The organism is Leptotrichia sp. oral taxon 215 str. W9775 (genome assembly GCF_000469505.1).
Lineage (GTDB): Bacteria > Fusobacteriota > Fusobacteriia > Fusobacteriales > Leptotrichiaceae > Leptotrichia_A.
In genome coordinates this window covers 1-57,671 of the sequence record NZ_KI272842.1, presented here as the reverse complement: position 1 = coordinate 57,671, position 57,671 = coordinate 1, and the positions used below count along the sequence as shown (strand labels likewise).

Below are 57,671 nucleotides of genomic sequence, written 5' to 3'. Positions count from 1 at the left end.
TTTTTGAAAGGAAAGGCAATGAACTTGAAGCTCTTATATAAACAGTATCTGTTCTGAAATCCTTTACTTCAGGATATTCTGCTTCCCCTGTACGGCAGTTTGTAATTACTGCCTGAAATTTTGTTTTATTTTTCATAAATGTTTCATTATCAATAGGATTAAGTTTATCAGGAATTTCTCCATATACAAAATCTACACCAAACAGATCTCCTGTTGTTATAAGACTGTGCATACTGCAGTATCTCTTATCATCCAGATAATCCACCGATACATTGAAGGCTCTTTTATACTGTTTTGATAAATAGCTGCATGCATGGCATGAACCGGCAGAAACTCCTATACATCCATCAAATTCAATATTTTTTTCCAGAAAAAAGTCCAACACTCCTGCTGTAAAAATACCTCTCAGTCCTCCACCTTCTAATACTAATCCTGTCTTTTCATTTTTATTTCCATTTATATTTTCCTTATTTTCCATTTTCCCCACATCCATATTCAGTTTAAATTTATTTTAATCCCAGAAAAATATATCAAGCAACGTTTTCTTTCCAGGCATTCCTTCCAATTTTTTTCCTTTTTTTATCCAGTACTTCTTGTCAGCAATATCATAAAGAGGCTTGTCAGCAAGACTGTCTGAATAAAATTTTATTATTTCATATTCTATATCATTTTCCTTTGCCCACTTATTAAGCTTCTTGACCTTTTCCATACCTTTGTTATTTTCCCCTTTTATTTCTGCAATGAACTTTTCCTTGCCATCTCCCTGAAACTCTGTTCCGAATACCATGTTATATCCCATTTCAGGAATAAGCCTTTCCAACAGAAATAAAGGAGTTGCCGAAGTTACTATAACCATATCAGCTTCCTTTTTGTTTTCCTCAAGTTCCTTCTGAGTCCAGCTGTACATTTTTTTTCCATATTCCTTCCAGAATCCATCCACAATTTTTTCTATCTCTTCATTGCTGTGGGATTCCAGAAATATGAAAAATCTTTCCTTAAGACGTTTCAAGTCTGTAATTTTTATCAGATAAAGCAGTACTTCCTTTAAATAAGTCAATCCAAAAAGAATTGCTTTTAAAGGATATTTCTTTAAATAATAAGTAAAAAAATTAGTTCCTGACTCACCGCTGTATATTGTCTTATCAAAATCATACACAATAAGTTTCTTTTTCATATAAATTCCTTCCGAAATTAATCCATAAATTCATAGACATCTTTTTCAAAAATCATATTTTTAGATAATTTATCCTTTATATCCCCATCAAAATCTACAAAATATTCCTCTGCATTTCTTTTCAGCTCTTCCTTTGACTTCCTTCCTAAATTTTCTGATTTCAGAATATTTTTCACTTCATCTCCAAGAATAAGAACTTCATTTATGGAAATTCTTCCCCTATATCCTCCTGAACATTCACCGCATCCTTCTCCACCACAGAAACTGCATTTTTTCCCTACAAGCCTCTGGGCTATCACTCCCACAAGCGAATCCAGTATAAGATACTTAGGTATTCCCATGTCTGTCAGCCTTATTAATGTTGAAACAGCATCATTTGTATGTATCGTGGATATTACAAGATGCCCTGTCAAGGCCGCCCTTACTGCAATTTCAGCAGTTATTTCATCTCTTATTTCAGAAACTACAATAATATCAGGGTCATTCCTCAAGGTGCTTTTCAGAACTTCCGGAAAAGTTACTCCTATTTCTTCATTCACCTGAATCTGAACAAGTCCCTTCACCTTTGTTTCCACAGGATCTTCCACTGTTATTATTTTTCTTTTTCCGTCATTCAGAATGTCAATTATTGAAAGAAGCGTAGTTGATTTTCCTGAACCTGTAGGCCCGCTCACAAGTATCAGACCAAATTTTCTTTCCAGAACTTTTTCAAGCATCCCTATACTTTTCCCTGAAAATCCCAATGTTTCAAGTTCAGTATTTTCAAGATAGTTTTCCAGTATTCTCAGTACAATGCTTTCTCCTTCAACTGTAGGAACATATGCCGCCCTTATATTATATTTTTTCTTTAATAAAAAAGAAAAACTCCCATCCTGAGGTTTTCTCTTTTCAGCCACATTCATATTGGCCAGTATTTTTATTCTGGAAATTATTTCTGTTATGTTTCTTGACAAAATTTTCCTGTCAATTTTAAAATACAGTTTTTCACTTTCCCTTAAAATACCGTCTATTCTATATTTTATTTCCATTCCATCAGTTTCATCAGAACTTATATGGATATCACTTGCCCTCTCATTTATTCCTGTTTCTATTATTTCATTCACATATGAAACAGTACTGTTTGAAACCAGACTATTTTTCATTCTCTCAACCTTCCCTCTTTTTTCCCTTTTATTTTAAAATTTTACTTCTTTTTCTTCCCCTCTTTAACAACTGTAGATTTCCCCAGCTCTTCCAGTGCCATTTCACTCTGCTTTTTAACAAAGTTGAATCTTAACTTTTGTAGAAATTGATACCATTTCAATGGTTGTTTTGCTTCTTCCACTCTTTTTACAGTTTCCTTAAGCTGTAATTTCAGATAATCCATTTCTTCATAAGATAAAAGAATTGTTTTTTCCTTAATCTTTTTGTTTTCCTTTGTTATTTCTGTTTCCTTTTCAAAATAATTAAAAAATTGAAACAGATTCGCCAATTGCTTTTCATTTCCAAGCTGTGTTTTAATCTGCTTTTTCATTTCCTTAGTCATTGTTGACAGATAACCTCTTACATTTTTACTTAACGTTACCTGTACCTTACGTTTCCCTTTTCCAACCTTCTGCAGTAACTGCTGTGTTTTCATCTGGGCTCTTGCATTTACCAGTGCCATGTCTGTAACTGTATTCGGGTTTACCATTTTTGCCATTTTCTTCATTATCCTTTCATTAACTGTTTTATTTTTTCTATATTTATGTTTCCTTCTCTAAGTATCTCTATTTCCCCTTCCACATATTTTATAATTGTGGAAGGAACTCCTGTCAGTATTGAGTTATCAGTTATTATCCCATCAACTTCATTTAAAAGGACTTCACTCATATCCTTTATATCTGTAACTGCTTTTTCTCCTGAAATATTTGCACTTGTTGTTAAGACAATACCTCCTGTGTTCTTTATAATATCAATGGCAGTCCTATTTTTTGGAATCCTTATCCCGACGGTTTTAAGTCCGCTATCAAATTTTTCCGTAAATTCTTCATTTGCCTTGAATATTATAGTCAGCTCTCCAGGCCAGCATTCTTCTATTACTTTTTTTATCCTGTCTATATTTTCTCCTGTTTCTGAAGTGAGAACCTCCAGCTTATCAGGATTGTCAATAAGTGCTATTATTTTCTTTGAAAAATCCCTTTTCTTTATTCTGTACAGCCTTCTGACAGCTTCCTTATCAGGAAGAGCTCCTATTCCATACACTGTATCTGTAGGAAAAATAGCAACTCCTCCTTTTTTTAAAATTTCAGCTATATCACTAACATTATTTTTTAAATTATTCACTTTTCTTTTCCTCAATTGGCATTTCAAATAAATTACTTATCGGTTCACTTGTAGTTATTCTCTTTATAGTTTCTGCAAACATTTTACTTGTTGAAAGTATTCTAAGTTTATCAAATCTCTGTTCTTCCGGTAAGTAAATGCTGTCTGTTATGACTACTCTTGTAAAAGCTGACTTTTTAAGTCTTTCTAGTGCAGGCCCTGAAAAAACTGCATGTGTTGCACAGGCATAAACCTCCACAGCTCCTTTTTCAATCAATGCTTGAGCGGCATTACATATAGTTCCTGCTGTATCTATCATGTCATCTATCAGGATAGCTTTTTTGCCTTTTACATCCCCGATGATGTTCATTACTTCAGATACATTTGCTTTTGCACGTCTCTTGTCTATAATTGCCAGAGGTGTATGAAGCCAGTTTGCAAGTCCTCTTGCCCTTTTTACTCCTCCAACATCAGGTGATACTACAACTGTATCTTCAGGTGTAAATCCATATTTTATAAAATGTTTCGCCAAAATAGGCAATGCTTCCATATGATCAACAGGTATATCAAAGAATCCCTGTATCTGTCTAGCGTGTAAATCCATAGTTACAACTCTTGTTGCTCCTGCAACAGTTAAAAGATTTGCAACAAGTTTTGAAGTAATTGGCTCCCTTGGACTGGCCTTTCTATCTTGTCTTGCATATCCATAATAAGGAATTACAGCTATTATTTCCTCGGCTGATGCCCTTCTTAAAGCATCAATAAAAATAAGCAGTTCCATTATACTTTCGTTTACAGGTCGTGAAGTAGACTGAATGACAAAAACTTTACATCCTCTTACACTTTCTTCTGATTTTATAAATATTTCTCCATCGGAGAATCTTCTCATTTGAAGCGGTGCCAAATCCACTTCAAGATACTTTGCTATTTTTTCAGCTAGATCTGTACTTGCTGAACCTGCAAAAATTCTAATTTTCTTCTTATCTTCTTCGCACAAGGCCGTCATTTTATTTTTTCCACCCTTCTTTATTTATTTGTTTAGCTCTTCCAAATGCCAATGTACTGTCAGGTACATTTTTTGTTATTACTGATCCTGCCGCTGTGAAGGACTCTTCTCCTATTTCAACAGGAGCCACCATGATTGTATTACTTCCAATAAACGATTCTTTTCCTATTTTTGTCTTATGCTTATTTTTTCCGTCATAATTACATGTAATCGTTCCTGCACCAATATTAGTATTCTCTCCTACTTCGGCATCTCCGATATATGTCAGATGCCCGGATTTTACTCCTTTTTCCAGTACGGCATTTTTTATTTCAACAAAATTTCCTACATGAACATTTTCCTTTAAATGAGCTTTAGGCCTCAAGTGGGCAAACGGCCCTACAGTAACACCTTCCTCCAGTGTTGACTTTTCCACAAGTGAAGACTCTATCTTCACATTATCTTTTATAATTGAATTTTCAATTCTTGTATTACTTAAAATTATACAATTTTTCCCTATTTTTGTATCTCCCTGAATAATTACATTTGGATAGATAACCGTATCTTCCCCTATTTCAACATCTTCTTCTATGTAAGTAGCTGCAGGATCTATAAGAATTGCTCCATTATCCATTAACTGAAGATTTTTTCTATCTCTTAAGATTTTATTTGCCTGAGCAAGCTGTGCCTTTGAATTTACACCAAGCACTTCATCTTCATCATCAATCTCATAACTTCCTACTTTATAGCCACCTTCAGATAAAATTTTGATTGTATCAGTTAAATAATATTCTCCCTTTATGTTGTTATTATTTATTTTTCCAAGTGCTTCCAGAAGGCTTTTATACTTGAAGATATAAACTCCTGTGTTTACTTCCTTTATTTTCTTCTGCTCTTCCGTTGCTTCCTTTTCTTCAATAATATCAACTACATTTCCATCTTTTTTTATTATTCTTCCGTAGGCAAAAGGATCTTTCATATTACACGACAGAATAATACAGTCAAGATTTTCATTATGAAACTTTTCCTTCATTCTGTTTATTGTTTCTTCCCTTAACAACGGTGTATCTCCGTATGTTATAAGAACATCATCCTTGTTTTCCTCGATTTTTTCCTTCGCAATTAATACTGCATGTCCTGTTCCCAGCTGTTCAACCTGTTCAACATATTCGACTTCTCCGATTGTATTCAGCACTTCTTCCATTCTATGTCCCAGAATGTAGATGCTTTTTTCAATTCCTGCATTTTTCAATAATTTTGAAACCATTTTTACCATCGGAACTCCATTTACTTCGTGTACAACTTTTGACCTTTCCGATTTCATTCTTGTACCTTTTCCGGCTGCCAGGATTAAAGATATCATTTTTCCTCCTAAAAATATAATTATTCTAGTTAAAACCTTATTTTTAATTATACCAATTTTTTTTCTATTATTCAATGTTAAGATTTTTAAACTTTACTATAATTTTCAATTTTTATTTTTTATGTTGAAAACCTCTACTATTTACTTATTTCTCTTTATCTTCCTTTTTATACTCGCAATGATTCAGATGTATTTCCAGCGCTTCAAGTGATATTTTTATTTCCATCAGGGAAAATGCAAGGGATATTATCATAAGTACAAGACTTATTACAAAAAAGAACATCCCCAGTAAATCCACCTGAAAAAATAGAAAAAACATTGAAACAACACATAAAAGCAGACTTGCCACTCCAAAGTACTGCATCTTTTTTATATACCGCATCCTCTTCTGTAAATTTTTTATCTGATTCATCTGATATTCATCAGTTGTGCACACATCCATCTGTCTTACAATTGAAGCCAGTGCAAGAAATCTGTTTGTATATGCCAGCAGAAGCAATGAAACTGACGGAAAAAGAACTGCAGGTGTGGTAATTTCCAGATTCATACCTATTCTCCTTTCATCTGAAATCTTTTTTATATTATATCATATATTCCATTATTTTTGAAAAAAATGAAAAAGCAAGGCTGATTTTGATAACTCGGCCTTGCATCTATTCTGATTTATTTGTCTATACGTTTACAGCATGAGGAATGGCAATCTTTCTTACCACAGTTGCAGCCACCATGTTTCTTCACTCTTTTTACCGCAAATACGACTGCAAGAATTACCACTGCTAACACAATTATTGTTGACATATTTTCCATCCCCTTTCAGAACAAATTATTTTTTTATACTATTGATTACTTTTTGCAGTTACTGCTGACTTAACCTCTGCCTTTGCTTCTTTAGGTTTTCTGAACATCATGTAAAGTATAAGTGCCAGTACCAATCCTGCAGCTGCAGTCCATATTGTAGGTGCCTGATGCAGTACAAATACATTTCCAAACTGGAATACAATCAATGAAATTGCATATGCAAATCCCATCTGATAAGCTACTGTAAACCATGACCATTTAGCACTGTTCATTTCTTCCCTCATTGCTCCAACTGCGGCAAAACAAGGAATACATAATTGGTTAAACAGCATAAAACTCAATGCTGATACAGAAGTAAATAATTCGTTTGTATATTTTATCCATGAAGCATCTTCAACAGCGGCATCTCCCAATCCTCCAACTACTCCGAATGTAGATACAACAACTTCTTTTGCTACAAGTCCACTTATTGTTGCAACTGTAGAAGCCCAGTTTCCAAATCCTAAAGGACTGAATATAGGAGCGATAATTCTTCCCATAGCTTCCAGAATTGAGTGGCTGTCTTCAGAGAATTCCACAAATTCAAATTTTGTTGATATATTTTGCAGGAACCATATTACTACAGTTGCAAGTAATATAATTGTTCCGGCTTTTATTATAAATGCTTTTACTCTGTCCCATACTGTTCTTATTATGTTTGATGGTAATGGCAGGTGATATTCAGGTAATTCCATTACAAACGGAGCAGGATCTCCGGAAAAGCTTTTTGTCTTTTTAAGCATAATTCCAGAAATTACTACTGCTAAAATTCCTGCAAAGTAACATACCGGTGCAAACCACCAACCCTTTGAACCAATGAAAATAGTCGCCGCAAATAGTGCTATAATTTCTGTTTTTGCACCACATGGCATAAACGAAGCTACAATTATAGTCATTCTTCTGTCATTTTCATTTTCTATAGTTCTTGTCGCCATAATTCCAGGAACTGAACATCCTGTACCTATCAGTATAGGTATGAATGATTTTCCTGAAAGTCCAAATTTACGGAAAATTCTATCTAAAATAAATGCTATTCTTGACATATATCCTATATCTTCCAGTATCGCCATAAAGAAGTAAAGTGTCGCTATAATTGGAAGAAATCCTAATACCGCTCCAACTCCGCCAACTATACCGTCAACTACAAGGCTTGTAAGCCAAGGAGCCACATTTATTCCTTCAAGGAAAGTTTTTAAATTTCCACCTATAATTTCTCCAAAGAATGTATCATTTACCCAGTCAGTAATAGGTCCACCTACTATTGTTATTGAAACATAGTAAATTAAAAACATTATTGCAACAAAGATAGGAAGTGCAAATATACGGTTTGTTAAAATTTTATCTGCCTTATCACTTGCAGTCAAGCCTGTTCTTCCTTTTTTTACAGTCTGATTTATAACCCCTGATATAAAGTTGTAACGGGCATCTGTAATAATTCCTTCACCGTCATCATCAAAATCATCTTCTGCCTTTTTTACAATACTTTCTATTTCTTTTTTATCTGTTTCTGATAATTTTAGCATTGCTGTAGATTTCTCATCTCTTTCAAGTAATTTTACGGCATACCATCTTTTATATTCTGAAACACCTGCACCTGAAAGAACATTCTCCAGCTCTGTAATTATACCTTCTACTTCAGGATTAAATGATTTTATATAAGAAAAATCTCTTTTTTCAGCTGCCTGAAGGGAAGCTTCTATAACTTTATCTATATTTTTATTTCTTAATGCTGAAATTTCTATAATTGGACAGTTTAATATTTTACTCAATTTTTCAGTATCTATCTTATCCCCGTTTCTTTCAACAACATCCATCATATTCAATGCCACTACCATTGGAATACCAATTTCTGACAGCTGAGTGGACAGATATAGGTTTCTTTCTATATTTGAAGCATCTATTATATTTACTATTACATCAGGTTTTTCATTTATCAGATATTCCCTACTCACCACTTCTTCCAATGTATACGGTGACAGCGAGTATACTCCTGGTAGGTCAGTAATCTGTATTTCCTTATTTTTCTTATAAACACCTGTTTTCTTTTCTACCGTAACTCCCGGCCAGTTTCCCACATATTGATTCGATCCTGTCAAAGCATTAAATAATGTTGATTTCCCACTGTTAGGATTCCCTGCTAAAGCTATTGTTATGCTCATTTTTTCTCCTTCCTTTTCTCTTCTCCTGTAATTCTCTAAATCAATCTGCAATCATATTATACAACAGCAGAATTTTGTGAATTTATAGGTTCTATTTCTACGCATTCAGCATCTTCTTTTCTAAGACTTAATTCATATCCTCTTATGGATATTTGTACAGGATCTCCCAGAGGAGCTACTTTTCTTACGTAGATTTCTGCATTTTTAGTTATTCCCATATCCATAATTCTTCTTTTGAATGGTCCTGAACCATGAATTTTCACTACTCTATAACTAAAATTCACCCTTGATTCTTTCAATGTCATAGTAAACTCTCCCTCCTATAAAATTTATATTAAAATATTTAAAACAACTTAAAAACTTTTTTACAGTTTCTATAATAACTGCATCACCGCTATTTCACCCTGACTACTATTTTCTGTGCAATTTCTTTCCCAATTGCTACTCTGCAGTCCTTAACATTTACAATAAGATTTCCAGAGTTCTCGGTTATTACCATAATTTCACTTTCGGCAACAAATCCCATACTACTTAGTTGTCTCTCCTGGCTTCCTTCCATTTTCACCTTTATAATTTTTAATGGTGTGTTAACTGGTGCCATCAATAAATTCATAAAATACCTCTTTTCCTCCGAATGATTCATTTATTATCATTTTATCTTTAGTATTTTCATCATTAACTTTTATATAATAATTACAAAATTTATGTAATACATAAAATTTGAAACACAATATAAAAAATTTTTATTAACAAAATAATTTTACCTTATTTTTCTCTATATTGCAACAAAAAAATTAAAATTTAACTATTTTATATATGAATATTCCAATAAAAAAAGCCAACAGAAAAGATTTTATTACCTAAATTCATGTATCAATTCTTTTCTGATGGTTTTCCATATTAATTATAATTTTTAATTTTCATCATCTTCAATCTGATTATCTTTTTTATTTCCATGAGTATATCCAAAAACATAATCTAAGTTTATATTTTTCATGGAATTAAATATACTCTGTTTTATTCCCGGATCCTTTTCTTCCAGTGCTGCCAGAAGATCCTTTACTTCCTTTCTTTTACTTGAAGTTTTACCTGCTTCTATTGTACATCCGCAGTTCATTGCCCTAATACCATTTTTCTTTGTGTATTCTATTATATCAGCTTCCCTTACATATATAAGAGGTCTTATAAGCTCCAGTTTACCTGACGTTGACTTTACCTTTGGAGTCATCGTCTTTACTGTCCCTGCATAAAGCATATTTATCATTGTAGTTTCAATAACATCATCAAAATGATGACCTAATGTTAATTTGTTAAATCCAAATTCCTCCACTTTTTTATAAAGAATTCCTCTTCTCATTTTTGCACATAGAAAACATGGATAATCCTTGGCTTTTTCATTGGCTATTTCCCATATGTTAGTATCTATAATTTCACAGTCTATATTTAATTTTTCAAGATTATTCCTAAAATTATCAAGATCAGACTGTCTGAACCCGGGATTCAGGCTTACTGCCTTAAATTCAAAATTTCTACTTTTATCCTTTTTCAGCTCACTGAAAAGCTTTGCAAGAAGAAGGCTATCTTTTCCCCCAGATATTCCAATGGCAATTTTATCCCCATTTTCTACAAGGTTGTAATCATTTATAGCTTTTATAAATTTATTCCATATTGGTTTTCTATACACCGTTCTAATACTGTTTTCTATTTCTTCCACTTCTTTCATCGGTCCGTCAGGAATAATCGCCTCACATACTAAATTTACCACTTTTCCTCCATCAATTTTCTTAATTTATCTATTTTTAGACAATAGAAAAAGTTGTCATAGACAAGACAACTTTATATATCCGATTTCTCAAGTTTATAGATTTAATGCCAATTTTTCACTTATAAACTGGTTTTTTTCTTCCTTTTCAAAATCGCAGTTCTTTGTTGCTTTACATTTATTTTCAATATAATTAATTTTTTCCAGTAATCCTTCATCCCTAGAATCAATTTCAAGAGCGGCCTTATATTCCCTTAAGGCTTTTTTATGTCTACCCATATGCTCATATTTTCTTGCAAAATCAATATGAGCAACATACATATCAAAGTCTAGAAAAATAGCAGTTTCATAGCAATCAACCGCTTCCGATATTCTACCTCTTCTGGAATATATATTCCCCAGCAGAAACAGTACAAATGGCTCAAGCTGACTTAATTCAAGTGCTTTATTTAAATTTTCTTCAGCTTTGTCCAGTTCTTCATTTTCATAATAAAGATATCCTAAAAATGCTCGTATTTCATGATCTTCCGGCTTCAAGCTAACCAGTTTTTCATATATTTCTATTGCTTTTTCATTCTCTTTTAATGCATGGTAAGTTGATGCTAAAGTTTGCAGTGCATCAATATCTTCAGGTTTTTCTGCTACCTTTCCCTGAATTTTCTTTAGAAACTTTTCATTGTTCCCATTATATCTTATCTCCCTAAAAATCAATGTTTCTAACATTTTGTTCACTCCTAATTGACTTATTATAGTTTATTTTATCATAAATATTTCGTTTAGTAAACTTTATTTTTGCTTTTTTACATATTACCGTATTATTAATTAATGTTATTTTTTTATATTTATTATGTAAATCCAACTTCCATTTTTATTTCACCAGACTTTTAGTCTACTTTCATTTTTTATATAATCGAGTGTAATTTATTGACTTTATCTTATTTTTGTAATATACTCTAACTGAATTGTAAAGGAGGAATTACGATGGAAAAAAAATTATATAAGTCATCAACTGATAAAAAAATTCTTGGTGTATGTGGAGGAATTGCAGAATATTTTGAAGTGGATTCAACTATAATACGTATTGGTGCTGTCCTGCTTGCACTTCCAGGAGGAATGGGGATTATACCTTATTTTATTCTAGGTCTTTTCATTATGCCTGATAAACCGGCAGACTATACTGAAAAAAAAGATAAAGAAGAAAAAGAAGTTTTAGAAGCTGAAAAGGTTGAAGACTAATTTTTTAAAAATCACATAAAATAAAATAATAGTTACTCTTTTTAAGATGTAGAATATGTCTTAAATTTAAGTAACTATTTTTTATTTTCAGTATCTGTATTTAAAATTTCTATCTGCTTGTTTTCCTTTTAATTCATTACAACAAATAATTTGTCTCCTGACCATTCAGCTAAGAAAACATCTTCAAGGTTTTCAACATTCTTTTCCTTTAATTTTTCCATTAGCCATTCTCTATCTTTTTCTATATGCTCCAGTCCTGTTTCAAGTATTTTACCTTCAGCAACTAAAGGTATTGCAAGATTTTTATCATTTTTCTGAAGAATTGTAATCTGACCATTTGATTCGACAAATGCTTTATCAATATCTTTAACTCTGACTACACCCTTCATACGCATTTTTGTATAAAAATCCACAAGGGATAAATTTACCTTTGCAAAATTTTCCTTTATTATTTCTCCATCCTTAACAAGAAATACCATTTCACCGTCAAATACTTTTTTTACATCTTCGCTTGAATTTTTCAGGAAATTGATAGCCGTCATAAGAGAAATCCATATAAGGAGAACTATCAGAAACTGTACAACTGTTATACTCGGATTATAAATAACTCCTCCAATTATTCCCCCTAAAACGTAGTTTCCTATCTGGTCTGTCGCTGTTACCGGTGCAAGCTGTCCTTTTCCATTTATATTCATGTATATAAGCAATGCTGTAAAGCCTATTGTCAATTTTATAGCTACCTGTATTATAAATTCCATTCCCTATTTCTCCTTCCATATAAATTTATTTTTTATTTTCTTCGTTTCCGTCCAGTATTTTTATATCTTCAACATATGGCACCTTCATTTCTTCCACCAATATTGAGTTATTTACCCAATGTATCTGATAAAACTTATCCTTTATTTTATAAACTGTATGTTCTGTTATTTCCTTTGTGTTCACATATATCTCATCTTCACTGACATTAAATTTTTCTGAAAGGCCTTTTATTACACTGGCTGTATTTTTACTTATTTTTTCCTGATTGTTCTGAGCCTGAAATTCACTTATCTTTAACAGTCCAAATAGCAATACAAGTATTAAAAATAATAGGCTGAGCTGTTTTCCTCTTACTGAAATACTTCCTTTAAACCATCTAAACATTAAAAATCCAAAAAACAATATCATCCCAAATAATAATACTAAGGATACTCCATCTCCAATTAATCTGTAATTTTCCAGATAACTTCGACTGTAAAATTCCATTTATCTTCCTCCATTCTAAAAAAATATATGTTATAAACTTTATTTATAACATATATTTATATCATATTTTTTCCTAAATTTCTATTTCCAATTTTGTCTCCAGACTTTCCGGCATTTTTAGAAACTTATCCCATCCATAAAGAACTTTCTTATATTCATCAAACTTACAGCTCCATTTCGGATACTCTTCACATTCTCCAAAAATAGTATGCGTAAATTCAACTTTTTTCTTATTTATCTTATGTTGAAATGCCTGGCCATCCCATTCTGTTTCCTTCAGCTTTCCTGTATCCACCTTTTTTATTTCCGGCAGAAAATCCTCCAGCACTTCTACATACTGAAAATCTTCCATTATTCCTGTTATTAAAAATTTTCTATATCCTTCTATTTTTTCCTCTTCCTTTTTGTATTCTTTAGAAGAGTCAAACTTTTTCTTGTCTGAATAAAGAATATCAGGGTATGCTGTCAGACCAAAATCCTCATCATCATAATATCCAAATATAATTTTCATTATCTATCACCTTCAAAAACAGGATAGGCTGTTATTCTTGGACTTTTATATCCCCTCATGACAACTCCACTTTTACTTATTCCTTGCCACATATTATTATCCCTTCCCTTTAAATCCTTCCTGTTTTCCCATGCAGAATTTATTTCATCTATTATCCTTGCTTCATCCCAGCTTTCAGGAAACATTGTATTTACTCCTCCATTGCTGGTTTTTTTCTGCCATGTTCCGTCAGGTTTTCTTATTTCAACACTTGCTTTATATACACCATTTTTCGAAGGAGCCCCAATTTTCTTCACAATTCTTACATCACCCTTTAAAAGAGTATGGCCTCCTGTAACTTTTTCTCCATTGGAAGAAATATCCCCTCCAATTATATGGTCATAATCTATTTTGTATTTTCTATTCCCCGTATTAGCAGATTTTTCCTCCGAAATTTCTGTTTTTTCCTTTTCTTTTTTCTTTTTCGAAGTATTTTTGCTGCTATTTCCGGAATTTGTACCTGTACTATTTTTTTCTGAAACTTTATTATTTTTCGATGCCGCCGTCAGATTGCTATTATTACTGCTGTTCCCATTTTTCCCAATAAAAACCTTTGCGGCAAATAGACAAAAAATAACTAACACAATTATTCTGACCGCTCTCAGGATATTCTCTTTTTTCATCTTTTCCAATCCGTCCTCTTAATATTTATTTTTTTATTGGTGTAATATCCACCTTGTCAAAGTCTTTTAAAAATTCATAAATCTGTCCCTGTATTTCTTCAATTTTCCCCTTTTCTCCTGTTTCTATATTTAGGCAAAGCAGAGGTTCATGTAAAGACAGTCTCAATAAAAACCAGCTGTTTCCGTCACAGATAATTCTCACACCTTCATAATTTGGAGTTTCTATTTCCCAGCCTTTTACATTTCCAGCATATTCACCTAAAGCTTCCAGCACTTTATTTCCTTCACTTCTAAAGTCTTCAGCCTTTATTGCAAATCTTATTTCCTTTTCTTCAGCGGCTTCTTCCACCTCATTTAGTATATCAGTGAAATTTACACCTTCTTTTTTACTTTTTACAAGCTGTATAAGAAGAAGGGCAGCCATATATGCACCGTCATCAAGGAAATAATTATTTATAAAAGCCGCGTGGCCTGAAGTTTCTATTGCAAGAGGAGTGTAAACTCCTTCATTATTAAGTCTTTTAGCTTCATTTATTACATTTTTATATCCTCTTTTAAATCTATGATGTTTTCCACCATGATTTTCTATAAATTTTTTCAATCCTGCAGAAGTTACAGAATCAGTAACAATAGTTGCTCCAGGAGTCTGTTTTAAAAGTATATCACTTAACAGTGCTATAAGGTTGTTTCTATTTATTTCACGTCCTGTATTATCTATGAAGGCACTTCTATCTCCGTCTGCATCAAATATTATTCCAAAATCTGCATTGTTATCCAGAACTGCTTTTTTTATTGATTCTATTGCTTCCTTAGCTTCAGGATTTGGAACGTGATTTGGGAAATCTCCGTCAGGATTTAAAAACTGACTTCCTTCTGAATTTCCGCCAAGCTCTTCTATTACCTTATCAGCAAAAAATCCTGCCGCCCCGTTTCCGGCATCAATTACTATTTTAAGATTTTCTAACGGTTTTTCTTCTCCTGTTTCTTTTCTTATAAATTCACATGTATATGCGGCGTAATCTTCTGCCAGATTTTTTGTATAGCTTCTTCCTTTTTTTTCTTCTATTTTAAGGGCTTCCTTAAGATTAGCTTCACATTGACATGCCTTTTTATTTCCCATTTCAAGCATTTCAACTACATCAGTTTTTTCAAGACCACCTTCTGTCGTGAAAAATTTCAGTCCATTGTAGCAGCTTGGCAGATGACTTGCTGTTATCATTATAGCTCCGTCAGCCTTATAATCTTCAAATATTGTAGTCATAAACAGTGAAGGCGTTATGGACATCTGGCAGTCATAAACATCTATTTCCATACTTTTCAGAACATCCCTCAAAATTTTTGAAAACTTAGGCCCTGTATGTCTTGCGTCATATCCTACGGATACTTTTATTTTTCTGTTTTCAAGTTCAGATTTTCTTCCGTATTTTTTTGTAATCCAGTTTCCAAATGCTTTTCCTATAAATTCAACTTCTTTTTCTGTCAGAGTTACTTTTTTTCCTTCAACTTCCGAAACAATTCCTCTAATATCCGTTCCACTTACCAAATGTTTCAAATCCATAGCTTCTCCTTCTAATTTAGTTTTTTTTATATTCTGATTATTATACAATTTCCTGCAAAGTGTTAAAAAAATTGAATAAAATACTTCTCACATTCACATTACTTCTAAGACTGTTTTTCATATTTATCATTTTTTTCAGATTTTCTCCATTTGCTGTCCTCTTTGCCGCTATTATTATTTTACCGAGTAAATCTCCAAGAAGTTCCCTTTCCTGCTTAAATTCAGTTTCTATTTCATTAACGAGCATGTAAACTTCTTCAATGTTAAAAAATCTTATTTTTTTCACTATATATTCTATACTTCTGTTATAATTTATTATTATTTCCAGAAAACTAGCGTCTGAACTGCTATTTTCATTATTCTCCATTTCATTTTTTGCATATTCCTTCATTGCCTTTATATTAGACAATGCATCCTCATATGAATTTATCCCGTCTTCATATTCTTCCAGCGGAATTCCGTTTTCCTTATATCTTCTTATATTATTTTCATTTCCATCAAAAAAATAGTAAATTTCCTTGCTGACTCCAAGTTCTTCATTACTTGCCCCTTCCAGATGAAATTTTATAGTCCGTGACTTTATTGTTGAAATAATATTCAGACTTCGTGCAAGCAAAATAAAATAGACGTCTTTCGGAGGTTCTTCAAGAATCTTAAGCAGTGCATTCGAAGACTCTTTCCTTAAGTTTTCTATTCCACAGAGAATAAAAATCTTTTTAGGAGAACTGTAAGCTGATTCAATCGCATCATAAATCAGCTCTCTTACTTCATCTATTTTTATATTTTCATTTTTTCTATTTATAACTTCAATGTCAGAATGTTGGAGATTTTCTATTTTTTTTTCTATGCTCTTTTTCTCTTCCTCATCTTCTATATCTTTTGTCATTACCATTTTTGAAAATTCAAGTGCATAGAAAAGTAAGTCAACTCTTTTATCTCCATAAAAAAGATAACTTGCAGAAATTTTATTCTGTTTAACTTCCTTTTCAAATGCCGATAATACTTCCTTACTTTTCATAAATCACCCTATAAATTTTACTGACAGACTAATTTTCTCTTACTTGCAGTGTTTGTAACAGTTTTTTATTATCAAAAGCTGCTCCTCCACCTAAAACTACTGAATCTAAAGGATTCTGTGACAAATATACATTTATTCCTATTTCTTTTTCCATAAGTTCTACGAAATCCTTTATCAGTGAACCTCCACCAGTCATTACTATACCGTTGTCAAGTATATCAGCTGCAAGTTCAGGTGGACATTTTTCAAGTACTTCCTTAGTAGAGTTTACTATCTGGTACAATGATTCCTCAATTGCTTCACATATTTCATTTGAATTTACTTCTATTGTGTTAGGGATTCCTGATTCCAAATCTCTTCCCTTTATTTCCATTATTTCAGGATTAACACTTCTCAATGCTGTTGCCAGTTCTTTCTTTATTTTTTCAGCTGTTCTGTCACCTATTAGAAGGTTATATTTCTTCTTAATATATTTTACAATATCATCATCAAATTTATTTCCTGCAATTCTTATTGATTTACTTGCTATGATTTCATCAAGTGAAAGTATTGCAACATCTGTAGAACCTCCACCTATATCGATTACCATGCTTCCTTCCGGCTTGGAAATATTCACTCCTGAACCTATTATTGCGGCTCTTCCCTCTTCAATAATATATGTTTTCTTAGCTCCCTTTACTGCATCAAAAAGTGCCTTTCTTTCAATTCCTGTAACCTGTATTGGGACACAGATCATAACTTCAGGCTTGAATAAAGAATTTCCATAAATTTTATGTATGAAATAGCTTATCATTTCTGTTGTAGAATCTATATCTGCAATAACTCCATCCTGTAAAGGTTTTATCGCTTCAATGCTTGCAGGTGTTTTCCCAAGCATTTCCCTGGCTTCTTTTCCAACAGCTATTATTTTTCTTGTTTTTCTGTCCCTTGCTACAACTGATGGCTCATTTAGCACTATTTTTTTTCTTTGTTTGTCATATATCAATATATTCGCAGTTCCAAGATCTATTGATATACTTTTATTGACCCTAAATACTCTTAAAAATTTAAATATTCCCATTTTTCCTCCTAGTTTTTATATTTCGTTATTATTTGACTGTATCGTATAACCTGTTGTACCGTCTTTATTATCCTGTATTTCTATTCCTAATTCCTTCAGATTATCCCTTATTTCATCAGATAATTTAAAATTCTTTTCTTTTCTTGCATCTGCTCTTAATTTTATCAATAATTCAATCAAATTTCCAGTCAATTTATCATTATTTTTAAAATTTTTATTTTCATCCTCCATAAATAGCATTATTCCTAAAACTTCTTCCAGTTTTTTTCTCAATGAATTATATGAATAATTCAAAGCTTCAGCTTCTTCTCCATTTAAAATATTCACCGAAAATTTCTTCGTTTCCTTAATCTGATCAAATATTACTGCCAGTGCCTGTGGCGTATTCATATCCTCATCCATTGCTTCCATAAACTTTTTATCAAGTTCATTTACTTTTTCCTTAAATTCGTTAGTACTATTATTTCCAGTATTATCAGAAACTTCCCCTTCATGAGACCCTTTACCTGAAAACTTTTCAATTATTTCTGAAAAATTATTCATTGAAGTTACTATATTTTTCAGGGTTTTTCTACTATCTTCCATATTATCCATAGAAAAGTTTATCGGTTTTCTGTAATGAGTTCCCAATATAAATAATCTTACCACATTTCCAGGAATTTTTCCTAATATTTCCCTTAGTAGAAAGAAGTTTCCAAGTGATTTCGACATTTTATCTCCATTTACCTGAATAAACCCGTTATGAAGCCAGTAATTTGCAAAGTTTCCATGATATGCACATCTGCTCTGGGCTATTTCATTTTCATGATGAGGAAAAACAAGATCTTGGCCACCACCATGAATGTCAAATGTATCACCTAAATATTTTTTTGCCATTGCACTGCATTCTATATGCCATCCCGGACGTCCCTGTCCCCATGGTGATTCCCAGTAGGGCTCCCCTTCTTTTTTTCTTTTCCACAATGCAAAGTCAAGCGGATTATTTTTTTCCTCCATTATATCTACTCTTGCACCTATTTCCAGTTCATCTATCTTCTGATTTGACAGACTCCCATATTCCTCAAATTTCTTTACTTCAAAAAATACATTTCCGTCCTTCTCATAAGCAAAGCCTTCATCAATCAGTTTCTTTATAATTTCTATTATTTCAGGCATGTTTTCCGTTACTTTAGGCCGTATTATATCATCTGATATATTCAGAGGTTCTATATCTTCAAAAAAACCTTTTATATATTTTTCTGTCACTTCCTTTACAGAAATCCCCTCTTCATTTGCTCTTTTTATTATCTTGTCATCCACATCAGTAAAATTCTGGATATAAGTTACATCATAGCCCCTATATTTAAAATATCTTGCCAATGTATCAAAAACAATAATAGGTCTTGCATTTCCCAAATGAATGTAGTTGTATACTGTAGGCCCGCAGACATACATTTTTACTTTTCCTTTTTCTATTGTTTCAAATTCTTCAATTTTATTTGACATTGTGTTGTAAAATCTCATTTTTTAATCTCCCTTGAACAATCCTTTTGTTTTTTTAAATCATTTTTTTAAGTTTCAATATTTCCTACTTCAAAGTAGCCACCGTACAGCCGATTCCACCTTCATTCTGGTTAGCATCCTTGAATTCTGTCACATATTTTGAAGTTTTCAAAAATTCCTGAATTTTCTTTCTTAGAACCATTGTCCCTTTTCCATGAATAATATACACTTCGTGATACCCTGTCAGCATTGCCCTGTCAAGGTACACTTCAAGGTCTGCGATCGCCTCATCGGCATTCTTTCCTCTCAGGTCTATTTCCCCTCTTACCTGACTTGATTTAAGTGAAGCAAAGCTTCTAAATTTGTTTACTTTTTTCTTCTCAATTTTTACAATATCATCCATGGAAACAACTAATTTCAATATTCCCGCCTGTACCTGAACACTGTTTGTCTCAGGTATTATACGTAGAACTTTTCCATTCTGGTTCAATGTTTTTACAAGGACTTCTTCCCCTTCCTGAACATCGATATTTTTAGCAACTACTTTTCTTTCCTTTACATTCTGCTTTTTATCTGCAATAAATGATTCCCTCAGCATATTCAGACTTCTCTGTGCATTTTTTGCCTCTTCCTTTTTCACTTCGTCCTGACTTATTCTGTCTATAAGGTTTTTAGCCTTTGACTGCACTTCCTTCAGATAATTGTCAGCTTCTTCATATGCCTTCTTTATAACTTCATTTTTCTCATTTTCAACCTGAGTTATTTTCTGCTCATAAGAATTTTTCTGTTCTTCAAATTCCCTTCTTGTATTTTCCAGTTCAAATTTCAGAACTTCAAGCTCATCATTCTTTTCCTTGATGGATTTAAGCATTTCTTCCACTTTCTGATTATCTTCGCTTATGTAGCTTCTGGCTGTATTTATTATCTGCTCACTTATTCCATATTTTCCTGCTATTATAAGGGCATTACTTTCTCCAGGAATCCCCTCAAGAAGTCTGTATGTTGGCGAAAGCGTTTCCACATTAAATTCCATTGATGCACTTTTTATGCCTGTTGTATTGAAGGCATAAGCCTTTACTTCGCTGTAGTGTGTCGTAATTATTGATTTTATATTCTTTCCGTTCAGATAGTCGATTATCGCCATTGCAAATGCTGCACCTTCCATAGGATCAGTACCACTTCCAAGCTCATCCATCAGCACAAGGGAACTGCTGTTTGCCTCTTCCATTATTTCCTTTATTTTTTTCACATGGCCTGAAAATGAAGACAGGTTCTGCTCTATGCTCTGTTCATCTCCAATATCTGCAAGGACACTTCCAAAATGTCCTATTTCTGTTTTTTCATTTGCTGGTACCGGAATTCCTGATAATGCCATTAATGTGAGTAATCCTGCCACCTTCAGAGTAACTGTCTTTCCTCCTGTATTCGGTCCTGTAATAAGCATTATATTTTCACTGTTCCCCAATTCAAAATTTATAGGAACAACTGTATTCTCATCAATCAGAGGATGTCTCGCCTCTACAAGTTTCAAGTATTCCTTATTTATAACTTTAGGCACTGTACATTTCTTATTTATTGAATATACTGTCTTGGCATTCAAATAATCCAGTCTTTCCAGAATTTCCTTAATCCTGATTATTTCTTCCTTCTTAGTTCTTATGAGTTCTGTAAGCCTTAACAGTATTTTTCTTATTTCTTCCCTTTCACGTGCTTCATATTCCCTGAGCTTGTTATTTAAGGAAACAACATTTAAAGGTTCTATATACACTGTACTTCCAGTTGCTGACCTGTCATGCTCTATTCCTTTTATAAGGCCTTTAAAATCTGTTTTTACAGCTATTACATATCTGTCATTTCTTTGAGTAATTATTCTTTCCTGAATTGCCCTCTGTGTTTCCTTATTATTCATAAGGTCATCAAATTTTTCTTTTATATTGGCATTTATATTCTGTTTCTGTCTTCTCACATCCCTTAGTCCGATTGAGGCATCATCCTTCAGATTTCCATCATCATTTATGGCCTCTCCTATAAACTGCTCTATTTCCTTCACTTCTTCAACATCTGTAAAGAGTGTCCATATTGTTTTGTATTTATCCCTTACATTTTTTGCCCTGCTCTTGGAAATTCTGAATACAGACAGGTTTTTCCTTAAATCTGCCAGGTCTTCAGCATTCAGATATGAACCTATCAGCTCAATTGAATTTATGTATCTCTGTATATTTGACAGTCCTGTAAGCTCAAATCCGTCGTCAAATTTGTAAAAATCAATCAGATCCGCCATCAGCATAAGTTCCTTGTCAAGTGTCGACTTATCCTTAATGATATCCGTATCTATAAATTTTTCCTTTGTTTTTTCAAGTTTTGATAGATTTATAAGTTCATTTATTATTTTATAAAATTCCAGTACATCATATTTTTTTTCCATTTTTCTTCCTTCTTTTCTGTCTAATTCCATTTATTTTTTGTTTTAAATAACATTTTCCATATTTTCCAAACTGGGAATATACTCTGACGTTATTCAGAATTATTATAACACGAAATCAGACTTTTACAAATAATAAGATTTTAAATATTAGGATAATAAAAATTATAAATAAAATCTTCATTATTTCACCTTTATTCTTTTTAAATTATTATTAACCATTACTCCAATTAAATTATATCCTATTTTTTAACATTTTCCATTTGTTTTCTCTTTGGCATAATATTCATGTTATTTATTACCTCTATATAAAACTTATATTACTTTTTCATTTAAATAACTCTCATTTTATGATATAATCTATAGCGTTTGGATATGATTGCAAAATTTGAATAACATATATAAATTAAATAAAAAGGTGGTATCATACATGGATTTAAAAAATTTACCTGTTACTCCCTTACCCGCTGTAAAGCTTGATGAACAGCAGCAGACACTTCTTGAACATAACAGGCTTTTTGGGGCACTTCTTGGGGAATCGATTTTTAATTATGCCGGATTACATATTTATCAGGCTACCGAAAGTCTGAGAGAGGCTTCAATACAGTATTATAAAACAAAAAATCAGGAAAGCCGTAAAAATTTATCCACTTTCTGCAGCCAGCTGAGCGACCATGAAATCCTACGTGTAATCAGAGGATTCAGTCACTTTTCAGTTTTGGCGAATATTGCAGAAGATGTGTATCAGACACATCAGCATAGAAATGCAAAATTTTCCAATAAAATCCAGATAGGTACATTGGAAAAATCACTGAAAAACTTAAAGGAAAAAGGAATAAGTAACGAAAAAATATTAAATGCAATGAAAAGTGTAGATGTTGTCCCTGTATTGACAGCACATCCTACACAGGTTCAAAGAAAAAGTATTCTTGACATGATAAGAAAAATTACAAATATCCTGGATTTACATGAAAGCGTAAAAAATCACCAGATTGATGAAGCACAGTGGATTGATGATTTAAACAGAGGTGTGCAGATTTTATGGCAGACTTCCATGTTAAGAACTTCAAAATTAAGAGTCGTTGATGAAATAAGCAATGTACTTGGATATTATAATATAACTTTCTTTAATGAAATTCCAAATTTAATAAATAAATTCCAGGAAATTTCTAAAAAACTTGGAGAAGATAATGAAACTGCAGAAAATCTAATTCCACTTACTATGGGAATGTGGATTGGAGGAGATCGTGATGGAAATCCTTACGTTACCGTAAATACTCTTGAAACATCGGCACAGGCACAGGCTCTTAGACTTTTCCTTCATTACTTGGATGAAGTGGAACTGATATATCGTGATTTATCCATGTCAAATACTATGGTAAATATAACAGAAGACCTGGAAAAACTGTCAGAAATGGCAGGAGAAGTTTCTCCGCATCGTGTAAACGAGCCTTATAGACGTGCGTTGACTGCAATAAACGACAGACTTCTGGCTACAGCATACAATTTATGCGAAAATACGGAAGTACTGCCACCAAAAAGAAAGAACGTAATTGACAATCCTTACAGCTGTTCTGAAGAATTTACCAAGGATCTGGAAATATTAGCTGATTCGCTTGTTAAGAACAATGCCGGATTTTTAGTAAAAGGAAGTCTTCAGAATCTTATAAGTGCAACTAAAATTTTTGGATTCCACCTTGCAACAATTGACTTGAGACAGGATTCAGGTGTACACGAAGTCTGTGTGGCCGAACTTCTGAAAAGTGCAAATATTTTAGGCGACTACTTAAGTCTTTCTGAAGATGCACGTTGTGAAGTACTGCTTAGGGAACTGGAACACGATCCACGTATTTTGAGTGATGAAACAATACCTCAAAGCGAACTTCTTTCCGGAGAACTTGCAATATTCAGAAAAGTTAAGTCATTAAGAAAAAGATTTGGAGAAAAAATTGTTGAAAAGAACCTTATTTCTCATGCAACAAGTGTATCTGACATGCTGGAAGTAGCAATTTTACTGAAGGAAGCTAACCTCGCAAAAGGAAATGAAGGAAACGAATTCTGCGACCTTCAGATTGTACCTTTATTTGAAACAGTTGAAGATCTTGAAGCAGCACCGGAAATACTGACAAAATGGTTCTCATTGCCGTTAGTTGAAAAATGGATGGCAAAAAGAGGAAGAAAACAGGAAGTAATGCTTGGATATTCAGATAGTAACAAAGACGGAGGATATCTAAGTTCAAGCTGGTCATTATATAAGGCACAGAAAGAACTTACAAAAATAGGTAAAAAATTCAATGTTCAAATTTCATTCTTCCATGGTAGAGGAGGAACTGTAGGCCGTGGAGGAGGACCAAGCTACGAAGCTATTCTTGCACAGCCGGAAGGAAGCACAGCCGGAACTATCCGTCTTACAGAACAGGGGGAAGTTATTGGTGCAAAATATGGAAATCCTGACTTGGGATTGAAAAATCTGGAAGCTCTGGTTTCAGCCGCACTGGAATCTACTGCCTTAACTGAAGAAGATGCAAACTGGGAAAAATATGAAAATATTATTTCAAAAATTTCTGATTTAAGCTATGATGTCTACCGTAATTTAGTCTACAATACAGAAGGATTTTCAAACTTTTTCTTTGAAGTGACACCTATTAATGCCATTGCAGGATTAAACATAGGTTCGAGACCTTCTTCACGTAAGAAGACTCAGTCACTTGAAAGCTTAAGAGCCATACCATGGGTATTTTCATGGTCACAGGCCCGTATAATGCTTCCAGGGTGGTATGGTGTCGGTTCAGCCTTTACAGAATGGATACAAAATAATGAAGACAATCTTTCGATTCTTCAGAATATGTACAAGGAATGGCCTTTCTTTAAATCGGTTATTTCAAATGTAGACATGGTTTTATCAAAATCCGACATGACAATTGCTTCAGAATATGTAAAACTTGCAAGTGACCAGAAAACTGCTCAGGAAATTTTTGAAAAAATTGTAAGAGAATGGGAACTGACTATAGATGTTCTGAAAAAAATTACCGGAAACGATGTTCTGCTGGCTGACAACCCTGAACTTGCGAGCAGCCTTAAAAATCGTCTTGCCTACTTTGATTCAATGAACTATCTTCAGGTGGAACTATTGAAAAGATTGAGAGACGGTGATGAATCTGATGAATTGAAAAAAGCTATCCACATCTCTATAAACGGACTTGCAACTGGACTTCGTAACAGCGGATAGAAAAAGAATGAAAAAGACTTGTAATAATTTAGAAAATATGATAAAATAAATTTCGATATGTGTAAAGGAGGGAACATTTATGCAAAGATGTGAAGTTTTCGGAAAAAGTACAGGACACGGAAACACAGTGAGCCACTCTCATAGATCTTCTAAAAGAATATGGAGACCAAACCTTCAAGTTATGACATTAAACATTAATGGTTCTGAACTAAAGGTAAGAGTTTGTACTAAAGCTATGAAAACATTAAAAGGAAAAAATGTTGATCAGGTTAAAAAAATATTATTGGAAAATAAAGAAAATTTAAGTCCAAAAATAGCAAAAGCACTGTTTTCTGTAAAGTAAGTTTATAAAAAAGTAAACTTACTTTTTTATTTTAAATTTATATATCATTTTATATTTATTTTCATTAATGATAAATTAATTTTATAATAAAAATAAGGAACCAAAATCTGTTTTTCACAGATAGTTCCTTATTTTTTTGCTTTAAAAAGATTTATTATGAAAAAATTAGTTTCTATTAAGTCTATTAATTAGAACTGACAGTAAATCAAGATTTGACACAGCAAATTTTCCATAATTTACTCTTATGTTCCCACTAAGGTCTGATATCTTTATAGCAAGCGGAGTAACTTCAACTTTGTAATTTTCCCAGTTATAGATTTCTTCTGCAAAGGCAATATAATCCTTTGTTACAGTTATTTTTTCAAGTTTAGGAAGGCTCTCTCCTATTTGTTTTACTTTTTTCTTACCTACTCCCAGCATTGCATCTTTCTGAAGATCCTTTACAGATCTTAAGTAAAATTCTTCTTTTCCTCCATTTTCTATGTTGGAAATAGCATCAGGAAATACATTTTTAATATAGTCATCCTGCCATATATAAAAAGCATTCTTTTTAAATGGTGCTCCAGGAATAAAACTCCACTGGCCATCTTTATTTCCGTACAGAATTGCTGAAAAAGTATTTGACTTCATACCAGGAAGATAGAAATATGTAAGATCCTTATAATAAACTTCCTGACTGTCTTTATTTGTTTGAAATCCCTTGTCATAAAGGTACACTTTTATAATTTTTTTAGTAATCCATCTTCCTAAAAAACTTATTCCCACCAGAAATGCTATAATTCCTAACAGTAATATAACTAATGCCGGCTTATTTGCCCTTGTATTTTCAGCATCAAAAAGAGTTGTCACTGTCATCCATATAAGTGGAGCCAGCACAATAAAAAAGACTACCGGAAGAATTACACCACTGTACTTTTTGTCAAAACTAGGCTCGATGACCTTTTTTACTCTTGATTTGTCGATGTTCACATTGTTACCCATTAATACCTCCTAAAGTAAATTTATATTGCTTTTTTTATAATTTTATACATAAATTAAAGAAACTGCATGTAAAAAATTTCAATATATGAAAAATATATATTGTTATTTTAATACATACAGTCCATTCAGTCAAGTAAAATTATAACAGCTGTTTTATTATTTTTCTTTTCTCAAATAAGCCTGCGCCGCGGCAAGTATTGCGGTAGGTATTCTAAATGGTGAACAACTTATATAATCAAAGTTGTTATTTTCAAAAAATTCTATACTTTTTGGATCTCCTCCATGTTCACCGCATACTCCTATTTTTAAATCAGGTTTAACAGGTTTTGCATTGTCCAGTGCAATTTTAACAAGTTTAGTTACAGATTTTGTATCTATGGAATAGAAAGGCTCTCCTTCCCATATTCCTTTTTCCCTGTAATCATCCAGGAATTTCACTGAATCATCCCTTGAAAGTCCCATTGACATTTGAGTCAGGTCATTTGTACCGAATGAGAAGAAATCCGCGTGTTCCGCTATTTCATCAGCAAGCAGGCAGGCTCTTGGTATTTCTATCATTGTTCCAAGCTTATATTCCACTCTTTCTCCTATTTCTTCAAACAGAATTTCAATTTCTTCTTCTATTTCCTTTTTCAGGTAAGCAAGTTCCTTTGCTTCCATTATAAATGGTATCATTATTTCAGGATGAACTTTTATTCCTTTTTTTGAACATTCATAAGCAGCTTCCATTATTGCTTTCCCCTGCATTCTGTAAAGTTCTGGATAACTTACTCCCAGACGGCATCCTCTATGACCTAACATTGGATTTTCATCTTTTAATTTACGTATTCTTATTTCAATTTCTTCCACAGGCTTTCCAAGAATTTCTGCCATTTTTTCCCTGTCTTCCTTTGTTTTTGGAAGGAATTCATGTACAGGCGGGTCAAGCAGTCTTACATTTACTTCACTTCCGTCAAGTATTTCAAGTATTTCAAGGAAATCCTTCTTCTGAAGTTCAAATAATTTTTTAAGTGATTTTTTCTTTTCTTCTCCTCTGTCACTTAGTATAAAATCTCTTATTGCCCATATTTTATCATGCTTAAAGAACATGTGCTCTGTTCTGCATAATCCAATTCCTGCAGCTCCGAAGGATTTTCCCTGTTTTGCATCTTCAGGCGTGTCGGCATTCATTCTTACTTCCATTCTCTTTACATCTGCCGCCCATGATATAAATTCCTTCAGTTCATCTGAAAAACTGTTTTCCTTTAAAGGTATTTTTCCTAAGAATATTTCCCCGGTATGTCCGCTGACAGATATGAAATCCCCTTCCTTCAGTACATATTCCCCTACTGTCATGGTTCTTTTTATTTCATCAATTTTTATTTCTGAACATCCTGTTACACAGCATTTCCCCATTCCTCTGGCAACTACCGCACCATGTGAAGTTGCTCCACCTTTTAGCGTAACTATTCCTTGGGCAAGAGTCATTCCCTGAAGGTCTTCAGGCGAAGTTTCTTCCCTTACAAGTATTGTTTTTTCCCTTATTTTTACTTTCTTTGAATCAAACATTATACGACCAACAGCCACTCCGGATGATGCTGCAAGCCCTTTTGTCAGGAAAGTCGCTTCCTTCAGGAACTTTTCATCAAAATCTCCATTTAAAAGCTTGTTTATTGAAGAAGGTTCAACCTTAAGAATAGCTTCTTCCTTAGTCAGAATATTTTCCTTTACCATATCCATTGCAATTTTCAGGGAAGCTTCCGGCGTTCTTTTTCCATTTCTTGTCTGTAAAATAAACAGTTTGGAATTTTCAATTGTAAATTCAATATCCTGCATGTCTTTATTATGTTTTTCAAGTTTTTTTGTTGTTTTTACAAGTTCATCGTATATGATAGGCATAGTTGTTTTTAAAAGGTTTATATCATCAGGAGTTCTTATTCCTGCAACAATATCTTCTCCCTGTGCATTTAAAAGAACTTCTCCAAAAATTTCATCTTTTCCTGTGGAAGGATTTCTTGTAAACAGTACTCCTGTTCCTGATTTTTCATTAAGGTTTCCAAATACCATTTCCTGAATGATAACAGCTGTCCCCATATTATTATCAATATTATTAAGTTTTCTGTATAATATTGCCCTGTCATTATTCCACGAGTTAAAGATAGCTTTTACTGCACGGAATATCTGGTCTTCAAATTTTTCAGGAAATTCTTTTCCACATTCATCTTTATATATCTGTTTTCCTTCTTTTATCTGATCCTTATAGTTGTCAGATTTCAGTTCCATAAATCTTTTTCTTTCAATTCCTTCAGTTATTTCAGAAAACATCTGAACAAATCTCAGATAGGAAGAATACACAAAATCTTCGTCTCCTGTTATATCAAGCATTTTCTGTGCAACATCATCATTAAATCCTACATTCAGTATTGTGTCCATCATTCCCGGCATTGAAATTGGAGCACCTGATCTTACTGATACTAATAGAGGATTGTCAGACTGAATTTTTTTACCTGTTGTACTTTCCAAAATTTGAATATTTTTCAAAATTTCTTCCTTCAACGATTCGGAAAGTTCTTTACCGTCTTTAAAAAACTGATTGCATGCTGTTGTGGAAACTATAATTCCATAAGGTATAGGAAGACCTATCTTCACCATTTCAGAAAGATTTCCCCCTTTTCCTCCCAGTATTGGAATCATTTCTTTTCCACCTTCTTTAAACTCGTAAACCTGCTTCATTGCTCTTTCCTCCTAAATATTTTTATTTTTAAGTTCCTGATAATACAATTTTATAGCATTGGTTTTTGTAAATCTGCCAACAAGAATTAGTTTCCCATTTTCTTTTCTTAATACAGGCAGTGAATCAATTTCATGTTTAATAATTTTTTCTATTGCATCGAGTACGGTGTCATTTTCAAAGCAGTACACTATGTTCGGCATTCTTGTCATAATCATGCTGACAGGAATTTTCTCCATATTTTTCCCATGTAGGGCTGATTTCAGCAGATCCTTCCTTGATATAATTCCTACAAGTTTACCATTTTCAACTACAATCAGAGTTCCCAGATCATAGTTGAAAAGGTGGATAACTGCATCATATACACTTGTTTTTATGTCAATTGAATTTTGTGGACTCATATGATTTTTCACTACATTTGCTGTACATCCATTGTAAATATATCCTTTATTTGGCTTTGAAGTTATTAATTTCAGACCTGTCAATATTGAAAAATCAGTTCTCAGTGCAGACTTTGTAACTGAAAGGTTTCTTGCTATTTCATCTCCGGAAATTGGTGATTTTTCCTTAATCATCATTAATATTTCATTTTGTCTTTTTGTCAGCAACATTTTTATTCTCCTTGAATTAATGTTCATTTTCTTTATATATAACATTTAAAATAAAAATAATCAAGAAAATATTCTTAACTAATGTACAATATTTGAAAATACAATATTAAAAACAGCCTGTTATTTTTAGGAAAACTGTTTTTTTAAAAATTTTTTGGCAGTATATATTTCAGTTTTTTATAATTTTTTCCTAATTAACGGCTGTTTTAAATTTTATGAAACTGTTTTGGAAAATAAATTTATTTCCTGTACACTTATTTCCTATTATTCATTTACTTTGTTTATGAACTTTCTAAATCCTTTTTCTCCATCCTCGTTATTCTTAAATACTCCACAATCTTCCAGAACCCTAGAGAAAGTCTCTCCTATGGCACTTTTTATGAATAACTCTATATCACTTTCTGCAAGCTGTTTCAGTTTATGTGTTTCCAGATAGTATTTTAGCCACTTTACATGTTTTTTCAGTTGTTCATTATTCTCCATTTCACCATAACATTTTTCATAGCTTCCTGTTTCCTTAAATTCCTGAGTTTCCCTAACCTTCTCCAGCAAATTTCTTATTTCAGACATTTCTTCCTTCAGTCTTCCCGGAAGAACTGCAAGTCCCATTACTTCAATAAGTCCTATGTTTTCCTTTTTTATATTATGGTGCTCTTCATGTGGATGAAATATTCCCAGAGGATGAACACTGTTTGTAAGATTATTCCTTAAAACAAGATCCATTTCATATTTTCCTTTTTTAAATCTTGCTATCGGCGTTACAGTATTATGTCTTTCCCCTTTTGTATGTGAATATATATCAAGTTTTTCCGCATCATAGTCTATCCATTTATTAAGAATTTTTTCTGAAAGCTCTACAAGCCTGTCTTTCTCACCTCTTATTCTTATTACTGACATAGGCCAGTTCACAATTCCTGCTTCCACATCTTCATAACCTTTAAATTCTATTTTTTCTTTTATTTTGGCAGTTTCCATTGGGAATACATGTCTTCCGCCCTGAAAATGGTCATGTGAAAGAATAGAGCCTCCAACTATTGGTAAATCTGCATTTGAACCTATAAAATAGTGGGGGAACTTCTCAACAAACTGAAACAGTCTTTCAAATCCTGCCCTGTCTATTTTCATTGGCCGATGTTCTCCCGAAAACACTATGCAATGCTCGTTATAATATATATAAGGGGAGTACTGAAAATACCATTCTTCATTAGTCAAATTCATTTTTATCGTTCTGTGGTTCTGTCTTCCCGGATGATTTATCCTTCCCATATATCCTTCATTTTCCTTACATAAAAGACATTTAGGATAATTTGTTGATACGATATTTTTCTGCATTGCAATTTCCTTTGGATCTTTTTCAGGTTTTGAAAGATTTATTGTTATTTCAAGGCTTCCATAATTATTTTCATAATTCCATTGTATATTTTTTGCTATCCTGTCTGTTCTTATATAGTTACTTTTTTTAGACAGTCCATAAAAATATTCTGTTGACTTATCAATTCCATTATTTTCATATTCATTCCAGAATTCACGTCTTACCTGTGATGTTCTAGGAACTATCTGTCCCATTATCTTTGAATTCAGTAAATCCTTAAAAGTAGCTGTTGTTCCCTTCATTTTTCCATTTTCTGCAGCCCAGTCTACAATATTATCAAGAATCTCCGAAGGATAAACTGCATTTTCTATCTCTTTTCTTATATTTTCTTCTTCAGATGGTGAAAAATCCTTGTATGTGTCCAGTTCCAGACATTCCAGTACAAGATTAGTTACAAGAAGTTTATCTTCCCTTTCCACCAGTCCATTTTTTATTGAATATTCAATAAGTTTTTCAACTTCAAAAAATATATCCATCTGATCACTTCCCTGCATCTTTTTATCAAATATTGTGCTTTATTTATTAAATATTTTTATCTTACATTAAACTTGAATATTGTCTTCTGGATATATTCCTTATCCTTTTCAAGTAATTTTACTTTAAATTTTCTTTCATTAATTCCATTTGGAAAGTCCTGTGTTTCTATTGCCACTCCAAGATATCTGTCATTCTTTTCCTTTTTGATTATTTTATTGTATCCGCTGTCAAAAACAGGAACATCATCCAGATAATTTCCAGTATAGACAACTGCCACCCTTTCTGTTGTGCAGACTTCCATTTCTATTCCACTGTATTCTGAATATAGGACAATTTCAGGTTCTCCCCTCACTCCAATTCTGTTTAGTACAAAAGGATGATCGTAGGCCCTTGTTATATCAAATTGATGATGTTTCTCCTTTATACCGTCTGCTATAACCTTTCCATTTCTCAGGTCAAATACAGTATCTGTAACATCTATAAATTCCCCTGTTGGAATCATATTTTCTGAAATCTCGCATACTTCATCTGCATCTATCTTAAGAACCTGTTCATCTCCATTTTTTTCCATATCTCCCGACAGATTAAAATATGTATGATTTGTTAAGTTTATATAGGTTTTTCTGTCTGAAACTGCCTTATATTCAATTGTCAGGTGATTGCTTTCATTTATGAGGTAACATATTTCAAAATCCACATTTCCCGGATACCCTTCTTCCATGTGAGGGCTCTTATATGAAAGTTCTATTCCATTTCCCAGTTCCCTGACATTGAAAATCTTAGTATTCAGTCCTTTATTTCCACCATGTAATGAATTTTTCCCATTATTTTTATTTAAATCATAAATTATTCCGTCAATTGAAAAAATTCCATTTCCTATCCTGCCGGCAGTTCTTCCTATAATTGAACCAGGATATGCGCCATTTCCCACATAATCCTCAAAATTCTCATATCCAAGCACTACGTTCTTAAACTGCCCTTCCCTATTTTTTACAAATATTTCAGTAATTATTCCTCCAAAATTTAGAATATTTACCTGAAATCCGTTGGAATTTTTCAATTCATATTTATATACATCCTGTCCTTCATATTTTCCAAAAAGGCTTTTCTCTACATTGATCATGGTTACAACTCCCTTTTATAGTTTTCCTGCTCCTTCACTGACTTCAACTATATAAAAATCAGCATCATAACCTATTCTATCTTTATATTTTTCTCCAACATTTTTTACAAAATCATCAACTTTATCTTTTTTCACAATACTTACAGTACATCCACCAAATCCTGCACCTGTCATTCTTGATCCTACTACACCTTCCTGTTTCCATGCAAGTTCCACTAATGTGTCAAGTTCCACTCCTGTCACTTCATAGTCATCCCTTAAGGATTCATGTGACTGGTTCATAAGTTTTCCGAATTCTTCCAGATTACCTTCTGAAAGCTCCTTCTGAGCCTTTAATGTTCTCTGGTTTTCATAAACTGCATGTTTTGCCCTTTTTCTATTTATTTCATTTGAAATAAGTTCCTTATTTGCTTCAAATTCTTCAGCGGAAAGTTCTCCCAACGCTTTTATGTCAAGCTTTGATTGAAGTTCTTCCAAAGCTTTTTCACATTCGCTTCTTCTTTCGTTGTATTTAGAATCTGCAAGTCCTCTTCTCTTATTTGTATTTGATATGACTATCACTTCATCCTTCAGTACTACAGGAACATACTCATATTTTAATGTATTACAGTCAAGAAGAATGGCATGATCTTTTTTCCCCATTCCCACTGCAAACTGATCCATTATTCCAGAGTTTACTCCTATGAACAGGTTTTCTGTCTTCTGACCGAGCTTAACCATTTCTATCATGTCAATATCAAGATTGAAAAGATCCTTTAAAACTACCGCTGTCAGGATTTCTATTGATGCCGATGAAGAAAGTCCGGCTCCATTTGGAATATTTCCATAAAAAACAATATCAAATCCGCTGTCTATTTTCTGACCAGCGTCAATGAACATCTTAATTACTCCTTTAGGATAATTTGCCCAGTCATGTTCCTTTTCATTTTCCAGTTTATCCAAAGTAAATTCCATTATTCCTAATTCAGCAAAATTTTCCGAATACATTCTGAATCTATTGTCATCTCTTTTTTTCACTAAAGCATAAGTTCCTTTATCTATCGCACATGGAAATACATTACCGCCATTGTAGTCTGTATGTTCTCCTATTAAGTTTACCCTTCCAGGTGAAAAGAATTCCTTTTCATGCTTGATTCCAAATAACTTTAAGAATTTTTCCTTTAAATCCTTCATTCCCTTCTCCTCCTAAATTTTCTATCATTCTTCTACAAGTATTTACATACCTCGCCTATTTATATTAATACAAGTATACCCAACTTTTTTTACTTTGGTTAAAAAAGTTTATTTTTTTTTATGGCCTTTTTTCACTTTTTTAAAAAAGATATATTAATCCTTAGTTTTATCAACACTTTTATAGCAATACTTTTTTTACTTTATATTCATAATATATAGAAATTATATTTCTTCATTTAATAGAATTCATAAAAAAAGACCATCCGTATACTGCATCCAATCTTATTTCTAAGATTTTGAATACAGTTCAGATAGTCTCTTAAGATATTTATAATTATTTTATTTTCCATGTTTCCGGTGCAAACAGTATAAGCATAGGGAACAGTTCAAGCCTTCCTGCAAGCATTCCAAAGCTTAAGAATATTTTTGACACATCCGTCATGTCGGCAAAACTAAATGCAGGCCCAACTTTTCCAAGTCCCGGACCTATATTATTAAATGTTGCCGCGACTGCACTGAAAGCTGTCAGAAAATCATCTGTTGTCATTGAAACTACTAGAAGAAGTACCGTAAATATTCCAATGTATACGATAAAATAGTTTGCAACGCCCTTTTTTACCTTTGAATCAAGTGGTTTATGCTCATATTTTATGGAAACTACTCTGTTAGGACTTATCATCTGCTTTATTTCTGCAACAAACATTTTAGCCATCATTATGACCCTGGAAATTTTAAGTCCTCCTGCTGTTGATCCGGCACACGCTCCAAAAAACATAAGCAGAAGAAGTACAGTCTGTGAAAATACCGGCCATTTTCCAAAATCAGCCGTTGAGAAACCTGTTGTTGTAATTACAGATGAAACTGTAAAAAATATATCCCTTAATGCATGTCCCATTGATTTATAGGTTGAGCTTATATTTATAAATATAAGTGCCACTGCAGCCCCTACTATTATAAGGTAGTACTTCAATTCCTCATTGCTTAACGCTTCCTTCACTTTTCCTATAAGTATGAAATAATATATATTGAAATTCACTCCAAAGACAAGCATTCCAACAGCAAGAACTATATCAACATATGCACTGTTATAAGGGAGTATACTTCCATTTCTTGCTCCAAATCCTCCTGTCCCTGCTGTTCCAAAAGCAAGAAGTGAAGATTCAAACCAGTCAAGTCCACCAAGCATAAGAAGTACAATCATTATTCCTGTCATTACAAGATAAATTTTATAAAGAACTCTCGCCGTAGCAGACAATTTTGAAACAAGTTTTCCAAATGTTGGACCCGGCACTTCCGCCTTCATTACATGAACTGATCCGGGCGAATGTTTTGGAAATATTGCCAGTACAAGTACAAGTACTCCCATACCTCCCACAAGGTGGGTAAAACTTCTCCAGAATAAATTCGAACGGCTTATTACACTCAAATCTGGTATAATACTGGATCCTGTTGTGGTAAATCCGCTAACTGTTTCAAAAAACGCATCTATAAAGGAAGGAATTTCCTTTGTTATAACAAATGGCAATGCTCCAAATGCCGACATAAGTATCCATGAAAGTGCAACTATTACAAATCCTTCTCTTCCCTGTATTGACATATTTTCAGGACTTTTAAAGGACAGTGCCAGACCCATGGCTATAAGCAGCATTATTACACCAAAGTAAGCTCCTTTATACTTCAATGATTCTCCATAAATAAAACTTACTCCTAAAGGAAGTACCATTAACATTGCTTCCAGTAGAAGAAGTCTTCCGATTACAAAACCTATCATTCTTTTATTCATTTTATTCTCCTGATTTTTCTGTTTTAAGGCAACTCATAAAAATAGTTATCCTAAAATATCATCAAAATCTTCTACTCCTTTTCTAGTTGTTATTATCATTACCTTATCATTAACTTCTATCGTGTCATTTCCTCCAGGATATGTCAACTCTTCCCTTCTCAGAATTCCTGCTATTATTACTTCAGATAATATTGGAAGGTCTTTTAATGGTACTCCTATTGATTTACTTTTTTCATTAATTTCGAAAACCATTGCTTCAACCCTGTTATCCCCAAATCTATGAAGGGTATTCATTTTTGATCCTTTTGCATTCATTTTTGATCTTACTACCCTTATAATTATATCTGAAATTACCTTTTTAGGAACAATAGGTGTACAGAATTCATACTTCTCAAGAATTGGGAGCAAAAGAGTTCTGTTCATCTGAGTTATGATTTTTCCTGAATTTACAGATTTTGCAAACATTGATATTACCATGTTTTCTTCATCATTATCAGTTGCCGCAATAACTGCATCGTATTTTTCAATTCCTTCATTAAGAAGAAGTTCCTGATCTGTTTCATCTCCCCTGACAACTATGGCATTAAGATAGTTATTACTCAATTTCTTTGCTGTTTCCCTAACTTCTTCTATAACTTTAACCTGTTTTTTCCTTTTCATAAGCTTTCCAAGGAGATAATGTGACAATGTTCCTCCACCAATCAGCATAACAGAATTTATATCCTTATTTTTTTTGTATCCCATCCTGTCATAGAAGTTTGCAACTGCATCATTTGTTCCTGTTACGTATATAACATCATCTTCTTCCAGTATAAAATCTCCAGTAGGTACCATTATGTCTTTTCCTCTTTCCACAATACATATTATTACCTTATCTTTTAATCCGCTGTTAAGATCTTTCAGTTTCATGCCCGCCAGCTGGCTTCCTTTTTCAATTAAAAGTTCCAACATATTTGCCCTGTTTGAAAAAAATGTATCCACGCTTTCTGCATTCGGGAATTTCAGAGTATTCATTATTGTTCTTGCCGCTTCCTCTTCAGGGTTTATCATCATGGAAATTCCAAGTTCTTCCCTTACGAAACGCATATTTGTAGTATATTCTGGATTTCTTACCCTTGCAATTGTATATTTTGCTCCAAGTTTTTTTGCCATAATGCATGAAATAATATTTAATTCATCAGCTTCAGTCACTGCAATAAAAATATCAGCAGTATCAACTCCCGCTTCCAGAAGATTTTCATAAGAAGCTCCGTTTCCTGCCAATCCTGTTATATCATTCTTTTCAATAACCTTATTTAAAATCTCTTCTTCCTTTTCTATAAGAATGACATCGTTGTTTATTTCTGATAATTCACTGCATAGTGCTTCTCCAACAACTCCTGCACCAACTATTACTATTTTCATTTTCCCTTCCTTCTTTTGACATTATCTTTTTTCAAAATTTATTTTATTCCTTAACTTTTATTCTACCACATTCTTTTCAAAATTTGCAAATTTCTATTGTGTCAAATTAATATATTCAAAATAAGTATATCCATCTTCCATAATGTGCATTTTTGTCATTGAGCCGTTATCTATTCTGAATTTCCAATATCCGTCAAGATTTCCAAAAAGATAATAGCTTATCAGAGCCTGAATAACCCCTGCATGAGCCACAACAAGAATCTTTTCATCTTTATGCCCATCTATTATTTCATCCATCTTTTTAGCAGTCCTCAGCATCATTTCATTAATGCTTTCCCCCTTATCCACTTTAAAGTTTCTCCAGTCATTCCTCATTTCTTCCACTTTATCCGGATATTCATTTTTTATTTCTTCATAAGTTTTCCCTTCAAATATTCCAAAATTCAATTCTCTAAGCTCTTCAGTAAGAATTTTTTCAACTTTTTTATCTATTCCAAGTATTTCCATACTCTGACTGCATCTCTTTAAATCACTTGAAAATACAATATCCGGAGTTTTTTCCCTTTTTTCAAGTAAAACCCTTGTATTTCTAAGCTGTTCCATTCCTGTTGCATTTAAATCAGGATCTGAATGGCCAAAATAAAGTTTTGCTTTATTAAAATCTGTTTCTCCATGCCTTATAAAAATCACTTCTGTATTTTTCCACATATGTTTTATTCTCCATTTTTATTTTTTATATACGCTACTTTCTTAATCACTTGAAAACGCCGGATATATTAAATCCTTTATTTGTATATTTTCTTTTATTTTTTATTATAGCACATTTTCACATTAATTCTAATACATATTATATGTTTTTGCTGTTAAAATTTTATCTTTCTTTTTTTCTTTTAAAATTATTCCAAATAGTGTATAATTCAACTAAATCTTACTTTTTTTCACAGGAGCAAAAGTTTTCGGTATTTTAAAGTTCTATATCTTTATTTTTATTATAGTCTATTTTTTGCAAAACAAGTTTCCTTTTTGTTTAATAGTATAATATTTGTTTAATTAATCATATGTTTTTATAATAGTTTAATATTTTCGTTGACAATTATTATTTTTTATTATAAAATTTTATCATAATAGTAAGGATTTCATAATACTATAAAACAAATACACTTATTTAAGGAGGAAACATGAAAAAACTGCTAACTGTTCTACTTTTAGGATTACTTTTCCTATCATGTGGAAAAAAAGAAGAAGAAAAAGCTCCAAAAGAAAATGGAAAAACTGAAGCTGCCACTGAAAACAAGGAAACTATTGTGGCAAGTACAGCACCCCTCAAATGGCTTGTTGAGAAAATTGCCGGTGATGACTACAATGTAATTGCAATTGTTCCACCTAATGCAAACCATGAACTTTTTGAGCCAAAACCTGATGATTTGAAAAAACTGGAAAATTCAAAACTGTTTTTCACATATAATCTGCTGGGATTCGAAAAAAAGATAGCTGAAAGTCTTAATAATTCGGATAAAGTTGTAAACGTCCTAAGCTCTGCCGATCCTGCATTGCTTCTTAAAGGACATCACCACCATCACGAAGATGAAAAGGAAGGGCATGACCACCACGAAGACAAGGATAAACATGATGACCATGATAAGCACGATGAACATGACGAACATGGGGAAATTGATCCGCATGTATGGTTCTCATTAAAATTAATGCCTTCAGCCGCTCTTGAAATTAAAAACAAACTGGTTCAGGCTTATCCTGATAAAAAAGATGTTTTTGAAAAAAATTACAACGCCTTTTTAGAAGAACTTGCAAAAGTAAAAGAAGAGCTTGATAAGAAAATGGCTTCTAAAACAAAGAAAGCCTACATGATTTACCACCCTGCACTGAACTACTTTATAAAAGATTACAATGTGGAAGAAGTTTCAGTGGAATATGAAGGAAAAGAACCGACAGCACAGCAAATTAAAGAAATAATAGATGAAGCTAAGGAGCACAATATAACTACAATACTTGTTCAGCCACAGTTCCCTAAACAAAGTATAGAAATAATAGCTAAAGAAATTCCAAATGCCAAAATTGTGGAATTTAATGTTGACAAGGAAAATGTATTTGAAAACTTAAATCAATTTGTAGATTATCTTGACTAAAAACTTCAGAAACAGAAATAACTGACACTATTATAACGGAAAGGATGCAAATGAATAATTCCCAGGAAAAACTGATTAGCGTAAGAAACTTAAATTTTAAATATAATAAGGAAATCATTCTCTCTGATATTAATTTTGATATTATAAAAGGAGAAAATGTAGCCATTTTAGGTAGAAATGGCGGTGGAAAATCTACACTTGTTAAAGTGATACTTGGATTTTTAAAGAAAAATTCAGGCAGTGTGGAATTCTTTATTAATAAAAATAAAATAGGTTATCTTCCTCAAATAAGAGAATTTGATGCTTCCTTTCCTATTAATATATTTGACCTTGTAATATCCGGACTGGCAAGCAGAAAGAATCTTTTCCGGAGATTTAACAAGGAGGAAAAGGAAAAAACCGAAGCTCTTTTAAAAGAATTTGGAATTGATAACCTAAAAAACAAACTTATAAGCGAAGTTTCGGGAGGCCAGCTTCAAAGGGCTTTAATTGCAAGGGCTCTTATTTCTTCTCCTGATATTATTTTTCTGGATGAGCCTGAATCTTTTCTCGACCAGAAATTTGAATATCAGCTTTTTGAAAAGATAAAACGGCTTTCAGATTCTACACTTGTTATTATTTCACACGAAATGGAGAAAATATATAACTATATTGATACTATATTTATTGTGGAAAATAATATAAAAATTTTTAAAAATAAGGAAGAATACTACTCAAAACATACACATAGACATTAAAAGGGGGAAAAATGAACTTTCTGGAAATTTTTAAATATTCCTTCATGCAGAATGCACTGATTGTTGGACTGCTTTCCAGTATATGCTGCGGTATAATCGGTACATATATTGTGAATAAAAAAATGGTGTTTATATCGTCAAGCATCAGTCATGCTTCCTATGGAGGAATTGGAATTGGAATATTTTTAATTTACTTTTTTAGATTGGAAGTGAAAGATCCATTAATTTTTGGACTGATATTTTCAATCTTTTCAGGTATACTAATACTTGTTTTAAAGGATTTTTTTAATGTAGACAGTGACCTTGGTATTGGTATTATGATGTCTCTTGGAATGGCAGTGGGAATTATTTTTTCCTTTATGACTCCTGGATATCAGGCTGATATGTCTACCTACCTTTTTGGAAATATACTTTTATCAAATAAACTGAATATAATTTTGTTAGTTGCCCTGAACAGCATAACAATAGTTTTTTTCATTGTATTTTATAAAGGTATAGTTTATTCAAGCTTTGATGAAAACTTTTATAGAATATATGGCATACCTGTTACCTTCATAAATTATTTTATGATTGTACTTGTTTCTTCTGCCATTATCATAAATATAAAAACAATAGGAATCATACTGATAATCTCAATCCTTACAATACCTCAGGCTACTGCTTCGATTATTGCAAGGAAATATTCATCAATACTGTTTTTATCTGTATTTTTTTCCTTTCTTGGAATTCTGTTTGGGCTGTATTTTTCATACATCTTCAATATTCCATCAGGACCTTCGATTATTGTTTCATTGACTATTTTACTGGTCATAGTAAAACTTTTTTCATTTTTTGCAAAAAAGTATTGACATCTTTTATATTTTATATTATAATAAATTTGTAATTAATACAAAATAGTAATCAGTTGTAAAGATTGCAAAATTGAAATAATTTTATTTAGGAGGTAATTACAATGAGCAAAACAGTAGAAAAATTAAACTTATATCTAGTAAATCTAAACGTATTATACAGAAAGGTACAAAATTATCACTGGAACGTAGTAGGAAAAGGATTCTTTACTATCCACAGTAAATTAGAAGAATTCTATGATGACCTTAATGGACAGATAGATGATGTAGCTGAAAGAATACTTTCAATCGGGGGAAGACCATACGGTACATTAAAGGATTATTTAGAATTAACTACAATTAAAGAAGCTGAAAATAAAGAAATTGGGGTACATGAAGTTTTAGTTTCTGTAAAAGCTGAATTCGAAGCTATGCTAAACCTTGTAAAAGAAATTAAAGTAGCTGCAGATGAAGAAAATGACTATGGAACATCAGCAATGGTAGATGAATACATATCTAATTATGAAAAAAATCTTTGGATGTTAAATGCTTACCTTAAAGAAATCTAATATAATTTGAATTAAACCATACAAAGTGTAACAAAAAAACTATATTTCTTAATTTATTTAAATTTTGCAATTTAGATAATTTGAAATATAGATTTTTTTATTCTTTTTCCACCCCCATATATATTATAGAGCCTATTTTATACTTTGAAATTAAAATAAAAATTAATTATTGTATTTCTATTTATAAACTGATAGAATGAAATAAATAGTTGTTGATTATTCTCCAAAAAAATAAATAAAAAAGGACAGAATCATTTGAGAGTCTCTTACGGAGGTCCGTATAGCAGAATTCAAGAAATTTATATAACTTAGGAGTTTTAAATTAAATGAATAAAAATACAAAAAAAATACTTATTCCATCGGCATATTCAATAATTTTTACAGTTATCCTGATAATTTTTGAAGGTCTTTCTTCAACAGGTCTTGCATTTTATGAAGGGAAAGCTATAGATGTAATAACAATAGGCTCTTCTAATAAAATAATGGTAAATAAACTTGCTATTACAATAGCTTTATGTTTTACAGTACAATGGTTAAGTAGTGTTTTTGCTCCATATTTTCAAAGAATAATGTTCATTAAAAGAATAGAAATTCTCAGAGAAGAAATAGTAAAATCTGTTTTAAATGCTTCTGTGCCAGATATAGACAGATTTGAAACAGGAGATATACATTTAAGATTAACAAAAAATTTGAATAATATAAATTATTTTTTTTCGGACATACTGTATATTTTTGTTCGGAGAATGGTTATTGGAGTAAGTGCAGTTTTAATTGCATTTATAATAAGCAGAGAATTAGCTGTTTTAGAATTTTTTTTACTTCCGTTTATAATTATGATAAATGTAAAAATAAATGATTCTATGGAAAAGAATTTTTATTTAATGGACGAATATTATGGAAAAATAGCAAATATACTGGAAAATATTTTGAGGTTAATGCAGACAATAAAAATATACAAAGCAGATTTTTTTATAAAGAAACGCTTTGAAAATTCGCTAAAAGATATATATTCAGAAAATAAAAAGAATAACAGAATAATAATAAAAAAAGAGAATTTTCTGACAGTGATTAATTATCTTCCTGTTATTATACATTATATAGTCGGAGTAATATTAATCTATAATAAAAACATAACATTAGGTACATTTGTAACATTCGGTTTATTCAGAAGTTATGTTTCAAATTTTTTAGATTATTTTCCTAATTTTATATTGAAGTATCATGAGATGAAAGCTTCGGTAAAAAGATTAAATGAGTTGATAAATCTTAATGAAAATAAATGTTTTATAAAATTAAAAAAAATTGAATTACAGGATGATAAAGATATTATAATATCAGGAAAGAATATTTCTTTTTCTTATTCGAAAGAAAAAAATTTTTTTCTAAATAATATAAATATAAATATTTATAACAAAAAAATAAATGTAATAACAGGAAAAAGCGGTAGTGGTAAAACTACATTACTGCATTTGCTATCGGGAATATACCCGGTTGAAAAAGGTGAGGTTATATACTATTTAAATACAGATGAAAAAAAATGTATATAAAAAATAATTTTAAAGATAAAATTTTATATGTAGGACAACATGATTTTCTATTTATAGATACAATATTAAATAATTTGACTTTAGGTTCAAAAGAAATAGATATCGAAAAAGTAGTTGAAATATGTAAATTATTTGATATTCATAATTCGATAATGAAACTGGACAAAGGTTATGAAACAGTAATTGGAGAAAAAAATACACATTCATTGTCTGGATGAGAAATCAGGAGGCTTTCTATTGCAAGAGCCTGTTTAAGAAAACCTGAAATCCTTTTTCTGGATGAACCTACGTCTTCTCTTGATCATAAAACAGAAAAAAAAATTATTGATATAGTGGAAAAAATGAGAAAAAATACAACATTTATCATATCATCACACAGTTTATCTTTTATTGAGAGAGCTGATAAACTATTTATTATAAAATAAAGATAAAATTGAAGAAGAAGATTCTTTGAAGTATATATAATAAATGGTATAAAGATATTATTTTTCAAATTTTTAAATAAAGTAAACAAGGAGTTACCATTAAAATGAAAAATATGATGTTATTAAAAGTTTTAGGTATAATAAATAAGTTGCCAAGTAGAAAAAAAATGTTAAAAATGCAGTTGTTGTTAACAATTTTTGTGTTTTCAGGTTCTTATTTATCTGCTCTTTTACTGGAGAAATTTTATGTAAATATGGCAAAAAGCTTAAATTATTTTGCTTTTCCTGTATTATATCTGATTTCAGTTTTAATTTTTAAATTTATAATAAATTTAATGGAATTATATTTTATGCCTAATTTAGAAATGCTTATAAAATCGGATTTATATGTTAAAGTAAATGAAGCACTACACAATTCAAAGAAAATTCAAGGAAATACTTCGGAATATCTGTCAAATATTTTGCAAAATGTGGAAATTGTTACGGAAATTTTATCAAGATGGATTTATAGTTTTTTTTCTTCTTTTATATTACTTTTACTTTTTTTAGTAGTAATTTTTAATGTAGATATTATAACAGGAATATTATACACATTAACAGTTTTGGCATCGGCAATTACTCATATATTTTTTTATTCAAAAATGGGTATGGAAAAAACGGTTTTTTTAGAAATAACAAATAAAAGCAATTCTTATTTGAGTCAGGCTATTTCAGGAATAAGAGAAATCAGAAGTTTCGGTCTAGAAGAAATGTATATTCGAAATGTTCTGGAATTTAACGATGGAATAGTAAAAAATCAGTTGAAATATGAAAAAACTTTTATGGAACATGAAATTTTTAATAATTTATTGTGCTACTTGTGTGAGATAATTCCTATTTATATAGGATTAATATTAGTTTCGACAGGTTCTTCGGAAATCGGAAAAACTGCATTTTTAATACAGTTCACTCAAAACATGATTATATTTATGACAGAGTTTAGCGAGTCATATTGCAAAATAAAGTCATCAAAAAATGAAGTAAATAAAATAAGTGATTTATTAAATACAGAAAGTTTGAAAGTGAAAAAAGATCAGAGCAAAGAGAATGTGGAAATAACAAATAGTAAAATAGCATTGGAAATTAAAAATTTAACGGCTTTTTATGGGAAAAATAAGGTGCTTGACGATATTTCATTTTCCGTTTTGGAAGGAGAAACTGTAGCCATAATAGGAAAAAGTGGAAGTGGAAAGAGTACATTACTCAAAATTCTTTCCGGATTTATGGAAAATTATGACGGAAAATATTTTCTTTTGGGAAAGGAAGTAGTTAAAGATGTTTCCGAAAGTTTTATTAGAGATAATGTATCTTACGTATCTCAAAATGAAGTTTTGTTTGATTTCAGTATAGAGGATAATATAAGAATCGGAAAAAGTGATATTTCAAATGATGAAATAGGCAGAATTCTAAAAAAAGTAAATATGCATAAAGAAGTTGAAGAGTTATGTAACGGGATAAAAACAGTAATTGGAGAAGAAGGAACGGCTTTATCAGGAGGACAGATACAAAGAATATGTATTGCAAGAGCATTGGCTAAAGATACATGTGTATTTCTTTTTGATGAAATAACGTCCTCATTGGATAAGAAAAATGAGAGAAAAATAATGGAAGAATTAAAAAAAATGAAAAATAAAACTATATTAATGAGCACACACAGTCGTGAAATACTTCCATATGCCTCTAAAATTATAATTCTTAAGGAAGGAAAAATAGAAGTAAAAGGAAGTTTTGATGAGCTTTATAAAATAGAGGATTATTTTAAAGAAGAGTAAACGAAATAGTTTATAGTTATGGTAAATATGAAAATTAAAAGAAATAACAGATGATGATTATAAAAATAAATTAAATATGTAATATAAATAAGTTTTAAATAAAAGAAAGGAAAAATATGTCATTAATTAATATATCAAATTTATCTTTTTCCTATGATAATAATTATGAAATGATTTTTGAAAATGTCAGCTTTCAAATAGATACGGATTGGAAATTAGGATTTATAGGAAGAAACGGAAAAGGAAAAACAACTTTTCTGAATATTTTAATGGGGAAATATAATTATAGAGGGACTGTTTCATCAAATGTTACATTTGAATATTTTCCTTATGAAGTAAAAAATGAAAAACTTAGCACTATGGAAATTTTAAGGGAAATTTGCCCTGATTGTGAAGAATGGAAATTTTTGAAAGAATTTTCACTTTTAGAAATAGAGGAAGACATAATTAATCATCAATTTTTTCTTTTATCAAGCGGAGAAAAAACAAAAGTACTATTGGCAGCTTTATTTTTAAAAGAGAATAATTTTTTACTAATAGATGAACCTACAAATCATCTTGATATAAATGCAAGAAAAATTGTGAGCAGATACTTGAAGGGAAAGAAAAGCTTTATTCTCGTTTCACATGACAGAAATCTTTTAGACAGCTGTATTGATCATATACTTTCAATTAATAAAACAAATATTGAAATTCAAAAAGGGAATTTTTCAACATGGGAAAAAAATAAACGGCAACAGGATGAACTGGAAATATATCAGAATAGGAAACTGAAAAAGGAGATAAAACGTCTTGTAAAATCCTCAAAAAGAGTTGCTGTCTGGTCCGATAAGGTAGAAAAAACAAAAAATCTCGGAATGGGAGATAAAGGATATATCGGACATATGGCTGCCAAAATGATGAAAAGAGCAAAATCAATAGAAAAAAGAAGTGATAGATTAATAGAAGAAAAATCCCAATTACTTCACAATATTGACATAGATGAAAAATTGAAGTTAAGTCCCTTAATATTTCACAGCAAAAGATTAATTGAATTTAAAAACGTCTCATTATTTTACAATAACAGATTAATCTGTAGAGATATAAATTTTAAAATTAATCAGGGAGAAATTATTTCTCTGACAGGAAAAAACGGATCCGGAAAATCAACAATTTTGAAATTGATAATAGGAAAAAATGTTAAATACACAGGAAATATTTATTGTGCAAAAAATTTAAAAATTTCTTATGTTTCTCAGGATACTTCCGATTTAAAAGGGAATTTGTTTGAATACATTGAAGAAAAACAGATAGATAAAACATTATTTCTATCAATACTGAGTAAAATGGGTTTTAACAGCTTACAGTTTGAAAAGGATATCTCAGATTACAGTGAAGGTCAGAAAAAGAAAATTTTAATAACAGCAAGTCTCTGTGAAAAGGCACATTTGTATATTTGGGATGAACCTTTGAACTTTATAGATATTATGAGTAGAATACAAATAGAAGAATTGATATTAAATTACAGACCGACATTATTGTTTGTTGAACATGATGAATTATTTAATAAGAAAGTTGCAGATAGATTCATAAATTTATAAAATAAATTAGTCGGATTTTTCAATTAGGGTAATTTAATCCTAAATTCCCAGATTTTTATACATAGGATACCTCAAAGTCTTAATTTACAAGCCATCTAAAAATTGATGTTATGTTTAATTATACATATTTTATTTTTTGCAGAAATCTCTGAAAGATTTAATTTTACTAAGTTAATATGTTTCATATGTATAATTTTTTGGGAATTTAGGTTAAATAATAAACTATTTTCATTATAATAAAAAATAGAGTTATAAAATACATAGCAACTGATTCGTATTTCTACACTCTATTTTTTATATTATTTTTCTATTCCTTATTTGTTATTTTCTCTGTAATATTCCCATTCTTCCACTGCTGTTCCATCTTTCAGCTTACAAATTCCAAAATCTCCCTTTTTACTTCTTACAAGAATTGACTCTCCACCTTGCTCTACACAATAAACTGATGCTGGATTTGACATTCCAATCATCGGTGACTTTTCTTCTTCCTTTTTTACAACTTTCTTTACAGTTGTTTTCTTTCCTGATGTTTTTCTAACAGTAGATTTCTTTGCAGCAGACATACTTGCAAAGGACACTGCCAACATAAAAATACTTATCATAATTTTAAAGTTCCTCATAATTTTACCTTTTTCATACAATATTTTCTATTTTTTTATTTTAAATAAAACTCCTTTGTCTTACCATACAGAACATACTTTACATTCTGAAGTTCCTTTACATTTTTAGCATTTAAGGCGCACATTATCATTCTGCATTCTTCCTTCCAGCTGTTTACTATTTCTATTATTTCTTCAGTGGAATTATTTTCTGCAAGACGAAGCATTGTTCCTGAAAGCCCTACTGCCTTTGCTCCCAGTACAAGAGCCTTTATAATGTCAAGAGGATGTCTTACCCCTCCACTTGCTATTATTTCAGCCTTATCGATATAATCTTTTAATCCAAGAAGACACGATACTGTACTCTGTCCCCATTCATTAAGGTAGGAAAATCTATTTTCCCCCCTCATATTTTCAATATAGGCAAAGCTTGTCCCTCCTCTTCCGCTTATATCAAATGTTTTTATTCCAAGCTCCATACCTTTTTTTACTGTTTCAGGACTCATTCCAAAGCCTACTTCCTTTAAAATCATTGGAACTTTTATATTTTTTACAAAATTTGATATATTTTTCTCCCATTCATTGAAGTTTCTACTTCCTTCAGGCATTATAAGTTCCTGCATAAGATTAACATGTATCTGTAAAAATAACGGATTCAAATCTTCCACAGCCTTCATTCCTGCCGTATAGTTTTTATCCGCTCCAATATTTGTTCCAAGAAGAAGTCCCTTATTTTCTTTCCTTACCACTTCAAATGAGTCGTCATCAGGATTTTTCAAGGCTGCACTATACGAACCTGTAACAAAAAGGATATTGCATTCCTTTGCAACTTTTGCAAGTTTCCTGTTTATTTCTTTTCCTTTTTTACTTCCACCTGTCATTGCATTTATAAAAAAAGGATATTCGAATGTATTCTCTGCAAAATTGACAGATAAATCTATTTCATCCAGATTGTATTCCGGTATGGAGCATTGTATCAGTTCCATATCATCGAAACTGTTACCTGCACTTTCATATTTTAATGCATATTTTATATGCTCATCCTTCCTGTTCATTCGAAAACTCCTCCCAGTCAGTTATTTTTACAGCTCTGATTTATAAAGTAGCTCTATACCTCTACTTTCCCATCTTTCCAATAATTTTTCCGTATCATTTCTATTGAAAGATATGGCTATCCCACAATCTCCTCCGCCTGCTCCACTGCTTTTAGCACATATATCCAGCCCTTCTGCAGATTCTACAAGTTCCAGAAGTTTCCGTCTATAAATTTTTTCATGCAGCATTTTAAGTAATTTGCTATTTTCTTCAACATTTTCTGATATTATTTTTTTATTTCCCTGTTCTATTCCATTTTTCAGATTTCTGACAATTTCTTCAGACTTTTCAAGAAATTCTTTATTTATTGAGTTTTTAACTTCTATTATCATCTTTCCTGAAATAGAAGGAATTCCAGTCCAGCCCACCAGAAATTCATATTTTTCCGGGCAATGTATCTTTTCTATTTTATATCCCCATTCTAAATTCATTATTTCTGCAAGGGAACTATTTTTCATTTTTTCTTTTATTAAATTTCTGTCAAATGAAGTGTACATTACAAGATTTTCATAGGAAATGCAGGCTATATCCCCCATTGAACCATTATCTCCCCTTTTTAGTAATACGTAGGAAGACAGTTTGAAAACCTCCTCAGAAGAAATATCATAACTGTAAAGTTTTGACATTGCCTTTACAGTAAGCACTGTTACACTTCCACTAGATCCAATCCCATATTTTTTACCATTTTTCTCCATTTTTCCAGTTATTTTCATGTTAAAAGGCTGTATATCCACCCCTTTTAACTGTAAATATTCATTTATAGTTTTTACAGTTTCTGTAATCAGTGAATAATTTTCATCATCTTCTTCCAATGTAACCGAATAATCATACATATCCGAGTAAATACTGTATTTTTCTGAAAACTTGATTCCAGACTGCATAAATATATCTATATTTTTTATAATTGCACTTTGATTTGGAGTCAGAACAGAATATTCTCCTGCAATATAAAGTTTTCCACCTGTTTTTACTATATTTGTTTTAGATTCCTTTATTTCTGTCTCTCCATTTTCCTTTTCTTTAATCATCGTTATCACTGATTACCTTACATTTTGATGCAATTATCTTATATTTTTTCCCAAATATATCCTTTAATCTCTCAAAATCCTCTTCCAGACAGAGAACCTTCACGTTGGGCCCTGCATCCATTGTAAAGTAACATTTTTCTCCCTGTTTACGTAATTCTTTCACATATTCCATTGCATCAAAGGATTTTTCTGTCAAATATGTAAAGGGAGGATTTGCATTTTTAGTAGTTTCGTGCATTCTCAGGGCATTTTCTTCTGTAAGCTCCCCTACTTTCGAAAAATCTCCTTCACTTAAGTACTTTTTCATATTTTCAAAATCTATTTCCGACTGTCTTATCCACTCATCAAATGAAGTTGAAGTTTCCATGCATAGAGCCATTCCTTTTCTGCTTGAAATGATCTTCTTTTCTTCATTTAGTACAAGTACAATCATGGCAAGCTTTAAATCAGTTTTAACTTCTGAAACCTCTCCTGTGTTTTTATCCCACATTCCAACAGGTCCAAAAAAACTTCTCGATGATGATCCTGAAGCAAACTTCGATATTTGTGCAAGTTCTTCCCTGCTTAAATTCTTATCAAATAGCTTGTTACATGCTTTTATCGCCGCTGAAAGCCCACTTGAGCTTGAAGAAAGTCCAGCTTCTGTAGGCATATTGTTTGTTGTATCTATTTTTACAAGCTGACTTCTATCATCTCTGAAAAGATTCACAACTTTAGTTATTTTCTTTATCTGTTCTTCATTTTGCAGTTCTCCATTTATGTAAAGAAGATCACTTGCCTGGCCAGTTTTCTCAATTGCTTCTTCCCTTGTAATAAAACTGATTTCTGTTTCAGTAAACAGATTTTCCAACGTAAGGGAAATACTGCTTGTGGCAGGTATCATTTTTATAGGATCCTTCTTCCCCCAGTATTTTATAATTGCTATATTGGCATAAGATTTTACAATGCTTCTATCCATATATTTACAGCTCCCTTTTCCATCAGTTTTTTCCCAGTCATTTCAGCTTTCTCTTTACTTTCCATAAGGGCAATAATACAGCCTCCAAGTCCTCCTCCGGACATTTTGGCACCATACGCCCCCTCATCAATGGCTGTTTTTACAAGAACATCAGATTTTTCAATACTTACACCGAGTTTTTTCAGTTCCCCGTGTGCTGAAATCATATTTTTTCCAATATTAATAACATCTTTTTCTTCAATAAATTTTTCTGTTTCTTCCGTCAGTTTTCCAAGCTTTTCCAACATAGGTAGAGCTCTGCCCCCCATGTTTTTTATATTCATTATTGCATCCCTTGTATGCCCATGTATTCCAGTATCTGCAATCAATAAATATGCCCCCAGATTCATTTCAAGATTTTTAAATCCCTTATTTTTTATGAATTTTATGGCACTGTCGCTGAGACATGTTTTGGCATCGAGTCCGCTTGGAGTATTATGAGCTATTATTTCAGCTTCATTTACAAGTTTTTCCAACGTCAGGTTATCTACTTCTGTATTAAAATAATCAAGTACTCCCCTAATTGCAGCAATACTCACTGCTGCAGAAGATCCCATTCCCCTTTTTGGAGGAATATCAGATATTACTTTATATTTTATATTTTCATTTTTTCTATTTAAATAATTTAATGCTGTATAAATTGCCGTAGATAAAGTATCCTTTTTGTTGTGTATAAAGGGAACAGTTGACCTTTCCACAATACAGTCCATCCGTATATTTTTTAGTGGAATGGCAATTGCAGGATATCCATATACTACAGAATGTTCCCCCATTAGAATTATTTTACTGTGGGAAACTCCCCTCCCTTTTCTATCTTTATTTTCATTTTTATCTGATAAATTATTTCCCATGATAGATTTTCATTCCTCCATCAGATTTCCATTTCTATTTTACTTTAACTATTTTCTTTTTTCCTGCCCTTATAATCATTCCACTTTCAGGTGTAATAGTTGCCTTCACATCTTTTACAGCTTCATCATTTATTTTAAATCCACCCTGCTCAATAAGACGTCTTGCTTCACTTGTGGAGTTCATAAGCTTTGTTTCCTTTACAAGAAGGTCTATTATTCCTATTTCCTTGTATTCAACTTCAACTTCAGGCAAATCTACATCAAGGTTTCTCTTACTGAATACATTTTCAAACCAGTCTCTAGCTTCTTTAGCCGCTTCTTCACCATAGTAAATTTTTACAACTTCTGCTCCCAGCTGTTTTTTAGCTTCCATAGGATGTAAACTTCCATCTGCTATCTGAGCTTTAATTTCTGCAATTTTTTCAGCAGGAACATCAGTTATCATTGTATAGTAGTTTTCCATAAGTTCATCTGAAATTGACATTACTTTACCAAACATATCATTTGGAGTATCTTTTACCCCAATGTAGTTTCCTAGAGATTTAGACATTTTTTCCACTCCGTCAAGTCCAACAAGGATTGGCATTATCATGCAGACCTGCTGCTCCTGACCAAAGTTTTTCTGTAAATCCCTTCCTCTTAAAAGGTTAAATTTCTGTTCAGTTGCCCCTAATTCAATATCTGCCTTTAATTCAACAGAATCATATCCCTGTAAAATTGGGTACATAAACTCTATCAGTGAAACCGGCTTATTTTCTGCCAATCTTTTCGAGAAATCCTCTCTTGAAATCATTTGGGATACAGTGAACTGTGATAATAGATTCAATGCATCTGATAATGATAATTTTTCCAGCCAGTCAGCATTATATACAACTTTTATCTTATCCAGGTCTAATATTAATTTTACCTGATCAAGATATGTTTTTATGTTTTCCTTTACCTGTTCTTCTGATAACATTTTTCTAGTTTCAGATTTTCCTGTAGGATCTCCTATTCTTCCTGTGAAAGTTCCAATAAGGAATAGCACCTCATGGCCTAAATCCTGAAACTGCTTCAGTTTTCTTAAAGGAACGGCATGTCCTAAATGCAGTTCTGAACCTGTTGGATCAATTCCCAGTTTTACTCTTAAAGGTGTGTTTGTAGAAATTGATTTTTCAAGTTTTTTCTTAAATTCGTGTTCATTTATTATTTCGTCACAGCCTCTTTTTAATATATTATATTGTCTTTCAACTTCATTTTTTATTTCCTGTTCATTTTTAAAACTCATTTTATTTAATCCTCCTAATTTTTTTCATTGTATAATTTCTTTCCCGTAAATTATTTTCTTAAAATTTCTATAAATTCAATTAGACATTTTTACATATGCACAACATACTTCATAAAGTAGTAAACTACCGGCAGAACAAACAATGCACTGTCAAATCTGTCTAAGAAACCTCCATGCCCAAGAAGGATATTTCCTGAATCTTTTATTCCAAGTTCCCTCTTTATTTTTGACTCTACAAGATCTCCAAGCTCAGCAAATACTCCCAGACCTAATGCCAGAATTAATGCATGAACTCCTTTAATTCCAACCTTCAAATAAGTCAGGCTGCAATTTTTTGATATAAATGAAATTCCACATACAAAATTTGCAATAAGTAAGTATATCTGGTCAAAGAATAATATTACTATAAATACTCCTACTATTCCTGCAATTGCACCTTCTATTGATTTATTCGGACTGATTTTTGGTGAAAGTCTTCTTTTGAAAATTTTTCCACCTATTGCTTTTCCGACCAAATATGCAGAAATGTCACATGCCCATATAAGTATAAATGTCATTAACACAAGGACATTTCCATTTGGAAATTCGTATCTTATAAGTAATATATATGAAAATAAATATGCCACATATATTATTCCAAATAAAGTATAGGATATTTCCGCCATTGCACCTTCTATTTTTTCCTTCAGAATCTGCCTCACTGAAAGTAACATAAGTGCAAATACTATAAATCCACCCATATCATAGTTAATCTGTTTGAAAAACGCAAGTCTGAATACTGAAAATATATTTCTTGAATTTTCCTGAAAATATATTGCCACAGGCAGAAATAAACCCAGTCCCATTCCTATCCTGCTTGCAACCTCATATCCCTTCTCCTTGAGCATTTTATAAAATTCGTAAAGGGATACTCCTATTATTACTACCGTAAAAAGAAGGAAAAGTATGTCTCCCTTTAAAAAAATCCAGAGAAGCAGAGGTACAAATAGTAAAATAATAAAAAGTCTACTCAGCATTTAATCCTCCATATCTTCTATCTCTCCTGTTAAAAGATAAAATTGCTTTATTATATTCTTCCTCATTAAAGTCAGGCCAGTAAACATCTGTTATATAAAATTCTGAATATGCAATTTCCCATAAAAGAAAATTACTTATTCTAAATTCCCCGCTTGTTCTTATAACAAGTTCAGGATCAGGTATATCAGGTCTGTACATATATTTTGCAACATCTTCTTCTGTAACAGGTTTTCCTGGTTCCCTTTTTTCATCTGTCAATATTTTATTAATGGCATCTGTTATTTCTTTTCTTCCACCATAATTAAAAGCTATATTAAATACTATATTGTTTTCATTTTCAAGATATTTTTCAGTTTCTTCTATTTTTTTCAGTAAAGAATCTGACACCCCTTCCTTAGAACCTGTCACCAGCAATTTAATTCCCTGCTTTTTCATCATTTTTTTCTTGCTGCTGAGAAATCCTGAAAACAGTTCCATAAGTCCTTTCACTTCCATTTCAGGTCTTTTCCAGTTTTCAGTTGAAAAAGCATAGACCGTCAAATATTTTACTCCCAATTTTATTGATTCTTCCAATATTCTTTCAAGGTTTGCGGCTCCTGCCCTATGTCCTTCAAGTCTTATTTTTCCCTTATTCTTTGCCCATCGTCCGTTTCCGTCCATTATTATTGCAATATGCTTCGGTATCTTCAATTCCATATTCTACAGCCCTTTCAATGAAATAAAAACTTAAAATGCTTTAGTTACACTTTTATACATTTTAACATATTTTACAGTTTTTTCAAGCATTTCTTTATATTTTAGCAATTAAAAAATATGAGGAATAAAAAACGGGACTATCATAAAATAAAATAATGAAGTTATCTGAAAATTTAAAATAAATAAAAAATAAAACCATATTTATTCATTTACTAGAATTTCACTTATACAAACAGTCATTCATTAAGGAAAAGTCAAAAACTCGCCTGAAGGCTCGGACAGATGACTTTTCCTAAATTCATTTCCTGTTTTGTATTGTGAAATTATAAATAATTCATAAATATGGTTTTTTTCATTATTTTTTAATTTTTTGAGACATACCTGTACTCTTTCTTTATAGAAGTAAGGGACTTCTTGCTAGATATTGTTAAAGTATATTGTCAATTTTTTATAATTATTTATTCTTTAATTTCATGATGAGGCTTTTCTTCTTTCTTTTCTTTTGTTCTTTGATCCCATGATGGTTTCTTTAATATATAAAAGATAAAAGGAGGTATTCCTAATAAAATAACCACAACTGCAACAATAAGTGGATAAATATTTTGTGGATAGAACTTTCTCCTTCTGCTGGAAGAAAACTCATTACAAAAGAAAGTGCACAAGAAATAAAACCTATACCTGAAACTAAAAGTAGTGCAGGAACTTTATAACCTCTATTAATATTAGGTTCTTTTTTTCTTAAAACTACTGCAGCTGCAAACATTAGCATATACATTACAACATATAGGGCTGCTGCCATTCCAATTAAAGCAAGAAAGACATCTGAAACATTTGGAAATAAAACATATATCATTGCCAATATTGTTACAATAATTCCTTGAGGAATCAAAATACCAATTTGTATGTTATGTTTATTTCTTTTTTGTAAAATAGGTGGAAGAAGCCCTGTTTTTCCAGCTTCTAATAGACCTGTTGAAGATCCTGCAACCCATGTAACTACTGAGGCAATTGCTCCTAAAAACATGGCTCCTGAAGTTATATTGCTCATCCAACCTATATTCCATTTGTTAAAAAAGATTTCAAACGCAACCATAATTCCATTATCTATTCCAAGCTTATCCTTAGGTACTGTAATTGCTATTGATAAAGTTGGAAAAATAAAAACTAATAATATTAGAATAAATGCAATTATCAATGCTTTTGAAAAATCTTTTCTAGGATTTTCCATTTTTTCTGCATGCACTGCATTCATTTCCATTCCAGCATAGGCAAACAATCAATACAAGTGAAGATAAACTTGTAATTTTAGGAATAAATGTACTTGTAGTATATGATTCAGAGATTGGTTGTTTTGTTATTACCCACAAAAGACCTAGTATAATTAAAATTACTCCCGGTATTATGGTTCCTATCATTCCTCCAACAGAACTTACTTTAGCAAACAAATTTCCTCCCTGTAATGCTAAAAAGGTTGCAATCCAATATACTAAAACGATAACTATTGCAGTAAAAGCTCCAGAATTTGATAAATCTCCACGATTAATTGTAAATGCTAATGCTGAGGCAATAAAAGCTAATTGTATAGGGAACCATACCACATTTTGTATCCATTGTAACCATATTGCTACAAATCCTAAGCAATTTCCAAAGGCTTCTCTTACCCATACATACACTCCACCTTTATAAGTTGTTGCTAATTCTGCCCCTACTAATGATGTAGGCAATAAAAAAAGTAGAGCAGGGATTAAATACATAATAATTGAGGCTTTCCCTTCCTCTGCCATTGCAGGAAGAAATCGTAAAGAAGCCACAGAGATTACTGTCATAATAGCAATCTGAGAAATTGATAAATAACTTGAGTTTAATGATTTTTTAGTTTGTTCAGCCATAAAAGAAACTCTTTTCTTTTATCAAATAATAAAAATTTTAATGATGGAATCCAGCTTGATTATTTTTAGGAAGAGCTGTATCAAGACTTTCTAAATATTTTATTTGTGATTTTATATCATCCAAAAGTCTATCTGCTAAATCTATACTCATTCCATTACGAATAACTAATCTTTGTACTGTAATTTCAGTCAAATTAACAGGCATAGGATATGCTGGTACTTGCCATCCTTTCATACGTAAACGATCTGATAAGTCATATAGATTCCATTTTCTACTAGCTGAATCTTTTAACATCCAGGCAAAAACTGGAATATCAGTTGGATGATTCCAAAGCTCAAAAACATCACTCATTTTTTCAACTTCTTTTGCTAGATATTCAGCTACAGATATTGTTGCTTTTTGTACAGCTTTATACCCATCATAACCATAACGCAAAAATACCCAATATTGTAACAGTATTTGTGCACCTGGACGAGAAAAATTTAGTGCAAAAGTTGGCATTTTCCCTCCTAAATAGCTCACTTCAAAAATTAAACTTTTTGGAAGAACATCTACATCTCTCCAAACAACCCAACCAATTCCTGGATATACTAAACCATATTTATGACCTGATGTACTTATTGAAGCTACTCTTTCTAATCTAAAATCCCATTTTAAATTAGCTTGTAAAAATGGTGCAATCATTCCACCTGAAGCTGCATCTACATGTATAGGAATATTAAAACCTGTTTTTTCTTGAATTTCATCAAGAGCTTTTGAAATTTTTTCAACAGGTTCATACATACCTGTGTATGTTACTCCCATAATGGCTACAACACCTATTGTATTTTCATCTATATACTTTTCTAATTCATAACCATCAAGAACCTTATGTTCTAAGCTTATAGGTACATATCTAGGTTCAACATCAAAATAATTACAAAACTTTTCCCAACAAACTTGTACAGCAGAGCTCATAATAAGATTTGGATAAGCAATAGATTTATTCTCAGCTTTTCGTTTTTCTTGCCATCTTCTTTTTAATGCTAAACCTCCTAACATACAAGCTTCTGATGAACCTGTTGTAGAACAACCTATTGTTCTGCTATTATCTGGTGCATTCCAAAGATCTGCTAACATGTGCCAACAATTTGTTTCAAGTCTTGCTGTTGCAGGGTATTCATCTTTATCTATAGCATTTTTATCAAAGGCTTCATTATATAATTTATCTGCATTTTGATCCATCCAAGTTGAAACAAATGTAGCAAGATTTAATCTGGCATTGCCATCTAACATTTTTGTCAGTATTGGAAAGTAAAAACTTAAAATTTAGAAATATTGTTGCAGATGCAGGATATGAAAGTGAAGAGAACTATGAATATCTTTTTAATAATAATTATACTCCATATATAAAGCCACAAAATTATGAAAAGCAGAAAACCCGAAAATTTAAACAGGATATTTCTAAGGCGGAAAATATGTCATTTAATGAGGAAACTGATACATACACATGTGCAAATAATCAGAACCTTGAATTCAAATATACTTTAAAACAAAAAAATAGAAGTGGATACATATCAGAAAAGAAAGTATATGAATGTAACAATTGTGAGGGATGTCCTTTTGCATTAAAATGTAAAAATACATCT

General features: G+C 31.6%; 53 protein-coding genes and 1 pseudogene (1 of these 54 running past the window's edge). 13 read left to right on the top strand and 41 right to left on the bottom strand.

Annotation, left to right across the window (positions count from 1 at the left end):
- The 13 genes from HMPREF1984_RS05525 to HMPREF1984_RS05465 form a co-directional block, all read right to left on the bottom strand.
- On the bottom strand, nt 1-478 hold the 5' portion of the coding sequence (locus HMPREF1984_RS05525) for a patatin family protein (protein ID WP_051314472.1). 404 nt of this gene lie to the left of the window's left edge; only the first 478 of its 882 coding nucleotides appear in the window; it begins with the start codon at nt 476-478; its stop codon lies beyond the left edge, outside the window.
- Nucleotides 479-511: 33 nt separating this feature from the next.
- The gene (locus HMPREF1984_RS05520) at nt 512-1,174 is read right to left on the bottom strand and encodes an HAD family phosphatase (protein ID WP_021766937.1); all 663 of its coding nucleotides are present in this window, start codon (nt 1,172-1,174) and stop codon (nt 512-514) included.
- Between the two features lie 17 nt (nt 1,175-1,191).
- Nucleotides 1,192-2,316, bottom strand: coding sequence for a GspE/PulE family protein (locus HMPREF1984_RS05515; protein WP_021766936.1), 1,125 nt, complete (start codon nt 2,314-2,316; stop codon nt 1,192-1,194).
- A 41-nt stretch (nt 2,317-2,357) separates the two neighbouring features.
- Nucleotides 2,358-2,855, bottom strand: coding sequence for a hypothetical protein (locus tag HMPREF1984_RS05510; RefSeq protein WP_036099953.1), 498 nt, complete (start codon nt 2,853-2,855; stop codon nt 2,358-2,360).
- Between the two features lie 8 nt (nt 2,856-2,863).
- Entirely contained in the window at nt 2,864-3,478 is a 615-nt protein-coding gene (locus HMPREF1984_RS05505) for an L-threonylcarbamoyladenylate synthase (protein ID WP_021766934.1), read from the bottom strand.
- Nucleotides 3,471-4,463: a ribose-phosphate diphosphokinase gene (locus tag HMPREF1984_RS05500; RefSeq protein WP_021766933.1), complete on the bottom strand. Its 993-nt coding sequence runs from the start codon at nt 4,461-4,463 to the stop codon at nt 3,471-3,473. The genes HMPREF1984_RS05505 and HMPREF1984_RS05500 overlap by 8 nt, the downstream gene beginning before the upstream one ends.
- A gap of 1 nt (nt 4,464) precedes the next feature.
- The gene (gene glmU, locus HMPREF1984_RS05495) at nt 4,465-5,805 is read right to left on the bottom strand and encodes a bifunctional UDP-N-acetylglucosamine diphosphorylase/glucosamine-1-phosphate N-acetyltransferase GlmU (protein WP_036099924.1); all 1,341 of its coding nucleotides are present in this window, start codon (nt 5,803-5,805) and stop codon (nt 4,465-4,467) included.
- Between the two features lie 145 nt (nt 5,806-5,950).
- Nucleotides 5,951-6,352 carry a DUF2721 domain-containing protein gene (locus tag HMPREF1984_RS05490; protein WP_021766931.1) on the bottom strand — a complete coding sequence of 134 codons (402 nt, stop codon included), beginning with the start codon at nt 6,350-6,352 and terminating at the stop codon, nt 5,951-5,953.
- Nucleotides 6,353-6,641: 289 nt separating this feature from the next.
- Nucleotides 6,642-8,801 carry a ferrous iron transport protein B gene (feoB, locus tag HMPREF1984_RS05485; RefSeq protein ID WP_036099922.1) on the bottom strand — a complete coding sequence of 720 codons (2,160 nt, stop codon included), beginning with the start codon at nt 8,799-8,801 and terminating at the stop codon, nt 6,642-6,644.
- Nucleotides 8,802-8,857: 56 nt separating this feature from the next.
- Complete coding sequence (locus HMPREF1984_RS05480) at nt 8,858-9,106, bottom strand: ferrous iron transport protein A (protein WP_021766929.1); 249 nt, start codon at nt 9,104-9,106, stop codon at nt 8,858-8,860.
- Between the two features lie 89 nt (nt 9,107-9,195).
- The gene (locus HMPREF1984_RS05475; protein WP_036099921.1) at nt 9,196-9,414 is read right to left on the bottom strand and encodes a FeoA family protein; all 219 of its coding nucleotides are present in this window, start codon (nt 9,412-9,414) and stop codon (nt 9,196-9,198) included.
- Nucleotides 9,415-9,714: 300 nt separating this feature from the next.
- Complete coding sequence (locus HMPREF1984_RS05470; protein ID WP_021766927.1) at nt 9,715-10,566, bottom strand: ATP-binding protein; 852 nt, start codon at nt 10,564-10,566, stop codon at nt 9,715-9,717.
- Nucleotides 10,567-10,659: 93 nt separating this feature from the next.
- Nucleotides 10,660-11,286: a tetratricopeptide repeat protein gene (locus HMPREF1984_RS05465; RefSeq protein WP_021766926.1), complete on the bottom strand. Its 627-nt coding sequence runs from the start codon at nt 11,284-11,286 to the stop codon at nt 10,660-10,662.
- Between the two features lie 258 nt (nt 11,287-11,544).
- Here HMPREF1984_RS05465 and HMPREF1984_RS05460 point away from each other — a divergent pair, with 258 nt between their 5' ends.
- Entirely contained in the window at nt 11,545-11,799 is a 255-nt protein-coding gene (locus HMPREF1984_RS05460) for a PspC domain-containing protein (RefSeq protein WP_021766925.1), read from the top strand.
- A 128-nt stretch (nt 11,800-11,927) separates the two neighbouring features.
- Here the strand turns inward: HMPREF1984_RS05460 and HMPREF1984_RS05455 are convergent, their stop codons facing one another.
- The 9 genes from HMPREF1984_RS05455 to HMPREF1984_RS05415 form a co-directional block, all read right to left on the bottom strand.
- Nucleotides 11,928-12,557 carry a DUF421 domain-containing protein gene (locus tag HMPREF1984_RS05455; protein ID WP_021766924.1) on the bottom strand — a complete coding sequence of 210 codons (630 nt, stop codon included), beginning with the start codon at nt 12,555-12,557 and terminating at the stop codon, nt 11,928-11,930.
- Nucleotides 12,558-12,582: 25 nt separating this feature from the next.
- Entirely contained in the window at nt 12,583-13,044 is a 462-nt protein-coding gene (locus HMPREF1984_RS05450) for a DUF3290 family protein (RefSeq protein ID WP_021766923.1), read from the bottom strand.
- Nucleotides 13,045-13,117: 73 nt separating this feature from the next.
- A complete protein-coding gene (locus HMPREF1984_RS05445; protein ID WP_021766922.1) occupies nt 13,118-13,555 on the bottom strand; it encodes a hypothetical protein in 438 nt (145 codons plus the stop codon).
- The gene (locus HMPREF1984_RS05440; RefSeq protein WP_021766921.1) at nt 13,555-14,217 is read right to left on the bottom strand and encodes an EndoU domain-containing protein; all 663 of its coding nucleotides are present in this window, start codon (nt 14,215-14,217) and stop codon (nt 13,555-13,557) included. The genes HMPREF1984_RS05445 and HMPREF1984_RS05440 overlap by 1 nt, the downstream gene beginning before the upstream one ends.
- A 25-nt stretch (nt 14,218-14,242) precedes the next feature.
- A complete protein-coding gene (locus HMPREF1984_RS05435; RefSeq protein WP_036099949.1) occupies nt 14,243-15,775 on the bottom strand; it encodes a phosphoglucomutase in 1,533 nt (510 codons plus the stop codon).
- Between the two features lie 40 nt (nt 15,776-15,815).
- Nucleotides 15,816-16,793, bottom strand: coding sequence for a hypothetical protein (locus HMPREF1984_RS05430; protein WP_021766919.1), 978 nt, complete (start codon nt 16,791-16,793; stop codon nt 15,816-15,818).
- Between the two features lie 28 nt (nt 16,794-16,821).
- Complete coding sequence (locus HMPREF1984_RS05425; RefSeq protein ID WP_021766918.1) at nt 16,822-17,853, bottom strand: rod shape-determining protein; 1,032 nt, start codon at nt 17,851-17,853, stop codon at nt 16,822-16,824.
- 15 nt (nt 17,854-17,868) lie between these two features.
- Nucleotides 17,869-19,356 carry a cysteine--tRNA ligase gene (gene cysS, locus HMPREF1984_RS05420; RefSeq protein ID WP_036099918.1) on the bottom strand — a complete coding sequence of 496 codons (1,488 nt, stop codon included), beginning with the start codon at nt 19,354-19,356 and terminating at the stop codon, nt 17,869-17,871.
- A 64-nt stretch (nt 19,357-19,420) separates the two neighbouring features.
- Entirely contained in the window at nt 19,421-21,760 is a 2,340-nt protein-coding gene (locus HMPREF1984_RS05415) for an endonuclease MutS2 (RefSeq protein WP_036099947.1), read from the bottom strand.
- A gap of 427 nt (nt 21,761-22,187) precedes the next feature.
- On the opposite strand from HMPREF1984_RS05415, the gene ppc reads away from it, so the two are divergent.
- Both ppc and rpmB read left to right on the top strand, forming a co-directional pair.
- Nucleotides 22,188-24,986 (top strand): phosphoenolpyruvate carboxylase, encoded by a 2,799-nt coding sequence (ppc, locus tag HMPREF1984_RS05410; RefSeq protein ID WP_021766915.1) that lies wholly within the window; start codon nt 22,188-22,190, stop codon nt 24,984-24,986.
- A gap of 79 nt (nt 24,987-25,065) precedes the next feature.
- Complete coding sequence (gene rpmB, locus HMPREF1984_RS05405; protein WP_021766914.1) at nt 25,066-25,329, top strand: 50S ribosomal protein L28; 264 nt, start codon at nt 25,066-25,068, stop codon at nt 25,327-25,329.
- Nucleotides 25,330-25,494: 165 nt separating this feature from the next.
- On the opposite strand, the gene HMPREF1984_RS05400 is transcribed toward rpmB, so the two are convergent.
- The 9 genes from HMPREF1984_RS05400 to HMPREF1984_RS05360 form a co-directional block, all read right to left on the bottom strand.
- Nucleotides 25,495-26,310, bottom strand: a complete 816-nt coding sequence (locus tag HMPREF1984_RS05400; RefSeq protein WP_021766913.1) for a hypothetical protein — start codon at nt 26,308-26,310, stop codon at nt 25,495-25,497.
- A 156-nt stretch (nt 26,311-26,466) separates the two neighbouring features.
- Entirely contained in the window at nt 26,467-29,022 is a 2,556-nt protein-coding gene (gene ppdK, locus HMPREF1984_RS05395) for a pyruvate, phosphate dikinase (protein WP_021766912.1), read from the bottom strand.
- Between the two features lie 12 nt (nt 29,023-29,034).
- Nucleotides 29,035-29,631, bottom strand: a complete 597-nt coding sequence (locus HMPREF1984_RS05390) for a helix-turn-helix transcriptional regulator (RefSeq protein ID WP_036099916.1) — start codon at nt 29,629-29,631, stop codon at nt 29,035-29,037.
- A gap of 264 nt (nt 29,632-29,895) precedes the next feature.
- Nucleotides 29,896-31,479, bottom strand: a complete 1,584-nt coding sequence (gene galT, locus HMPREF1984_RS05385; RefSeq protein WP_036099905.1) for a UDP-glucose--hexose-1-phosphate uridylyltransferase — start codon at nt 31,477-31,479, stop codon at nt 29,896-29,898.
- A 56-nt stretch (nt 31,480-31,535) separates the two neighbouring features.
- Nucleotides 31,536-32,603, bottom strand: a complete 1,068-nt coding sequence (locus HMPREF1984_RS05380) for an aldose epimerase family protein (RefSeq protein ID WP_021766909.1) — start codon at nt 32,601-32,603, stop codon at nt 31,536-31,538.
- A 15-nt stretch (nt 32,604-32,618) separates the two neighbouring features.
- A complete protein-coding gene (locus HMPREF1984_RS05375; protein WP_021766908.1) occupies nt 32,619-33,776 on the bottom strand; it encodes a galactokinase in 1,158 nt (385 codons plus the stop codon).
- Between the two features lie 334 nt (nt 33,777-34,110).
- The gene (locus HMPREF1984_RS05370) at nt 34,111-35,559 is read right to left on the bottom strand and encodes a TrkH family potassium uptake protein (protein ID WP_021766907.1); all 1,449 of its coding nucleotides are present in this window, start codon (nt 35,557-35,559) and stop codon (nt 34,111-34,113) included.
- A 45-nt stretch (nt 35,560-35,604) separates the two neighbouring features.
- Nucleotides 35,605-36,963 (bottom strand): Trk system potassium transporter TrkA, encoded by a 1,359-nt coding sequence (gene trkA, locus HMPREF1984_RS05365; RefSeq protein ID WP_021766906.1) that lies wholly within the window; start codon nt 36,961-36,963, stop codon nt 35,605-35,607.
- Between the two features lie 93 nt (nt 36,964-37,056).
- Nucleotides 37,057-37,671 (bottom strand): histidine phosphatase family protein, encoded by a 615-nt coding sequence (locus tag HMPREF1984_RS05360; protein ID WP_021766905.1) that lies wholly within the window; start codon nt 37,669-37,671, stop codon nt 37,057-37,059.
- Nucleotides 37,672-38,141: 470 nt separating this feature from the next.
- Between HMPREF1984_RS05360 and HMPREF1984_RS05355 the strand changes: the two genes are divergently transcribed.
- The 9 genes from HMPREF1984_RS05355 (at nt 38,142) to abc-f (ending at nt 46,603) form a co-directional block, all read left to right on the top strand.
- Entirely contained in the window at nt 38,142-39,107 is a 966-nt protein-coding gene (locus tag HMPREF1984_RS05355; RefSeq protein ID WP_021766904.1) for a metal ABC transporter solute-binding protein, Zn/Mn family, read from the top strand.
- Between the two features lie 50 nt (nt 39,108-39,157).
- Nucleotides 39,158-39,844, top strand: coding sequence for a metal ABC transporter ATP-binding protein (locus HMPREF1984_RS05350; protein WP_036099902.1), 687 nt, complete (start codon nt 39,158-39,160; stop codon nt 39,842-39,844).
- 11 nt (nt 39,845-39,855) lie between these two features.
- A complete protein-coding gene (locus HMPREF1984_RS05345; protein ID WP_051314470.1) occupies nt 39,856-40,692 on the top strand; it encodes a metal ABC transporter permease in 837 nt (278 codons plus the stop codon).
- A 104-nt stretch (nt 40,693-40,796) separates the two neighbouring features.
- Nucleotides 40,797-41,240 carry a Dps family protein gene (locus HMPREF1984_RS05340; RefSeq protein WP_021766901.1) on the top strand — a complete coding sequence of 148 codons (444 nt, stop codon included), beginning with the start codon at nt 40,797-40,799 and terminating at the stop codon, nt 41,238-41,240.
- A gap of 326 nt (nt 41,241-41,566) precedes the next feature.
- Complete coding sequence (locus HMPREF1984_RS05335; protein WP_021766899.1) at nt 41,567-42,787, top strand: ABC transporter ATP-binding protein; 1,221 nt, start codon at nt 41,567-41,569, stop codon at nt 42,785-42,787.
- The gene (locus HMPREF1984_RS05330) at nt 42,778-43,005 is read left to right on the top strand and encodes a hypothetical protein (RefSeq protein WP_021766898.1); all 228 of its coding nucleotides are present in this window, start codon (nt 42,778-42,780) and stop codon (nt 43,003-43,005) included. The genes HMPREF1984_RS05335 and HMPREF1984_RS05330 overlap by 10 nt, the downstream gene beginning before the upstream one ends.
- A gap of 3 nt (nt 43,006-43,008) precedes the next feature.
- On the top strand, nt 43,009-43,212 hold the full coding sequence (locus tag HMPREF1984_RS11770; protein WP_084408420.1) for an AAA family ATPase: 204 nt from the start codon (nt 43,009-43,011) through the stop codon (nt 43,210-43,212).
- Nucleotides 43,213-43,316: 104 nt separating this feature from the next.
- Nucleotides 43,317-45,023, top strand: coding sequence for an ABC transporter ATP-binding protein (locus tag HMPREF1984_RS05325; protein WP_021766896.1), 1,707 nt, complete (start codon nt 43,317-43,319; stop codon nt 45,021-45,023).
- A gap of 116 nt (nt 45,024-45,139) precedes the next feature.
- Nucleotides 45,140-46,603, top strand: a complete 1,464-nt coding sequence (gene abc-f / locus HMPREF1984_RS05320; RefSeq protein ID WP_036099900.1) for a ribosomal protection-like ABC-F family protein — start codon at nt 45,140-45,142, stop codon at nt 46,601-46,603.
- Between the two features lie 314 nt (nt 46,604-46,917).
- Here the strand turns inward: abc-f and HMPREF1984_RS10925 are convergent, their stop codons facing one another.
- From HMPREF1984_RS10925 to HMPREF1984_RS05270, 10 genes and pseudogenes are all read right to left on the bottom strand, one after another.
- Nucleotides 46,918-47,205 (bottom strand): DUF333 domain-containing protein, encoded by a 288-nt coding sequence (locus HMPREF1984_RS10925; protein WP_232219687.1) that lies wholly within the window; start codon nt 47,203-47,205, stop codon nt 46,918-46,920.
- A 53-nt stretch (nt 47,206-47,258) separates the two neighbouring features.
- The gene (gene fni, locus HMPREF1984_RS05310) at nt 47,259-48,257 is read right to left on the bottom strand and encodes a type 2 isopentenyl-diphosphate Delta-isomerase (RefSeq protein ID WP_021766893.1); all 999 of its coding nucleotides are present in this window, start codon (nt 48,255-48,257) and stop codon (nt 47,259-47,261) included.
- Nucleotides 48,258-48,284: 27 nt separating this feature from the next.
- Nucleotides 48,285-49,325 (bottom strand): phosphomevalonate kinase, encoded by a 1,041-nt coding sequence (locus HMPREF1984_RS05305; protein WP_021766892.1) that lies wholly within the window; start codon nt 49,323-49,325, stop codon nt 48,285-48,287.
- Entirely contained in the window at nt 49,318-50,283 is a 966-nt protein-coding gene (mvaD, locus tag HMPREF1984_RS05300) for a diphosphomevalonate decarboxylase (protein WP_021766891.1), read from the bottom strand. The genes HMPREF1984_RS05305 and mvaD overlap by 8 nt, the downstream gene beginning before the upstream one ends.
- Nucleotides 50,265-51,173, bottom strand: a complete 909-nt coding sequence (mvk, locus tag HMPREF1984_RS05295) for a mevalonate kinase (RefSeq protein ID WP_021766890.1) — start codon at nt 51,171-51,173, stop codon at nt 50,265-50,267. Before mvk ends, mvaD begins: the two co-directional genes overlap by 19 nt.
- Before the next feature lie 34 nt (nt 51,174-51,207).
- A complete protein-coding gene (gene tyrS / locus HMPREF1984_RS05290) occupies nt 51,208-52,440 on the bottom strand; it encodes a tyrosine--tRNA ligase (protein WP_021766889.1) in 1,233 nt (410 codons plus the stop codon).
- An 89-nt stretch (nt 52,441-52,529) separates the two neighbouring features.
- A complete protein-coding gene (locus HMPREF1984_RS05285) occupies nt 52,530-53,456 on the bottom strand; it encodes a phosphatidate cytidylyltransferase (RefSeq protein WP_021766888.1) in 927 nt (308 codons plus the stop codon).
- On the bottom strand, nt 53,446-54,153 hold the full coding sequence (gene uppS, locus HMPREF1984_RS05280) for a polyprenyl diphosphate synthase (protein WP_021766887.1): 708 nt from the start codon (nt 54,151-54,153) through the stop codon (nt 53,446-53,448). Before uppS ends, HMPREF1984_RS05285 begins: the two co-directional genes overlap by 11 nt.
- A gap of 559 nt (nt 54,154-54,712) precedes the next feature.
- Nucleotides 54,713-55,979: pseudogene (locus HMPREF1984_RS05275) on the bottom strand (APC family permease).
- A gap of 100 nt (nt 55,980-56,079) precedes the next feature.
- Nucleotides 56,080-57,318 (bottom strand): glutamate decarboxylase, encoded by a 1,239-nt coding sequence (locus tag HMPREF1984_RS05270; protein WP_021766884.1) that lies wholly within the window; start codon nt 57,316-57,318, stop codon nt 56,080-56,082.
- Nucleotides 57,319-57,500: 182 nt separating this feature from the next.
- On the opposite strand from HMPREF1984_RS05270, the gene HMPREF1984_RS11765 reads away from it, so the two are divergent.
- The coding region (locus HMPREF1984_RS11765; protein ID WP_198011760.1) for a transposase at nt 57,501-57,671 on the top strand (171 nt) is incomplete at its 3' end.

What these genes read in the sequence shown, in the direction of transcription:
- HMPREF1984_RS05520 (WP_021766937.1), bottom strand. Translation starts at nt 1,174, where the DNA reads ATGAAAAAGAAACTTATTGTGTATGATTTTGATAAGACAATATACAGC.
- HMPREF1984_RS05515 (WP_021766936.1), bottom strand. Translation starts at nt 2,316, where the DNA reads ATGAAAAATAGTCTGGTTTCAAACAGTACTGTTTCATATGTGAATGAA.
- HMPREF1984_RS05510 (WP_036099953.1), bottom strand. Translation starts at nt 2,855, where the DNA reads ATGGCAAAAATGGTAAACCCGAATACAGTTACAGACATGGCACTGGTA.
- HMPREF1984_RS05500 (WP_021766933.1), bottom strand. Translation starts at nt 4,463, where the DNA reads ATGACGGCCTTGTGCGAAGAAGATAAGAAGAAAATTAGAATTTTTGCA.
- glmU (WP_036099924.1), bottom strand. Translation starts at nt 5,805, where the DNA reads ATGATATCTTTAATCCTGGCAGCCGGAAAAGGTACAAGAATGAAATCG.
- HMPREF1984_RS05490 (WP_021766931.1), bottom strand. Translation starts at nt 6,352, where the DNA reads ATGAATCTGGAAATTACCACACCTGCAGTTCTTTTTCCGTCAGTTTCA.
- feoB (WP_036099922.1), bottom strand. Translation starts at nt 8,801, where the DNA reads ATGAGCATAACAATAGCTTTAGCAGGGAATCCTAACAGTGGGAAATCA.
- HMPREF1984_RS05480 (WP_021766929.1), bottom strand. Translation starts at nt 9,106, where the DNA reads ATGACATTGAAAGAATCAAGGGTGAATTTTAGTTATAGAGTAGTGAAA.
- HMPREF1984_RS05475 (WP_036099921.1), bottom strand. Translation starts at nt 9,414, where the DNA reads ATGAATTTATTGATGGCACCAGTTAACACACCATTAAAAATTATAAAG.
- HMPREF1984_RS05465 (WP_021766926.1), bottom strand. Translation starts at nt 11,286, where the DNA reads ATGTTAGAAACATTGATTTTTAGGGAGATAAGATATAATGGGAACAAT.
- HMPREF1984_RS05460 (WP_021766925.1), top strand. Translation starts at nt 11,545, where the DNA reads ATGGAAAAAAAATTATATAAGTCATCAACTGATAAAAAAATTCTTGGT.
- HMPREF1984_RS05455 (WP_021766924.1), bottom strand. Translation starts at nt 12,557, where the DNA reads ATGGAATTTATAATACAGGTAGCTATAAAATTGACAATAGGCTTTACA.
- HMPREF1984_RS05450 (WP_021766923.1), bottom strand. Translation starts at nt 13,044, where the DNA reads ATGGAATTTTACAGTCGAAGTTATCTGGAAAATTACAGATTAATTGGA.
- HMPREF1984_RS05445 (WP_021766922.1), bottom strand. Translation starts at nt 13,555, where the DNA reads ATGAAAATTATATTTGGATATTATGATGATGAGGATTTTGGTCTGACA.
- HMPREF1984_RS05440 (WP_021766921.1), bottom strand. Translation starts at nt 14,217, where the DNA reads ATGAAAAAAGAGAATATCCTGAGAGCGGTCAGAATAATTGTGTTAGTT.
- HMPREF1984_RS05435 (WP_036099949.1), bottom strand. Translation starts at nt 15,775, where the DNA reads ATGGATTTGAAACATTTGGTAAGTGGAACGGATATTAGAGGAATTGTT.
- HMPREF1984_RS05430 (WP_021766919.1), bottom strand. Translation starts at nt 16,793, where the DNA reads ATGAAAAGTAAGGAAGTATTATCGGCATTTGAAAAGGAAGTTAAACAG.
- HMPREF1984_RS05425 (WP_021766918.1), bottom strand. Translation starts at nt 17,853, where the DNA reads ATGGGAATATTTAAATTTTTAAGAGTATTTAGGGTCAATAAAAGTATA.
- cysS (WP_036099918.1), bottom strand. Translation starts at nt 19,356, where the DNA reads ATGAGATTTTACAACACAATGTCAAATAAAATTGAAGAATTTGAAACA.
- HMPREF1984_RS05415 (WP_036099947.1), bottom strand. Translation starts at nt 21,760, where the DNA reads ATGGAAAAAAAATATGATGTACTGGAATTTTATAAAATAATAAATGAA.
- ppc (WP_021766915.1), top strand. Translation starts at nt 22,188, where the DNA reads ATGGATTTAAAAAATTTACCTGTTACTCCCTTACCCGCTGTAAAGCTT.
- rpmB (WP_021766914.1), top strand. Translation starts at nt 25,066, where the DNA reads ATGCAAAGATGTGAAGTTTTCGGAAAAAGTACAGGACACGGAAACACA.
- HMPREF1984_RS05400 (WP_021766913.1), bottom strand. Translation starts at nt 26,310, where the DNA reads ATGGGTAACAATGTGAACATCGACAAATCAAGAGTAAAAAAGGTCATC.
- ppdK (WP_021766912.1), bottom strand. Translation starts at nt 29,022, where the DNA reads ATGAAGCAGGTTTACGAGTTTAAAGAAGGTGGAAAAGAAATGATTCCA.
- HMPREF1984_RS05390 (WP_036099916.1), bottom strand. Translation starts at nt 29,631, where the DNA reads ATGTTGCTGACAAAAAGACAAAATGAAATATTAATGATGATTAAGGAA.
- galT (WP_036099905.1), bottom strand. Translation starts at nt 31,479, where the DNA reads ATGGATATATTTTTTGAAGTTGAAAAACTTATTGAATATTCAATAAAA.
- HMPREF1984_RS05380 (WP_021766909.1), bottom strand. Translation starts at nt 32,603, where the DNA reads ATGATCAATGTAGAGAAAAGCCTTTTTGGAAAATATGAAGGACAGGAT.
- HMPREF1984_RS05375 (WP_021766908.1), bottom strand. Translation starts at nt 33,776, where the DNA reads ATGAAGGATTTAAAGGAAAAATTCTTAAAGTTATTTGGAATCAAGCAT.
- HMPREF1984_RS05370 (WP_021766907.1), bottom strand. Translation starts at nt 35,559, where the DNA reads ATGAATAAAAGAATGATAGGTTTTGTAATCGGAAGACTTCTTCTACTG.
- trkA (WP_021766906.1), bottom strand. Translation starts at nt 36,963, where the DNA reads ATGAAAATAGTAATAGTTGGTGCAGGAGTTGTTGGAGAAGCACTATGC.
- HMPREF1984_RS05360 (WP_021766905.1), bottom strand. Translation starts at nt 37,671, where the DNA reads ATGTGGAAAAATACAGAAGTGATTTTTATAAGGCATGGAGAAACAGAT.
- HMPREF1984_RS05355 (WP_021766904.1), top strand. Translation starts at nt 38,142, where the DNA reads ATGAAAAAACTGCTAACTGTTCTACTTTTAGGATTACTTTTCCTATCA.
- HMPREF1984_RS05350 (WP_036099902.1), top strand. Translation starts at nt 39,158, where the DNA reads ATGAATAATTCCCAGGAAAAACTGATTAGCGTAAGAAACTTAAATTTT.
- HMPREF1984_RS05345 (WP_051314470.1), top strand. Translation starts at nt 39,856, where the DNA reads ATGAACTTTCTGGAAATTTTTAAATATTCCTTCATGCAGAATGCACTG.
- HMPREF1984_RS05340 (WP_021766901.1), top strand. Translation starts at nt 40,797, where the DNA reads ATGAGCAAAACAGTAGAAAAATTAAACTTATATCTAGTAAATCTAAAC.
- HMPREF1984_RS05335 (WP_021766899.1), top strand. Translation starts at nt 41,567, where the DNA reads ATGAATAAAAATACAAAAAAAATACTTATTCCATCGGCATATTCAATA.
- HMPREF1984_RS05330 (WP_021766898.1), top strand. Translation starts at nt 42,778, where the DNA reads ATGTATATAAAAAATAATTTTAAAGATAAAATTTTATATGTAGGACAA.
- HMPREF1984_RS05325 (WP_021766896.1), top strand. Translation starts at nt 43,317, where the DNA reads ATGAAAAATATGATGTTATTAAAAGTTTTAGGTATAATAAATAAGTTG.
- abc-f (WP_036099900.1), top strand. Translation starts at nt 45,140, where the DNA reads ATGTCATTAATTAATATATCAAATTTATCTTTTTCCTATGATAATAAT.
- HMPREF1984_RS10925 (WP_232219687.1), bottom strand. Translation starts at nt 47,205, where the DNA reads ATGATAAGTATTTTTATGTTGGCAGTGTCCTTTGCAAGTATGTCTGCT.
- fni (WP_021766893.1), bottom strand. Translation starts at nt 48,257, where the DNA reads ATGAACAGGAAGGATGAGCATATAAAATATGCATTAAAATATGAAAGT.
- HMPREF1984_RS05305 (WP_021766892.1), bottom strand. Translation starts at nt 49,325, where the DNA reads ATGATTAAAGAAAAGGAAAATGGAGAGACAGAAATAAAGGAATCTAAA.
- mvaD (WP_021766891.1), bottom strand. Translation starts at nt 50,283, where the DNA reads ATGGATAGAAGCATTGTAAAATCTTATGCCAATATAGCAATTATAAAA.
- mvk (WP_021766890.1), bottom strand. Translation starts at nt 51,173, where the DNA reads ATGGGAAATAATTTATCAGATAAAAATGAAAATAAAGATAGAAAAGGG.
- tyrS (WP_021766889.1), bottom strand. Translation starts at nt 52,440, where the DNA reads ATGAGTTTTAAAAATGAACAGGAAATAAAAAATGAAGTTGAAAGACAA.
- HMPREF1984_RS05285 (WP_021766888.1), bottom strand. Translation starts at nt 53,456, where the DNA reads ATGCTGAGTAGACTTTTTATTATTTTACTATTTGTACCTCTGCTTCTC.
- uppS (WP_021766887.1), bottom strand. Translation starts at nt 54,153, where the DNA reads ATGGAATTGAAGATACCGAAGCATATTGCAATAATAATGGACGGAAAC.
- HMPREF1984_RS05270 (WP_021766884.1), bottom strand. Translation starts at nt 57,318, where the DNA reads ATGTTAGATGGCAATGCCAGATTAAATCTTGCTACATTTGTTTCAACT.